At 39.1% G+C, this 57,671-nt stretch carries 47 protein-coding genes (2 of these 47 running past the window's edge); 31 read left to right on the top strand and 16 right to left on the bottom strand.

The window, feature by feature from the left end:
- Together HWV03_RS11845 and HWV03_RS11840 are read right to left on the bottom strand one after the other, a co-directional pair.
- On the bottom strand, window positions 1-190 hold the start of the coding sequence (locus tag HWV03_RS11845; protein WP_211676092.1) for an RHS repeat-associated core domain-containing protein. It extends 8,291 nt beyond the left edge of the window; 190 of the gene's 8,481 nt are visible here — the first part of the coding sequence; it begins with the start codon at window positions 188-190; its stop codon lies off the left edge, out of view.
- A gap of 411 nt (window positions 191-601) precedes the next feature.
- Window positions 602-916, bottom strand: a complete 315-nt coding sequence (locus HWV03_RS11840) for a hypothetical protein (protein WP_211676091.1) — start codon at window positions 914-916, stop codon at window positions 602-604.
- A gap of 354 nt (window positions 917-1,270) precedes the next feature.
- On the opposite strand from HWV03_RS11840, the gene tssH reads away from it, so the two are divergent.
- The 8 genes from tssH to HWV03_RS11800 all read left to right on the top strand — a co-directional run bounded on the left by tssH (window position 1,271) and on the right by HWV03_RS11800 (window position 13,574).
- Window positions 1,271-3,868 (top strand): type VI secretion system ATPase TssH, encoded by a 2,598-nt coding sequence (gene tssH, locus HWV03_RS11835; protein ID WP_211676090.1) that lies wholly within the window; start codon window positions 1,271-1,273, stop codon window positions 3,866-3,868.
- 235 nt (window positions 3,869-4,103) lie between these two features.
- A complete protein-coding gene (locus tag HWV03_RS11830) occupies window positions 4,104-4,583 on the top strand; it encodes an Hcp family type VI secretion system effector (RefSeq protein ID WP_211676089.1) in 480 nt (159 codons plus the stop codon).
- Between the two features lie 76 nt (window positions 4,584-4,659).
- Entirely contained in the window at window positions 4,660-6,561 is a 1,902-nt protein-coding gene (locus tag HWV03_RS11825) for a type VI secretion system Vgr family protein (protein WP_211676088.1), read from the top strand.
- Window positions 6,562-6,597: 36 nt separating this feature from the next.
- Window positions 6,598-6,885 carry a PAAR domain-containing protein gene (locus HWV03_RS11820; protein ID WP_211676087.1) on the top strand — a complete coding sequence of 96 codons (288 nt, stop codon included), beginning with the start codon at window positions 6,598-6,600 and terminating at the stop codon, window positions 6,883-6,885.
- 8 nt (window positions 6,886-6,893) lie between these two features.
- Window positions 6,894-8,042 carry a hypothetical protein gene (locus tag HWV03_RS11815; RefSeq protein WP_211676086.1) on the top strand — a complete coding sequence of 383 codons (1,149 nt, stop codon included), beginning with the start codon at window positions 6,894-6,896 and terminating at the stop codon, window positions 8,040-8,042.
- Window positions 8,039-8,992: a hypothetical protein gene (locus HWV03_RS11810; RefSeq protein ID WP_211676085.1), complete on the top strand. Its 954-nt coding sequence runs from the start codon at window positions 8,039-8,041 to the stop codon at window positions 8,990-8,992. Before HWV03_RS11815 ends, HWV03_RS11810 begins: the two co-directional genes overlap by 4 nt.
- A gap of 390 nt (window positions 8,993-9,382) precedes the next feature.
- Entirely contained in the window at window positions 9,383-12,049 is a 2,667-nt protein-coding gene (locus HWV03_RS11805) for an ExeM/NucH family extracellular endonuclease (protein ID WP_211676084.1), read from the top strand.
- A 250-nt stretch (window positions 12,050-12,299) separates the two neighbouring features.
- Window positions 12,300-13,574 (top strand): DEAD/DEAH box helicase, encoded by a 1,275-nt coding sequence (locus HWV03_RS11800; protein WP_211676083.1) that lies wholly within the window; start codon window positions 12,300-12,302, stop codon window positions 13,572-13,574.
- A 331-nt stretch (window positions 13,575-13,905) separates the two neighbouring features.
- Here the strand turns inward: HWV03_RS11800 and HWV03_RS11795 are convergent, their stop codons facing one another.
- The 5 genes from HWV03_RS11795 to HWV03_RS11775 are packed head-to-tail and all read right to left on the bottom strand — an operon-like array spanning window position 13,906 to window position 18,886.
- The gene (locus HWV03_RS11795; protein WP_211676082.1) at window positions 13,906-14,571 is read right to left on the bottom strand and encodes an OmpA/MotB family protein; all 666 of its coding nucleotides are present in this window, start codon (window positions 14,569-14,571) and stop codon (window positions 13,906-13,908) included.
- Window positions 14,568-15,359: a motility protein A gene (locus HWV03_RS11790; protein WP_211676081.1), complete on the bottom strand. Its 792-nt coding sequence runs from the start codon at window positions 15,357-15,359 to the stop codon at window positions 14,568-14,570. Before HWV03_RS11790 ends, HWV03_RS11795 begins: the two co-directional genes overlap by 4 nt.
- Window positions 15,360-15,362: 3 nt before the next feature.
- On the bottom strand, window positions 15,363-17,180 hold the full coding sequence (locus HWV03_RS11785) for a FliG C-terminal domain-containing protein (protein WP_211676080.1): 1,818 nt from the start codon (window positions 17,178-17,180) through the stop codon (window positions 15,363-15,365).
- 8 nt (window positions 17,181-17,188) lie between these two features.
- Window positions 17,189-17,752: a tetratricopeptide repeat protein gene (locus HWV03_RS11780; protein WP_211676079.1), complete on the bottom strand. Its 564-nt coding sequence runs from the start codon at window positions 17,750-17,752 to the stop codon at window positions 17,189-17,191.
- A 9-nt stretch (window positions 17,753-17,761) separates the two neighbouring features.
- On the bottom strand, window positions 17,762-18,886 hold the full coding sequence (locus tag HWV03_RS11775) for a hypothetical protein (RefSeq protein ID WP_211676078.1): 1,125 nt from the start codon (window positions 18,884-18,886) through the stop codon (window positions 17,762-17,764).
- Window positions 18,887-19,215: 329 nt separating this feature from the next.
- On the opposite strand from HWV03_RS11775, the gene HWV03_RS11770 reads away from it, so the two are divergent.
- Window positions 19,216-20,100 (top strand): alanyl-tRNA editing protein, encoded by an 885-nt coding sequence (locus HWV03_RS11770; RefSeq protein ID WP_211676077.1) that lies wholly within the window; start codon window positions 19,216-19,218, stop codon window positions 20,098-20,100.
- Between the two features lie 147 nt (window positions 20,101-20,247).
- Here HWV03_RS11770 and HWV03_RS11765 read toward each other — a convergent pair whose 3' ends face one another.
- Both HWV03_RS11765 and HWV03_RS11760 read right to left on the bottom strand, forming a co-directional pair.
- On the bottom strand, window positions 20,248-20,703 hold the full coding sequence (locus tag HWV03_RS11765; protein WP_211676076.1) for an L-alanine exporter AlaE: 456 nt from the start codon (window positions 20,701-20,703) through the stop codon (window positions 20,248-20,250).
- Window positions 20,704-21,012: 309 nt separating this feature from the next.
- On the bottom strand, window positions 21,013-21,837 hold the full coding sequence (locus tag HWV03_RS11760; RefSeq protein WP_211676075.1) for a DUF2797 domain-containing protein: 825 nt from the start codon (window positions 21,835-21,837) through the stop codon (window positions 21,013-21,015).
- A gap of 341 nt (window positions 21,838-22,178) precedes the next feature.
- Between HWV03_RS11760 and thrS the strand changes: the two genes are divergently transcribed.
- The 8 genes from thrS (at window position 22,179) to ihfA (ending at window position 32,191) form a co-directional block, all read left to right on the top strand.
- Window positions 22,179-24,113, top strand: a complete 1,935-nt coding sequence (gene thrS, locus HWV03_RS11755) for a threonine--tRNA ligase (RefSeq protein WP_211671697.1) — start codon at window positions 22,179-22,181, stop codon at window positions 24,111-24,113.
- Complete coding sequence (infC, locus tag HWV03_RS11750; RefSeq protein WP_211680194.1) at window positions 24,110-24,652, top strand: translation initiation factor IF-3; 543 nt, start codon at window positions 24,110-24,112, stop codon at window positions 24,650-24,652. The genes thrS and infC overlap by 4 nt, the downstream gene beginning before the upstream one ends.
- A gap of 84 nt (window positions 24,653-24,736) precedes the next feature.
- Window positions 24,737-24,931 carry a 50S ribosomal protein L35 gene (rpmI, locus tag HWV03_RS11745; RefSeq protein WP_019439703.1) on the top strand — a complete coding sequence of 65 codons (195 nt, stop codon included), beginning with the start codon at window positions 24,737-24,739 and terminating at the stop codon, window positions 24,929-24,931.
- A gap of 27 nt (window positions 24,932-24,958) precedes the next feature.
- A complete protein-coding gene (gene rplT, locus HWV03_RS11740; protein ID WP_019439702.1) occupies window positions 24,959-25,315 on the top strand; it encodes a 50S ribosomal protein L20 in 357 nt (118 codons plus the stop codon).
- 226 nt (window positions 25,316-25,541) lie between these two features.
- Window positions 25,542-28,418 carry an EAL domain-containing protein gene (locus HWV03_RS11735; RefSeq protein WP_255546785.1) on the top strand — a complete coding sequence of 959 codons (2,877 nt, stop codon included), beginning with the start codon at window positions 25,542-25,544 and terminating at the stop codon, window positions 28,416-28,418.
- A gap of 90 nt (window positions 28,419-28,508) precedes the next feature.
- Complete coding sequence (gene pheS, locus HWV03_RS11730) at window positions 28,509-29,492, top strand: phenylalanine--tRNA ligase subunit alpha (RefSeq protein WP_211676073.1); 984 nt, start codon at window positions 28,509-28,511, stop codon at window positions 29,490-29,492.
- Between the two features lie 14 nt (window positions 29,493-29,506).
- Window positions 29,507-31,894 carry a phenylalanine--tRNA ligase subunit beta gene (pheT, locus tag HWV03_RS11725; RefSeq protein WP_211676072.1) on the top strand — a complete coding sequence of 796 codons (2,388 nt, stop codon included), beginning with the start codon at window positions 29,507-29,509 and terminating at the stop codon, window positions 31,892-31,894.
- Window positions 31,895-31,897: 3 nt separating this feature from the next.
- Window positions 31,898-32,191, top strand: a complete 294-nt coding sequence (gene ihfA, locus HWV03_RS11720; RefSeq protein WP_211671691.1) for an integration host factor subunit alpha — start codon at window positions 31,898-31,900, stop codon at window positions 32,189-32,191.
- A gap of 134 nt (window positions 32,192-32,325) precedes the next feature.
- Here ihfA and HWV03_RS11715 read toward each other — a convergent pair whose 3' ends face one another.
- Complete coding sequence (locus HWV03_RS11715) at window positions 32,326-33,885, bottom strand: SulP family inorganic anion transporter (RefSeq protein ID WP_211676071.1); 1,560 nt, start codon at window positions 33,883-33,885, stop codon at window positions 32,326-32,328.
- Window positions 33,886-34,009: 124 nt separating this feature from the next.
- Complete coding sequence (rne, locus tag HWV03_RS11710) at window positions 34,010-37,633, bottom strand: ribonuclease E (protein WP_255546783.1); 3,624 nt, start codon at window positions 37,631-37,633, stop codon at window positions 34,010-34,012.
- A 542-nt stretch (window positions 37,634-38,175) separates the two neighbouring features.
- Here rne and rluC point away from each other — a divergent pair.
- Window positions 38,176-39,129 carry a 23S rRNA pseudouridine(955/2504/2580) synthase RluC gene (gene rluC / locus HWV03_RS11705; protein ID WP_211676070.1) on the top strand — a complete coding sequence of 318 codons (954 nt, stop codon included), beginning with the start codon at window positions 38,176-38,178 and terminating at the stop codon, window positions 39,127-39,129.
- 238 nt (window positions 39,130-39,367) lie between these two features.
- A complete protein-coding gene (locus HWV03_RS11700; protein WP_211676069.1) occupies window positions 39,368-40,465 on the top strand; it encodes an RNA-guided endonuclease TnpB family protein in 1,098 nt (365 codons plus the stop codon).
- Between the two features lie 188 nt (window positions 40,466-40,653).
- On the opposite strand, the gene HWV03_RS11695 is transcribed toward HWV03_RS11700, so the two are convergent.
- A complete protein-coding gene (locus HWV03_RS11695; protein WP_211671682.1) occupies window positions 40,654-41,241 on the bottom strand; it encodes a Maf family protein in 588 nt (195 codons plus the stop codon).
- Between the two features lie 104 nt (window positions 41,242-41,345).
- Here HWV03_RS11695 and yceD point away from each other — a divergent pair, with 104 nt between their 5' ends.
- From yceD to HWV03_RS11635, 12 genes are all read left to right on the top strand, one after another.
- On the top strand, window positions 41,346-41,894 hold the full coding sequence (yceD, locus tag HWV03_RS11690; protein WP_211676068.1) for a 23S rRNA accumulation protein YceD: 549 nt from the start codon (window positions 41,346-41,348) through the stop codon (window positions 41,892-41,894).
- 16 nt (window positions 41,895-41,910) lie between these two features.
- A complete protein-coding gene (gene rpmF / locus HWV03_RS11685) occupies window positions 41,911-42,081 on the top strand; it encodes a 50S ribosomal protein L32 (protein ID WP_006033904.1) in 171 nt (56 codons plus the stop codon).
- 11 nt (window positions 42,082-42,092) lie between these two features.
- Window positions 42,093-43,106 carry a phosphate acyltransferase PlsX gene (gene plsX, locus HWV03_RS11680; protein WP_211676067.1) on the top strand — a complete coding sequence of 338 codons (1,014 nt, stop codon included), beginning with the start codon at window positions 42,093-42,095 and terminating at the stop codon, window positions 43,104-43,106.
- A gap of 131 nt (window positions 43,107-43,237) precedes the next feature.
- A complete protein-coding gene (gene fabD, locus HWV03_RS11675; protein ID WP_211676066.1) occupies window positions 43,238-44,161 on the top strand; it encodes an ACP S-malonyltransferase in 924 nt (307 codons plus the stop codon).
- A 16-nt stretch (window positions 44,162-44,177) separates the two neighbouring features.
- A complete protein-coding gene (fabG, locus tag HWV03_RS11670; RefSeq protein ID WP_211676065.1) occupies window positions 44,178-44,912 on the top strand; it encodes a 3-oxoacyl-ACP reductase FabG in 735 nt (244 codons plus the stop codon).
- Between the two features lie 142 nt (window positions 44,913-45,054).
- Complete coding sequence (gene acpP, locus HWV03_RS11665; protein WP_067049274.1) at window positions 45,055-45,291, top strand: acyl carrier protein; 237 nt, start codon at window positions 45,055-45,057, stop codon at window positions 45,289-45,291.
- A gap of 119 nt (window positions 45,292-45,410) precedes the next feature.
- A complete protein-coding gene (gene fabF, locus HWV03_RS11660; RefSeq protein WP_211676064.1) occupies window positions 45,411-46,655 on the top strand; it encodes a beta-ketoacyl-ACP synthase II in 1,245 nt (414 codons plus the stop codon).
- Between the two features lie 178 nt (window positions 46,656-46,833).
- Entirely contained in the window at window positions 46,834-47,832 is a 999-nt protein-coding gene (gene mltG, locus HWV03_RS11655) for an endolytic transglycosylase MltG (RefSeq protein ID WP_211676063.1), read from the top strand.
- A gap of 16 nt (window positions 47,833-47,848) precedes the next feature.
- The gene (gene tmk, locus HWV03_RS11650; protein WP_211676062.1) at window positions 47,849-48,493 is read left to right on the top strand and encodes a dTMP kinase; all 645 of its coding nucleotides are present in this window, start codon (window positions 47,849-47,851) and stop codon (window positions 48,491-48,493) included.
- 46 nt (window positions 48,494-48,539) lie between these two features.
- Window positions 48,540-49,469 carry a DNA polymerase III subunit delta' gene (holB, locus tag HWV03_RS11645; RefSeq protein ID WP_255546782.1) on the top strand — a complete coding sequence of 310 codons (930 nt, stop codon included), beginning with the start codon at window positions 48,540-48,542 and terminating at the stop codon, window positions 49,467-49,469.
- 1 nt (window position 49,470) lies between these two features.
- On the top strand, window positions 49,471-50,244 hold the full coding sequence (locus HWV03_RS11640) for a TatD family hydrolase (RefSeq protein ID WP_211676060.1): 774 nt from the start codon (window positions 49,471-49,473) through the stop codon (window positions 50,242-50,244).
- Between the two features lie 231 nt (window positions 50,245-50,475).
- Window positions 50,476-50,727 (top strand): DUF2960 domain-containing protein, encoded by a 252-nt coding sequence (locus tag HWV03_RS11635; RefSeq protein ID WP_211676059.1) that lies wholly within the window; start codon window positions 50,476-50,478, stop codon window positions 50,725-50,727.
- 123 nt (window positions 50,728-50,850) lie between these two features.
- Here HWV03_RS11635 and HWV03_RS11630 read toward each other — a convergent pair whose 3' ends face one another.
- From HWV03_RS11630 to rsmF, 4 genes are all read right to left on the bottom strand, one after another.
- Window positions 50,851-53,661, bottom strand: coding sequence for an Hsp70 family protein (locus HWV03_RS11630; protein ID WP_211676058.1), 2,811 nt, complete (start codon window positions 53,659-53,661; stop codon window positions 50,851-50,853).
- Window positions 53,662-53,757: 96 nt separating this feature from the next.
- On the bottom strand, window positions 53,758-55,587 hold the full coding sequence (locus tag HWV03_RS11625) for an Hsp70 family protein (protein ID WP_211676057.1): 1,830 nt from the start codon (window positions 55,585-55,587) through the stop codon (window positions 53,758-53,760).
- Window positions 55,584-56,222 carry a DUF2760 domain-containing protein gene (locus HWV03_RS11620; protein WP_211676056.1) on the bottom strand — a complete coding sequence of 213 codons (639 nt, stop codon included), beginning with the start codon at window positions 56,220-56,222 and terminating at the stop codon, window positions 55,584-55,586. The genes HWV03_RS11625 and HWV03_RS11620 overlap by 4 nt, the downstream gene beginning before the upstream one ends.
- A 304-nt stretch (window positions 56,223-56,526) precedes the next feature.
- A protein-coding gene (rsmF, locus tag HWV03_RS11615; RefSeq protein WP_211676055.1) for a 16S rRNA (cytosine(1407)-C(5))-methyltransferase RsmF crosses the window boundary here: on the bottom strand, window positions 56,527-57,671 show its 3' portion. It continues 316 nt past the right edge of the window; 1,145 of the gene's 1,461 nt are visible here — the last part of the coding sequence; its start codon lies off the right edge, out of view; its stop codon occupies window positions 56,527-56,529.

Genomic DNA, 57,671 nt, shown 5'->3' with positions numbered 1-57,671 from the left:
CGTACAGCATTGTGATTTTGCAATCGAGACCATTACTGCCTGGTAATGCTGTTACTTCAAGTGGGAAGCTAAGGTTACCTCGAAAAAGATTAACCATTTCGGATTTCCCAATATCATCACCACCAAATTGTTCGAGTGAAAGGCGTGGAATTGCGGATTCACTATTATGGGTTTGTTTTGCAGTCGTCATAATTACATACCTTTTATTAAATTTTTGTAATATATTTTTAACGGGCACTTTGTGTTGTTAAGTCGCCGGAATACAACAAAATTTCCGATAGTAAAGTTGCAGATAACAACAAAATTCTGTTCAATTTTGAGTCGTGATTGCTTAAATCCATTTGTTAATAAACGATTATCTTGGTGATAAACGGAATATAAGTCACGGTTGAATTTGTCGGGAATGTTTTTTCTATTGTGTCAGCCACTACATCAGCCATTAATGGTAAGCATTGAGCGCGATGACCAATACTTCAACTTCACCGTATAAAGCGCTAAAGTCGTTATTACCTTGATTGAGCTTTTGATGGTCCTAATTATTGATTTTTTTAATTTATTCGCGAGCCACTGGCTAATTACATTTAGCCAGTGGCAAGTATGTTTACTCTACTTCTGCGATGACTAAGACTTCAACTTCGCCGTATACAGCATTTTCGTCATCATTGCCTTGATTGAGCTGAACTGACACTGGTACTTTAACTTGAGTACCAGTAGCTTGAATCTCACAAGTACCCACTGAAGCTCCAATTCGTTCTACATAATAATCATTTTCATATCTTGCATGAAAGCTCTTAAGTGCAGCATGCGCTTCAACAACATGAGAGGGAAATTCGACCATAACTTCACCTTTTAATTGAAGTTCACCATCGTCAGCTTGTGTCATTACTACTTTGCCTATAGCACATTTTGTACGCATTTTTATTATTCCTATTGTTGGTTGATTGTCATGACAATAAGTCATGTATATTCTTAACTTTTAAGGGATTTTGCTTTCTTAAACCCCTCAATAAAGCTAACAGTCTATTTACTTTATGTAAACATAATTTACCATTATTTAACACTTTATTGGTATTTACTTAATGTGCATTGTGATGTTGGTATTTAATGGTGGGGTACTAAAGGGGGGCGGTTATGCCGCAGAGTCTTACAATGGCTAATACTTATTTTAAATAAACATTTTCAACCTTTTTTCATACCTCTAGTCGATTGTTGATTAGACCTAAAGTTCATACCATTGATGTGTTAATTTGATGGATTAAAAGGATTTTACATGTCAACGATGTCGTTAAAACACCTAGTGGATAAATTAAACCAAAGCGGGAAAAAGGCACTAGAAGGGGCTGCGGGACTTTGTCATTCACGCAGTCAATTTACGGTTGAGATAGAACACTGGCTATTACAGCTGGTCGAAAACAAACAAGATGATATAGGGATAATCTGTCAGCTGCAGGGCATCGATGTACAAGTGCTTATCAATGAACTTAATTTATCATTAGAACGCCAAAAAACCGGGAATAGCGCAGCGCCAAGCCTCTCTCCGCATATAATTACCTTGTTAAGGCAAGCTTGGTTAAATGCGACGATTGAGTTTGACGAACAGCAGATCCGTTCCGGTATTATTCTTTATACATTGCTTAGTGACGACAGTATTAATGCTATGTTGTCTCGTCATGTTCGCCAATTTGAACGATTATCAGCGGACTTAATTCGTGATAATTGGTCTATCATCACCGAAAAATCGACAGAGCAAAGTAGCCTTGTTGGTGTGTCTAATGCGGGCGTAGCAACAAACAGTAAAACACCATCGTTAGATCAATTTACGGTTGATTTAACGCAAAAAGCCCGTAGTGGCAAGATGGACCCTATTTTAGGGCGTGACCCAGAAATAAGACAAATGGTCGATATTCTTACCCGCCGACGTCAAAACAATCCAATATTAACCGGTGATGCCGGTGTTGGTAAAACCGCGGTTGTTGAAGGGCTTGCACAACGTATCGCAGCGAAAGATGTCCCAGAAAGTCTACAGCACGTGCAATTACGTGAACTTGATCTTGCGCTTTTGCAAGCGGGAGCAGGGATGAAAGGTGAGTTTGAAAACCGTCTTAAAGCGGTATTAAATGAAGTAAAACAATCTGCTAACCCAATTATTTTATTCATTGATGAAGCACATACCATGATTGGTGCTGGTGGCGCGGCAGGTCAAAATGACGCCGCAAATATACTCAAACCTGCGCTTGCTCGTGGTGAGTTACGTACTATCGCTGCAACAACTTGGGCTGAATACAAAAAGTATTTCGAAAAAGATCCGGCATTAACCCGTCGTTTTCAAGTTGTTAAGATCGAAGAGCCTTCTATTCCAACTGCAGTCACTATGTTACGCGGTATTTTACCTGTCATGGAGCAACACCATGATGTTGTTATCACTGCAGATGCCCTCCAAGCTGCAGTGGCTTTATCTAAACGTTATATAAACGGCCGTCAATTACCGGACAAAGCAGTGGCCTTATTGGATACCGCTTGTGCTCGCGTTGCAATTAGCCAGGCTGCAACACCGGGTTTAGTTGAAGATTTACAACGTCAGCAAGCGCAGCTTGAAGCTGAAATTAAACTGCTTGAGCGTGAGAAGTTATCTGGCGATGATCACAGTGACACAATTAGCATGTTACAAGCGAGGCTTACTGGCATACAAGATAACTTAGCTATTGAGAAACAAGCTTGGCAAGCGCAATCAGAATTAGTAAAAGCTATTCAACAACAAATTGCAGATATTCATGAAAATGGCGTAGAAGAAGAAAAATATACTCGACTTAAAGCGTTAAAAGCACAATTACACCAAGCTAAAAATACCATGGTCTACTGGCAGGTTGATGAACAAGTTATTTGTGAAGTCATTTCTGACTGGACAGGTATCCCATTAGGTAAAATGGCACAAGATGAACTGGAAACAGTGCTTAACCTCAGTGACGAAATGAAGTCACGTGTTATCGGTCAAGATCATGCGATTGATATGATTGCTAAAACAGTTCAAATCTCGCGTGCGCAACTCAGTGATGAAAGTAAACCCAATGGTATTTTCATGTTAACGGGTCCAAGTGGTGTCGGTAAAACGGAAACCGCGCTCACACTTGCCGAGCAGGTTTATGGCAGTGAAGAAAATATTATCACGATTAATATGTCCGAATATAAAGAAGAGCATAAAGTATCACTGCTTCTTGGTTCACCTCCCGGCTATGTTGGTTTTGGTGAGGGCGGCGTATTAACCGAAGCTGTTCGCCGTAATCCTTACAGTGTGGTGTTACTCGATGAAATGGATAAAGCAGCTCCTGGCGTGCAAGATATTTTTTATCAGATCTTTGACAAGGGCTGTGTTAAGGATGGTGAAGGGCGAGATATCGATTTTAAAAATACCATCATTATCATGACATCCAATGTAGGTACTGACACGATAACAGGCTTGTTTACCGATCCAGACACTGCCCCTGAGTTAGAAAGCTTGGCAGATTGTATTAAAGCAGATTTAACCGCGGTATTTAAACCCGCGTTCTTAGGACGTGCAAACATAATTCCGTTTGTGCCGTTAACGGATGACATGTTAAGTACGATTGCTCAATTACAAATAAATCGTTTGGCTGCGCGAATTCGTCGTAATCACAATGCTGATTTTACAGTTGATAATGAAGTAATTACTCAAATTGTCAGTCGTTGTCATGACGTGGCATCAGGTGCCCGTACAATCCATAACTATCTACAAAATACCTTGTTACCTGAAATATCAGTACAAGTATTGGAAGCAATGACTAAACAGGTTGAATTTAGTCAAATAAACGTTATTACGAATGAAGAAAAATTCATTATCACGCTCATTTAAAACGAAAAGTATGAGATAGAAAACCATTCTTTTTATTGGGTGAAAGCATACTTGGAAAACTTGTATTACAGAGTGGTAATTTAGATAATGTAATTAGCTGTTGAAGCGCAGATTTGTTTATTTATTATAGTGTTAAGTAAACTGACTGGTAATTTGAAATATATTTTAGAGATGGTTTTATTGATAAAACTATTGTAATGAAAAGCTTATTTAAGCAATTTAAAAGGATGATAAAATGCAAGCAAATACGTATTTAAATTATGAAGGGATTGCTGGTGAATCTACTGCTCAAGAATTCCCAGATTTAATCACAGTATTATCGTTAGACTTCGGTACAACCCGTGTACTAAGTTCTTATACTGGTACTGCGCAAGATCGTGAAGCAAGTTCTGCAAAGCTTAATGATGTAACGATTACAAAATTACAGGATAAAGCGTCACCTGAGCTATTTAAAGAATCGACAATTGGTAAAGGCAAAAGTGCAATCTTCCACATTACTAAGCAGGGTAAAGGTATCGAAGAGATCATGAAAATTGAACTTACAGATGCAATGATTAGCGGCTACCAAGTTTCTGTTCAAGGTGACCGTCCTTTAGAAACGATCACAATCAGTTATACAGAAATGATGATGACTGTAACGCCGACTGATGATCAGAATAATGTACAAGCACCACTTGTATATGGTTACAGCGGTGTAACTGGCCAACAAATGTAAGTTTGCTGGTTTCACAGTTGGGTGACTTAAACAGTTGCCCAACTGTTTCGTTACACTTGTTCAGTTAGGAAATAAAATGGCAGCGGCTACTCAACAACATTCAATGATGAAAATCACCACACCATTGGGTGGTGACGCCTTACATATTACGGCCGTATCAATGCAAGAAAGCATATCTGCTTTGTACGAAATTAATGCCTCGGTGTATACCACAAATAGTGAGCTGGATTACCAAGCTCTACTGGGTCAATCGGTAACCATTGAACTTGCTGTTAAAGATTCTTCTGGCAACTACACAAGAAATTTTAATGGTATTGTAACGAGTATTAGTTCTCAGGGGCAATCCTATGAAGCATTGAATAATACCAGTAAATATTACCGTTATACCTTAATTATTTCACCACAGCTTTGGTTAGCAACTATGCGAAGTAATTGCCGTATCTTTCAAGACCTCTCCGTTATCGATATTGCGTCATTAATATTTCCTGAGCATAATATTCAGTTTGTTAACAATGCAGGTACTACATTTAAGCCCTATGAATACTGCGTTCAGTATCATGAAACTGATTATCAACTTTTGACTCGATTATTTGCTCAGGAAGGTATATATTTTTACTTTAAGCAAAGTAGTGGGTCTAATTCCGTTATATTAGCAAATTCAACGACTTCACATGTGAACTGTGCCGAAAGTCCTTTGCTACAATCAGATGAAATTATTTCTCATGCTTACGTCTCCACTTGGTCGTCATTGGCCGCGGTTAAACCCGGTAAGGTGAGCTTAAGAGCTATTAACTTTGAACAGCCCTTAATGAATATTGACGGTAGTTCAGTTAATGCTGAGTTTACAGGGCAGGATAATTTAGAACATTTTGAATATGTTTCTGGGCATAAAAACTTAGCCGCATCAAATTCATTTTCAGCAACACAGTTAGAGCAATTACAATCAAACAAAGCTATTTTTAAAGCCAACTCAAATTATGTGACGATTGAAAGTGGTAAGGTGATTGCTTTTTCTAAGCACGCAACACAAAGCCTTGTGGGGCCTGAATTCCTTATTACACGCAACCATTTTATGGCGAGTCAAGGCTCGCAGCTTGATGTTAATTCAAAAAATGGTATGGAGATCAATTCTAATTTTTGTTGTGTTGAAAATACGCCAAGCTATCAGCCGATTATAAATATACATAAACCAATCATTCGTGGTGTGCAAACAGCCATTGTAACGGGGGCTGCGTCGGACGAGATATATGTTGATTCTTACGGACGCATTAAAGTTAAATTTTATTGGGATAGGCTAGGTACATCAGACGAGAACAGCTCTTGTTGGATCCGAGTTTCTCAAAATTGGGCGGGTAAAAACTGGGGCGCATTCTTTTATCCCCGTGTAGGGCAAGAGGTGTTGGTATCATTCTTAGATGGCGATGCTTCACAGCCTATTGTTATTGGCGCTATTTATAATGGCGATCAAATGCCAGCCAATCCTTTACCGGCCAACAAAACTCAAAGCGGTATTCGGACTCACTCAACAACAACTAACGGTAATGCAAACTGCAACGAACTGATTTTCGAAGACAAAATCGGCAGTGAATTGTTAGGCTTTCGTGCCGAGAAGGATCATCAATTAGTTGTCGTTAATAATCAGACCGACACTGTAGGTAATGACCGCACAACAACGGTCACCAATAATGACACATTGACAGTGACCAATGATCAAACGCAAACCGTCAATAACGACCGTAATAGCAAGATCGCTAATAATGATACGCTCGATGTTGGCAATATACTTAAACTTAAGGCTGCAACGGAGATTAAGCTTGAAGTTGGATCGGCTAGCTTATTAATGAAAAGTGACGGAACGATAAAGCTTTCTGGCGTTAATATCGAAATATCAGGCACAAATGTCAAAGTTAAAGGCTCTGCAACTAATATCGAAGGGTCAATGGTTGTTGTGAAAGGTTCTGTCGTTAAAATTAATTAGACTTATTTTATTATCTGGTTTTAGAAAAGGATTTTTATGGGAATGCCAGCTGCAACAATGACGAGTTTTCATGTATGCCCTGCGTCAACTAGTCGTGTACCTCATATAGGCGGACCTGTTATCGCCGGTTCGCCTACTGTGCTGATTGGAGGACTACCAGCGGCAAGGTTGGGTGATAAAATGGTATGCTGTGGACCACCAGACACGATTGTGAAAGGATCTTCGACGGTTCTCATTAATGGCAAACCTGCTGCTCGAATGGGAGATGCCGCTGCACATGGTGGCAAAATTGTTGCGGGTGTTCCGACTGTGTTAATAGGTTAGGGATTGATATGGATGTAAAGTCTCTACTTTCGTTGATTGGCCAGGCCGAAACTTATTTTCAACAGCGAGAACGTTGCTTTGACAATTGTTGGTCAACGCATTTACAACTCAAGCAACTTGACCAACAAGCTGCAGGTTGGTTTTATTTATTAACGCAGCAAGGTGATGCATTATCATCGCTAGATATAGATAAACCCACTTGGCTCGATTTATTATTAGCGCAAACTGTCACTGAATTAGTGGAACTCGTCAAACATCGCACTGCGATTAATGGTAGCGATAGGATTTGTCTGCAATGGTGGTCTCAACGTCATAATGGTGCTGCGTTAATTGCTGCGCTTATTACACTGGAAGCAACAGCAAAGCAACCATCAACACCGCAGAGCTTGTTAACACAAGAGTTGTTATGTGTAATCGCCTGCGCAACGCCTGTTATTAGAGATCAATTCAATTTTCTTCATGTCGATAATATTAAGCCCTGTATTCATTTTATTAACCAGCATTTGGGCAAAGCATCGCATATCTGGTCTAGTCACTTTTTAGACGCTGAAACGACAGCGCAAAACAGTAAAAAGTTATTAGCATTGAGCTTATGTCGAGGCACTTTTCCTGTGAACTTACCTGTGTTAAGCAGCGCGTTATTATCAGACAAATCTTTATTGAAACAATATGTTGTTCAAGCAGATAGCCGTTTGGTTGGGGCTTTAATTAATGAATTGTCTGCACATAACGATAATGCCAAATTTGTATTATCACTCATGGCATTTAGCGGATATAAACAATTTATTCCTTGGTTGATCCAAATGTTAACCGCTGGTTTTTTAAGTCACGCTGCTTTTGCTGCTTTGCATACCTTACTAGGGGCTGACCTTGAGACGCAACTACCCGCTAAATTGTATGGCGAGTACGAACCTGAATCTCAAGTAGACTTGCTGGTGGCGTTGAAACAGTCATTGAGTGATTGGTGGATATTGCACCGCGATGAATTCCCAGAGCGTATATTGGCGGGTAAACCAATTAATGAATCAAATATAGACTTTATCTGGCAGCAAGGAAACATTTCTCAATGCGAGGTTGCTGCTTATCACTATTGGTGCATGAAGGCTGAACATCGTTTAACGGATGCGCGTGGGTTTAATATCGGAGGGATGCTATGAAGTTTACGGTGGTCGATTATGCCGGTGAATTTGGTTGTCATCCTAATTCAATCGATTCTGTTTTGACTGGGCTAACACCGGATATAGCCTTAACAGAGCTTACTGAATACGCGCAATTTAAACCCGTTAAACAAGTTATATTTACTCAATCAGAATTGGCCGATAGCCGTATTGACCGATGGCAAATATTAATTAACGTTGCGTTAGCAAACTCGAATTTAATTGAATTAAGTCAAGATGCTCCGGTATTGATGGTATTGCCTTATGTCGATGCTAAATTTAGCCAGATGCAAAATAATTTGATTGATTCTGTGATTGCTATTTTACCTGCGTGGACAAGGCACCCTGATAGTCATTATTACTTGCTGGGGAGTGCGGGTTTTTATCAGGCATTGCGCCAAGCGGACGTATTACTCAGTAGTGGTATGGAACAGGTGGTGATTGGTGCGGTAGACAGTTGGGCTACAGAGCAGGGCTTGCTAAAGTTTATCGGTCAGTTCAGTGATTATGATTCTGTTGTATTACCAGCTTCGGAAGGGGCTGTCTTTATTGTGTTGTCTCGGCAGTCACAGGGTATAGAGGTGTTAAATTGTGGTATGGATGTGGTGATTGATCGACAAGCTCCAAGTGGCCTAATTGCAATTATTGCGGATCTTGTCGCTAAACAAACTCAACCTGTGCAGTATTTGTCGCTGTGTCATTCCGGAGATAAAAGCTTAGATCAAGTTGGACACAACACACTTGGTGCGATTTCAGGGCTTTACGATGCTAATACTCAGTTTTTAACGCCAGAAATTACGCAAGGCGATATTGGCGCTTGCTATAGCTTATTACATTTTCTACACAGTTATCATCATTATAAGCAGCATATCTGGCAGGGAACTAGCCTACAAATGGATACGTCGTCGTTGCCCTATGTGGGCGCAGCGATTTATCGCTGGTGTGACTGAGTATTTATCGCTGGTATAACAGATTAATTACCGGTAGTAGACAGCTTATTATTGAAAAGATTAAATGGACTTATCTTCATGAATGGAATCACGATGCAAAGCCCTCTATCGATAGATAGGAGGGTTAACTATGCGGTATGCAATTAAACAACTGAAGTTGAGTGTGTCTATTGGTTTAATTTTGATTTTTGGAAAACAAAAGCGCTGCCTTCATGACAGAATCGCTGGTACTAAAGTAGTGAATTTATAGTCATTTTACTGGTTTTTAATAAGTATGCTTATAGTTTATTAAAGTCGTAACTAAATTGTCACTATTCCTAATTAGTATTTTAAAGCATTGGTATTTAACGGATTGATACCGACTCATATACTTTACAAAGGAATGTTTAGATGAAGAAAACAATACTATATTTGTCTGCGAGTGCTATTTTTTCGCTGACGGCACATGCTGATATTTTAATTTCTGAATATATCGAAGGGAGTTCGTTTAATAAAGCCATTGAAATAGCGAATACAGGTAATGAACTTGTTACGTTAATCGGCTATGAATTAGCAAAATCTGCGAACGGTAATAATGAATGGGGTAACCGTTTGCCGTTAGATGGCATCGTTATTGGCGCGGGCGATGTGTTTGTGTTGGCTCATAGCGATGCTAACGCCGATATTTTGTCTAATACGGACATGACAGATACTAACGTGATTAGTTTTAATGGTGATGATCCTATCGCATTATTATTGAACGGTGATGTACACGATATCATCGGTGTAATGGGCGACCAAAACTTTGGTAAAGACGTTACCTTAGTAAGACAAAGTCGCATTGCTACGACTATATATAATGAATCAGACTGGCTCGTTAAGACAAAGAATAATAGCGATGGCTTAGGTTCGTTAGACTCATCTGCTGGTGGCTCTGATAATGGCGGGGAACCTGAGACTATTATCGAATCGACAATTATGGCACTTCAGGGAAATGGTTGGTCCTCTCCCTATACAGATCCTACAACTGAAAAATACATCTCAGACGAAACGTTCCTAATTGAAGGTATTGTCACGGCCATCCAAGTTAATGCTTTAGGTAATGATTTACCACAAGGCTTCTTTATTCAAGATGAACTGGGCGATAATGATGTGACAACATCTGATGGTATTTATGTCTCAGGTTTTATAACGGGTCTATCTATCGGCGATAAGGTTGCGGTAACTGGTAAAGTCAAAGAGGATTACGGCTGGACTAAAGTACAAGCAACAAATGTAGACGTGATCGGTAATGGTACGATACCTGTAACAAATGTGAGAGTAGCAAGTAACGATGATGAATTTGATTTTACATTAGAAAGACATGAAGGCATGTTCGTTAATATTGACCAACATGCCGATATGTATGTTGCGCGCACTTATGGTTTTGACTATGGTCCATTTCGTAGCAACATGGTTATAGCTAAGTCTGGCCTTAACCTGCACCCCAATCAATTAAATATTCCCGCTTCTGCAGGTGCAAACTCGCAACTTGATGATAACGAAGATAGACGCATTATCGTGGAAACCATGATTAAAGCGCCCAACGGTGCCCCTCTATGGTATCCAACATTCGGTCAAGATGATGGAACGGGTACCACAAACGACTATATACGTAATGGTGACTTAGTTAACGGGTTAGGAGGTGTGTTAGGTTATTCATACGGTGATTTTAGACTTTATATTACTAACCAAGCTGACGAATTTACTTTTATTCATGCGAATCCTCGATTGTCTCGCCCTGATGTCACAGGCGAGGGACTACGCATCGCCACTTTCAATGTTTTAAACTACTTTAATTCTCCTTTTGACGGCGCCGAAAACCCCACTGGGACGAATCGTGGTGCAACGACTTACGCAGAGTTTGAATTACAAGGCGATAAGATCGCGGCGGCTATTGTGGCTTTAGATGCAGATATTATTGGTTTAATGGAAATCGAAAATAATGGTTTCGGTGATAGTTCTGCAGTCGCGCATTTGGTTGATAAAGTGAATATATTATTACCAGACGTTGAGCAATATGCTTTTGTCACAAGCCCTGATAATGCGGGTTTTATTGGTAGTGATGCGATTGCCAATCAAGTGATTTACAAACCTTCGATGGTGACGCTTGATACTTACCGAATCATTAAGATGCCTGAGCAACATGCAGGCCAAACGGGTAAAGAAAATGGTGACAACTATCAACGCGACGCGATAACGCCAACATTTAAGGTTAATGACTCAGAAGAGTTAGTCACTGTCTCTGTGAATCATTTCAAATCTAAGGGATCTACGTGTTGGGAAGATGTCGCTATTCAGAGTGGCGAAGATGTTGGTCTACAAGGATCTTGTGAGCACTTACGTGTTTCAGCGGCTCAACATTTGGGTAATGAAATGGCGTTAATTACGGGCAATAAATTGATCATTGGTGATCTTAATGCTTATGGGCAGGAAGACCCGCTACTTGTGCTAACAAACATGCCAGAAAACCACAGCGTGATGCCTGCACGTATGACATACATAGGTGACGAACCCATGGCGGGAAGTGATCCAAACGCTATCTCTGATTCATTTGGGTTTGTTAATGTGATCAGTGAACAACATCCTGCCGCGTACAGTTTTATTTATAACGACACTGTCGGTACACTCGATTATATTTTAGTAGACAGTGAAACTGCATCAAAAGTGGTGGATGCAAATGTTTGGCATATCAATGCATCAGAATCAAAGTTGTTTGAGTATTCGTCAAAATATACTGCAGACTTAGCTAAGTACCCTGATTTATTTAGATCGTCAGATCATGAACCAGCTATTGTTATTTTGGATGTATTAGGCGATGCTGACCAACCTGACCAACCTGACCAACCTGACCAACCTGACCAACCTGACCAACCTGACCAACCAACGCCACCGTCTGGTACTGATGACACAACAAGTAACGATGATGACGAAGACGAATGGTATGGCGGGTCTACTGGCTCATTATCACTTAGTCTCTTAACTGGTTTTGCTTTTTTTAGACGCTTCGGTCAACGATATATTAAGATGAACAGATAATATAAGACGAGGTTATGCCTGTAGAATCATTGCGCATAACCTCATTATTTTGATCTGTATTCACTTATTCACAGGTAAGCTACATGTCGATGGAACCACTTCCGTTTTTGCAGGGAAATATATGATATTAAGTATTAAAAAGTAAGATCGAATAACATTACCGCAAGGTTCGATCGATTTCACTAACTTAATAGGGCATAAATACGCTAAAATAGTCGGCTATTATCTTATTTCTGAGCTTTATATATTAATGACAACTGTCACAGCACCAGCAAACTTTACCGAACTTGGCCTTATTTCACCTTTGTTAGCTCGATTAACTGAGCTGGAATACCAGCAGCCAACGCCTATTCAAGCGCAAGCTATCCCAAGTGTATTAGCGGGACGTGACTTAATTGCAGGGGCAAATACCGGTTCGGGTAAAACAGCCGCTTTTGCATTACCTATGCTGCAGCACTTACATACTGAAAAGCAATCGGGTAGTACAAGCAGTAAAGGTAACTATGTTACCGGACTAATTTTGGTACCGACTCGTGAACTTGCCAAGCAAGTTGCTGACAGCATTAAATCTTATGCTGTGCATTTTAACGGCGCGATTAAAACGGTTGCTGTTTTTGGTGGTGTATCAGTGAATACGCAAATGCTCGCATTACGCGGTGGCACCGATATTTTGGTTGCAACACCTGGTCGATTACTCGATTTGATTTCAAGTAATGCTATTAAGCTAGATATGGTTAAAACCTTAGTGCTAGATGAAGCCGATCGTATGTTAAGTTTAGGCTTTACAGAGGAGTTATCTTCACTGTTAGCCTTGTTGCCAAAGAAAAAACAAATTTTATTATTTTCAGCGACTTTCCCTGAAAAAGTACAAACTTTAACGCAAACCTTATTAAACGATCCAATTGAAATTCAACTGCAAAGTGCGGATGCAAGTACCTTAGTTCAGCGTGTTTTTACTGTTAACCAAGGTGAAAAAACAGCCGTTTTAGCGCATTTGATCAATGAAAATCAATGGCGACAAGTACTTATTTTCGTTAATGCTAAACACAGCTGTAATCACTTAGCAGATAAACTTGCTAAGCGTGGCATTACATCACAAGTGTTCCATGGCGATAAAGCGCAAGGCGCTCGTATTCGTACGCTTGACGGATTTAAATCTGGCGAGATTCAAGTGCTGATTGCAACAGATATCGCAGCCCGTGGTTTAGATATCGAAAAACTGCCAGTGGTGATCAACTTTGACTTACCGAGAAGTCCATCTGACTACATGCACCGTATTGGTCGAAGTGGCCGTGCTGGTGAAGTGGGCTTAGCATTATCGCTTATCGACCATGAAGATCATCATCATTTCAGTGTCATCGAAAAGAAGAACAAGATCCGACTTGAGCGTGAGCAAGTAGCGGGTTTTGAAGTAGATGAAACTATCGAAGCATACATACCAATGGCTCCACCTGAAGGCAGCGGTAAGAAAAAGCGTAAAAATAAAGCACCTGTAAATGCAGATATCTGGTTGAGTAATAATTAACCTACATAGAAGCTAAATCTAGTAATAAAAGTAGGTGTCGCGCAACGGCATCTACTTTACAACACTTCAACGGCCTTTCAGTTTCACTTGGTTTTTCCACTGGTTCTATCGTGTTAAATGTGTCAGTCATTCCCATGGGAAATTTCAAACAGTAATATTTAACTTACATCAAACTTAGACCATCATGCAGATTGTGTTAATTACGGTGTACGCTTTAAGATTTACGTATGTTGTGTTTTAGCAGGGGTGTTCAGGTGCTAGAGTCGGTTTAAATAAGATACACCCCAACGAGTTGGGGTGTATTGACTTATGAGAGTTAATTCAGAAGGGTTTAAGGCCTACGAATGTAAATGACAGCGCGACGGTTTGCTGCTCTAGCAGCGTGTATATCCTTAGTTGTACTTAATTCGACTTTGGGTCTTGAGTCAGCATAAGCAACTGCTTTTAGTTTATTTTTTTCAACACCTTGTTGCTCAAGTCGTTTAACAATTACAACGGCTCGAGCGCTCGATAACTCCCAGTTTGATGGGTATAGTAGGGTATTGATTGGAATGTCGTCAGTATGACCTTCGATTTCAATCTGCTGGTTTTTGACATTTGAGTTATGAATGACGTCAGCAATTTGGTCAATCACAGGTAACATCTGTGATTTGATCTCCGCATCACCAGAGCCATAAAGGGCTTTATTAGAAAACTCAATCTTGATACCTTTTTTATCAATACTGACATCGACTAATTCAGCCATTTTATTTTTTTCAAGTACACTCGTAATGTCTTTTTTCAATTCACTAAAAGGCATAGAGGTCTTAGTTGTGTTGGTTATCGATGTGATACCTTGTTCGAGCTCTTGTAAACGACCTTCATTTACTTCTGATACACTGACCAGAATAACAAAGAATGCTAGCAATAACGTGATCGCATCACTGTATGTGACTAACCAACCATTATCGTCTTGATCGCTTAATTGCGAGGAAGACGGTGGTCTTTTTAATCTCATTGACCTAACTCCGTCATTTTATGTTTGGGCGCTAGGTAACAGTTTAATCTGTCTTGAATATACAAATTATCTTTGTTTTCTGTTATCAACTCTAAACCAGCTGTTATAATTTGACGCTCGAAGAAAATGCGGTGCTGTCTTCTTGCTATGCGAATTGCAGATGGTTTAAAGAGTAGCTGTGCTAATAATGTACCGTACAATGTCGTTAATAGGGCAATGGCAAGGCCTTTGCCTAATGCAGACAAATCACCACTCATATTATCAAGCATGATGATTAAGCCAATTAAAGTACCAACCATACCAAAACTAGGGGCGTATACTGAAAGTGTATTAATGACATTTACGTGTTCATTTCTACGCTGAAAATCACTTTCATTCGAGTCGTCAAGCATACTAGAAAGAACTTTAGATTTATAACCTGTACCCAATAATTCCATTGCATTGAGAATGAAATCATCCTTTTTTTCTTTCTCAGTCAAACTGTTTTCTAACGCTGTAATACCCTGTTTTTTGTATATATCATTCCATTCGATAATACGACTAACAAGCTGCTTTAGTTGTTTGTTTTGGTTTTTTTCGTCAAGTAGATTAACCATCATTTCGGTAAATGCGGCCCAAATCAGACGAAACGAGTAACTAATTAAGGTCGCTCCAAAAGTCCCGCCAAGCACGATAAGTAAACTGAATAAGCTTACAAAGATCAGGTAGTTATCAGTGCTTTTAAAAATGGCATAAACGAATAAACCGACTGCACCTAATATGCCTACGAAAGTACTAATTGAAATCATCTATTATCCCTTTAAATCATTCATAGTGAAACGGCCTGAATTGAGCAACTGTCTTACTGCTACAACAATTTCTTGTTGCGCGCTCGCTATGCTTTCTTGATCTGTAACTTCGAGTTGTTTTATCTCAAATAGCAGCGCTGATTTTAATTTAACAGGCAGGTCTGCTAATACGTGTTGAATTTGTTCTTCTTCAAAAGAGTGCAAACCAATTGCCACTATTTTACGCTCAAGGTTACGCAATGCATCGGCAAGTACTAACGTTGGTGTCTTCAATACATCATCAAAGCAATAGAATTGCTCGCGGATCTTCATGTAGGTTTCTGGGGAGCTTTCTTTGAGTTGCGTTAATAATGCTTGCTGCTCGTTTAGCGGCAAGCGATCTAACATGCCAAGTAACAACTCAGTGCCATCTGCATTGATGTGCTTGAAGTCAGGTACATGTCGTGATTTCTTGGCTAGACGCTGTGCAATTTCGTTAAACGTTGCGACCGGGAAGTTATGGAACTGTCCAATTTCAACTGCAACTAATGCACGTTCAGTAGGGCTTAATTGTTTTAATACAGCCGTTGATTTTAATTCTTCAAGCTGTGTTAAAACTAAGGCTTTTATCCTAGGCTGCTCTTCTTTAATTAACCAAGAGATTTGATTGTCGGTTAATTTTTGAAGGTAAGAAAATGGTTTATGCGTTATTGCTTCTGCATCATTTTCTATGTGCGTCAATAACTGCAGTAGATCATTTAGACTAGTGATTAAAGCAGGGTAATCTTTTTGTTCTTGCTTAAGGTAGTTTATATACTGTGGAATTTCATGCACAAGATTAGGGAAAATCGAAGTGAATATCGAACGGCCTAATGTTTGATATGATGCTGCTAACAGTGGCATGTTTTGCTCGTTTAAAGCAATGTTAGCCACGGCGGTTTGGATTTTGTCCGGAGATGCTAGGCTCAGACTGATAATTCGCTGACGTAGGGCTTGTACATCTTGCTGCTGTTGCATTAGTAATGGTTCAGCTGTTGGTGGAGTATTATCTATTTCTTCAACTTTTTCTGGCTTACTTCTATTTCGTAATAGTAAGAAAAGTAAAATTAATAATAAGGCAGCAAATAAAACCATTAACCAAGTCAACCATTCTTGATACCAAGGTAGTGGCTCTGAACTTTCTGAATCTTGAACTGCCAACTGTTTTGGAAAATCAGTCGGTATGATAGTTAATGTGTCACCTCTAAATGGATTGTAGTTTAGCTTTTCAGTAAGCAAGTTTCTTAAGAATACAACTTGTTCGTTGTTAACTGTGCTAGCAACTAATAACTTAGTGTGAAGTACTCGTAATGTTTTTTCTGAATCGTCCTTGCTTTTTGGTTGATTGGCTTTTTTGACTTGATTTTCTAGTAACTCAGATTGCTTGGTAATTGTTTTTTCCATTTCTGCAATTTGAGCTTTTGCCTGTTCTACCACTGGGTTGACAGCATTTTCTTTAGGCATATTACTTGGCAGGGCAGGTAAGTCAAATTCATCTTCAGTTTCAGGTGTTATTGTTGAAGGGGCTTGATTAGCCTGCTCTGGACTTTGTACTTGTTCCGGCGTTGTCTCTGAAGCTTGAGGTTGTCCGTTATTATTCGTTAAATCCTGAGATTTAGGCGACGTTAATACTTCAGCTCTAATCGAAAGTATAAAGCTATCATCACCGAGATAGGCTTCTATATCTCTATTCAGCCTTTCCTCTAGGCCTTGGCTTAACTCAAGCGATTCAATTTCATTCGCCATAACCAGTGGTGTGAGCACAAGTAATATAGCGAATAATAAAGATTTAAAAATAGTCATAATCATCCTTATTTATCACCCATTTTAGTTAATGCTTTCTGAACATCTTCGTATGATGGATCAAGTTCTAATGCTTTATTCCATGCGGTTCTTGCATTGGTATAGTTTTTCATTCTGTAATTCACGCTACCTTTAAGTGCATGAGTTTGTGCAAGGCTAGGCGCTGCTTTAATCGCATCTTCTACTTTAGCAAGTGCCTCTGGGTAATCTTTATCTACAGCAAGTTGTTGAGCCGCAGATAATAAGCGTAATGCCTTATCTATATCTTCTGGAGCAGGCTCTTGTTCATCTAATATGTCTTCGAACTGCTCGAGATCTTCTTGATTGTTGATAACGTCTGCGGGATTTATATCCTCATCGTTTTCGATCTCGAATATAATATCGCTACCAAGAACGTTAAATGCGACTTTTGATTCGTAGTTAGTTCCCTTATTTCGAAGGGATAATACGCCTAGTTCTAATGGGTTACCTGCTGCATCTGTTATTGCTTGTACATGATTCTCATTATTATCTTTTTTAGCACTGCATGCAGTAAGGGTGATAAGCATGCATAAAGTAATTATCTGTTTCATTTTCTTTCCTTAGATACGGTAGCTAAGTGTAATATCGAAGCTTACGCCACCAAATGTAATCTCTGATGCATAGTTTGATTTAGAACCTACATCGATATTACTTTCAGAGACGCTAATGATGCCTAGTTCTAACGAACCATTATCGGGGAAGCTAATTTCAGTACCTACTCTAAACGCAACGGCATGGTAATTTTTGAATAATATTTGACCAATACCGATATAAGGTTTTAATTTAATTTTCTGGTTCCAATCTGGCATTAATAATAAAACTCGACCTTCGATGTTTACACCGGTTAAGTTTATAATTCCTCTATTTTCAAGGTGTGTGACCGCATCAAAGATAATTGCGTAATCAAGGTAAGGTGTTAAATCTGATGATTGATTTTTACGTACACCGATTGTTGTGAACTTATCTACATTAGTCGTTTTACCTGTGCTTGTATTTAATCGTTTAGCTTCAAGACCCCAAACACCTAAAGTAAGTGCCCAGTCTGATTTCTTTGGAAAACCAATATCCGAATTTACTTCAATGGTTTCAGATATATTTTTAGCCCATATCGCATCCATCGTTTTTGCATTCACAAGCTTTAGTTGCAGGTCGTAAACGCCATCATGAACCGATGCATCCCACATTAGAAAGGCATTCGCACGAATGTCTTTCGCCATTGTTTGTAACTCTTTATTTGTTTCGGCGCTATGTTTCACACGTACACTGCCATTTTTTACAGTGATATATGTTTTAGAGCATTGAACACATGTTTTAACTCGTATGTCGTTGTCTATAAGGCTCAATGATAATTTATTTTCGATTAAGCTTAATGTTGTTTTGTCTAGTTGGTGCTGTAATCTGTCACCGGTATGGTAGAGAGCAACCGTTCTAATATTTTGCTCTGAAAGTTCCCAGGGAAGTTCTCCCCAGATATCTTTACGGTCAAGAATATTTAAAAATACAAGGTATGATTGGCTAGGTGTAATATTCGATGGCGTTAAAGCTTGATGGGTTATTTCTGATTGTTCGTCATTTTCGGTAAGTTCTGCGGAATGGCTTAATGGGATATATGCGATAGAAATTATACAAAAAGAAAAAAAAGATACAAAAAATGATTTTTTTATATCAAAGAATGAACGTGTCATGGAGTGCCTTTTTTATATTTTAATAAGTATATTAATGCATTAGTGTATCTATTTTCAGATTTTTAAACTGTAAGTAATATGTAAGGAAACGTAAGCTGGTCGTAATTAAGTGTAAGTAATGAGGGGGCTGTAAATTTAATTGGTATAGCAAATATTCCATCACATTGAATTTATTGATTAATTAAGATGTAGTACCGTGTGAGGTAATACATAGCATTAGCAAATTTAAATAGTGCTTTATACCAATTTTTAAATTGAGGTATTTCCTTTAAACGTGTTGGAAGTGGTATTATTATGCAATTCATTTACTAATTATCTAAGGGTGTTTAATGTCTGATGTTGTAATTCATCAAGTACGACCAACTAAGGTTCTTTTTACTCAAGGAATCATGGAATCTTTAACTCAAGTACAGTGGGTTGAACAAACAGACACTAGTACTTATGTGGTTACTGAAAAAACACCGTTCCACCCGGTAAGTCATATCTGGCCAGATCATCCTGCGGATAAAGGGTTTTTAGTATTTAACGGTAAGCAATACACAGTCACAGATTGCGTTACGGGTGCTTTCGATATTGAAAATAGTAAGCTATATAAAGGTACAGATATACCCGTAAAACGTGGTGAGCCTGGCTGGTATTTTGTTGTCGTACACGAATTAGAATTAGACATGGCATTAAACATTAATGATGCTGTTGAATTAGTTGTTGATGCAAGATATCAAACGGCATTAAGTCGAGGGCACAGTGCAGGGCATTTGGCTTCTTATGCGTTAAATAAGGTTTTAGAACAAGGTTACTGGCGTAAAGATGCATCACGCAAAGATGTATTAAATAATCGCGACTTTCATTCATACGCACAAACATTAAGTTTGGTCTCTGAAAACAAATCAACAGACAATTACCGTTTGGGTAAAACGTTGAAAAAGCGTGGCCTTAATGTGGCTGAGATGCTTGCAGACCTATCACTCATTGAAGCGAGTGTGAATGGCGTATTGGCAACCTGGCTTGCGACTAAAGCATCTGTTGTGATGAAGTGTGAAGGTGATTCGCTTACGGACTCTCGCTTTTGGTGTTGCGATTTAGGTATTGGTGAAAGTATTACTATGCCTTGCGGTGGTTCACACGTACAAAGTTTGGCTGAATATAAAGATATAACGATTGAGTTAACATTTAAGTCTGACCAACAATTAGAGATGATCACAAAGGCTAATTAAAAATAACCCTTATTAATTCAAAAACATCTGTAAATGCACACGTTAAATCTTTGAATTCTTAAAATAGAGGTTCGTTCAATTTTTATCCGAACCTCTATTCATACTATTCTTTAGGGGCAATACCAGTCTGATATATTATTTTGCCGGTTAAGCGCTGATACCTGCGTGGTATCCTGGTACGCGAAATAGCTTACGACATAAATCAAGAAATTGGCCGTAGAACACACCGACGAAGCATGACACAACAGCGTTACTTGATACGGCAGTTATAATTTGATCGAAATCAGCACCGACAGATAATAAAATTAAGGCATAAGCAGGTGATTGGAAAGATACATACGCAAATGTATCACCAAATTGTTTTGTTAGTTTATTCTTAACTAACTTAGCACCAGTCCTAATGATAAAGTCACGATATAAACCATATGGGTATGCAATGGCGATGTTGACCGGAATAGAAACCACACGGGAAGCTAAAGATCGTTCAAACGACATCCCAGAGACAAAAATCTCAATCAACATTCCCACAGCAAAGCTAAATACGACCATTGCGAATGTGTCAGCTGCGGCATTACGAACGCAGAAAGGGGCTTTAACTTGCACTTGCTTATCTCCAAATTAGATTAATATAGTGTCTAAATTAATTTATTCATCACTTATAAGCTGGTTGCCTGGCTGTAAGTGGAATATATGCGTATTAAATCACGTATTAAGCAGTTTTAATCACTAAATGTAGGCTGGTTTTTAAGTTTTTTATGTATTTAATACTGATAATGAATGAAAAATAGAGAGTAAATACTGGGGAGTACAAAGTTTGATACGGATTAGTGTGACTTGGTTCAAATTACTGACCGAAGTTGGCGGTCAGCATCTCGTAATATAAATTTACTTGTTGACAGGGTGGTTAGGTTGTTAAGCTGTTAACGTTATTTCATAACTGGTGAATTTACGCATGTTGATCACACCAGTATCAAAAAATAGGTATTGACCTTTAATACCTTGCAGTATGCCTGATACCACAGGTTCTTTATCAAAGTTGTGTGAAACTATTTTAGTCGGGTGCTGAGTAACAGGGTAGTTAATGGTAACAATATCCGCTTCGAGTTCCTCAATTGCATCTAAACCATACATCATTTCAATATTACCTAATTGTTCTTCAATTAAAGGCATTAAACGTGCTGCTTCCGCTTTTAAATCAATATCTGCGTTTTCGCCTTTAAGCATGGTACGCCAGTTGGTTTTATCACCAATGAATTCAGTTAATGCGGTTTCGACTAACCCCGATATTTGTCTAGTTTTTACTTTAAAGATCGGCAGACCTTGTGTTGCACCTTGATCAATCCAACGGGTTGGTAATTGAGTATGACGGGTAATACCGACTTTTAATGCAGACGTATTTGAAAGGTATACATAGTGGTCAGTCATACAGAAATCATCGGCCCATTCTGGTTGACGACAAGTTCCGTACTCATAATGACAGGTTTCTGGTTTCATGATGCACATATCACAACTGGCTAGCTTGCGTGTACAAACAAAACAATGGCCTTGCGAATAGCTCTTCTTTGTTTTTTTTCCACAGTTTAAGCAATGTATGTTGCCAGTGTGCGTGAGTGTGATTGATTTACCGATAAGTTCGTTTAACGGAATAAGTGTATCGTCGAGTGGTAATTGGTAACTGACACTATGATCTGCATTAAGTGTTGAAACCATTTTACTGATATGGCCTGTGTATGACATTTTATGATATTCCATTGCTCGTGAAATTATTTTAGGCTTACGTTGTTTGTTAATTTACGTGTTTCTTCTTATTATAGGGGGATTAATCTACGTAAAATTAACAAAAGCCGTGTAATTATAATGTAATTCTATATAATACTTGGTCTGAAATTTCTTTCTACTTATTGTTATCACTTTTAGTTTTTAGATGGCAAAATGTCCAGAATGAATTTTAGTTCTTTATTTACATTAGGTACGTTACCTTGTGTATATATAAGAAAACTTATCACACGATGTTTAATAACATCTTAATTTATGCAAACGCTGCATCGTAGGCAGCATCACTGCAAAAAGGATATAAAATGCCTGTAATTACTCTTCCAGATGGCGCTCAGCGTCAATTTGACAACCCAGTAACGATTATGGAAGTTGCTGCAGATATCAGCTCTGGTCTTGCTAAAGCGTGTATCGCTGGCCGCATTAATGGTGAACGTGTTGACGCATGTGACCTAATCACTGAAGACGCTGCAATTGAAATCATTACTTCTAAAGATGCTGATGGTCTAGAGATCCTACGCCACTCTTGTGCGCATTTACTTGGTCATGCTATTAAGCAATTATGGCCAAACACCAAGATGGCTATTGGCCCTACCATTGATAAAGGCTTCTATTATGATGTCGATATGGAAGAACCAATTAGTGAAGCTGATTTAGCTAAGCTAGAAAAGCACATGAACAAACTGGTTAAGACCAACTATCAAGTTATTAAGAAAGTTGTTTCTTGGCAAGAAGCGCGTGACACGTTTGAAGCGCGTGGTGAAACATATAAAGTAGCTATCTTAGACGAGAACATCGGTAAAGATGAAACGCCTGCTTTATACTACCATGAAGAATACGTTGATATGTGTCGTGGTCCACACGTACCAGTAATGAAGCATTGCCAGCATTTCAAATTAATGTCTGTTGCAGGCGCATACTGGCGCGGTAACTCAGACAATAAGATGTTACAGCGTATATATGGTACAGCTTGGACTGATAAGAAAGAGCTAAAAGCATATATTCAACGTCTTGCTGAAGCTGAGAAGCGTGATCACCGTAAAATCGGTAAACAACTTGATCTTTACCATATGCAAGAAGATGCACCTGGTATGGTGTTCTGGCATAACGATGGTTGGACAATTTTCCGTGAGTTAGAAAATTTCATTCGTGAAAAATTACGCGAGTTTGATTACCAAGAAGTGAAAGGTCCACAAATCATGGATCGTAGCTTGTGGGAAAAATCAGGCCATTGGGATAAATATTCAGAAGGTATGTTCTGTACTCACTCAGAAAACCGTGAATATGCGATTAAACCAATGAACTGTCCTGGTCACGTACAGATTTATAACCAAGGTTTAAAATCTTACCGTGATTTACCATTACGTATGGCAGAGTTTGGCTCATGTCACCGTAATGAACCATCTGGTTCGCTACATGGCCTAATGCGTGTACGTGGCTTTACGCAAGATGATGCACATATCTTCTGTACTGAAAGCCAAATTCAGCAAGAAGTATCTGATTGCATCAAGATGGTTTTTGAAACTTACGCTACATTTGGTTTCGAAAACATTGAAATTAAACTATCAACACGTCCTGAAAAACGTGTAGGTAGTGATGAGACTTGGGATAAATCTGAGCAGGCACTTGCTGATGCATTAACTGCAAGTGGTTTAAGCTACGATGTACAAGAAGGCGAGGGTGCGTTCTACGGACCTAAAATCGAATTCACACTACATGACTGCTTAGATCGTGCATGGCAATGTGGTACAATTCAACTAGACTTCTCAATGCCTGAGAAATTAGGTGCAGAATATGTGTGTGAAAGTAACGGTCGTGAGACGCCTGTTATGATTCACCGAGCAATTTTAGGTTCACTTGAGCGCTTCATTGGAATTCTAATTGAAGAATATGCAGGACTTTTCCCTACTTGGTTATCACCTGTTCAAGCTGTAGTTATGAACATTACAGATAAACAGGCTGTTTTTGCTACAGAATTTGTAGAAAAAATGAAGAAAGTAGGCATTAGATCAAAATTAGACTTGAGAAATGAGAAGATAGGCTTTAAGATCCGCGAACATACTTTGAAACGTGTGCCATATCTTTTGGTTATCGGCGATAAAGAAGTCGAATCAGGAGAAATTGCAGTACGTACTCGTAAGGGCGTTGACTTAGGTACTATGAAGTTAGATGACTTCATCAGTAAATTACAAACCGAAGTCAATAGCCGCGGTAAAACAACTTTGGAGGATTCGTTATAAAAGGCGGAAAAAAAGGTCAACAACAAACGACCAGACAACATCGTATCAACGAAGAGATTCGTATACCTGAATGTCGCTTAAACGGTGCTGATGGTGAAGTAATTGGAATCGTATCTATAAGAGATGCACTTGCTAAAGCAGAAGAAGCAAGTTTAGATCTTGTAGAAATTAGCCCGAATGCCGAGCCTCCTGTTTGCCGTGTCATGGATTACGGTAAATTTATATACGAGAAAAGTAAATCTGTTAAAGAGCAGAAGAAAAAGCAAGTTCGGGTTCAGGTTAAGGAAATAAAATTCCGACCTGGGACTGATGTTGGCGATTATCAGGTAAAACTACGCAACCTGACTCGCTTCCTCGAAGAAGGTAACAAAGCAAAAATTACGCTGCGTTTCCGAGGTCGAGAAATGGCGCACCAGAGCTTAGGCTTTGATCTTTTAAATCGTATTAAAGATGATTTACAAGAAATTGCAGTCGTGGAAGCTTTCCCGAAAATGGAAGGTCGCCAAGCTGTAATGGTGTTAGCCCCTAAAAAGAAATAGTAGGTGCTTCCAAGTAATATGAGTACGTAAGTACTCATATTCGCCTTACTGTTATTCATTAATATTCAACAATGCGGAGTTATAATGCCTAAGTTGAAATCGAATAAAGGCGCTGCAAAGCGCTTTAAGAAAACCGCTAATGGTTTTAAACGCAAACAGTCTCACCTACGTCATATTTTGACCAAGAAGAGCACTAAACGTAAACGTCACCTTCGTGGTACGCAAATGGTTGCAAAGTGTGATGTTGCATCTGTTTCACGTATGCTTCCATACGCTTAATTTTAGATATAAAAGAGGAAAATAGTTATGCCTAGAGTTAAACGCGGTGTTGTTGCACGTGCTCGTCATAAGAAAGTTTTAAAACAAGCTAAAGGTTATTACGGAGCTCGTTCACGAGTTTACCGTGTTGCTTTCCAAGCAGTTACAAAAGCTGGTCAATATGCTTACCGTGACCGTCGTCAACGTAAACGTCAATTCCGTCAATTATGGATTACACGTATTAACGCTGCTGCACGTCAAAATGGTATGTCTTACAGCCGTTTCATTAATGGCCTTAAACACGCCTCTATTGAAATCGATCGTAAGATCTTAGCAGACATTGCTGTATTCGATAAAGCGGCATTTACTGTACTAGTAAATAAAGCAAAAGAAGCAGTTGCTTAATTTTAATTAAGTAACCGTTATTAAAAGGAGGCCTCGGCCTCCTTTTTTAGTATTTGGTATAATAACGAAAATTATACCTATAAATAATTAATACCCTTGCCCTATAAAATAGCTATAAATACCTGTCTACACAGCCTTCTATATACTTGAAGAATCCTTTTCTGTAATATCAATGACTCAATTTAAAATAATTTTGAGACTGATATTAAAATTTATGCATTCTTTATTGTCTTTACTATTTTTTATCACTTTTAGTCTACACGCTACTTTTGCACAAGCCGAAGGCGTTGTTATCGATTCTGACTTTAAAGTTGCCCGTCTTGGTACATCAACAAAGTATTTTGAAGATAAAACCAATTCATATACATTTGATTATTTGTCACAAAGACAATCTGCTATTCCATGGGTTAAAGCTAATCAAACTCATTTTAATTTTGGCTTTTCAGATAGCACATTTTGGTTTAAGGGTGAAATCGTTAATAAAACGAACCTTGATAAATACCTGATTATTGATTTTGGCGATTCGCTGTTAGATCAAATAGATCTTTATTTTATGCATGAAAATGGACAGTCGGTTGTAAAAAGACTCGGTACGCGTCGTCTGGATGAGGATAATATGTCTAAACTGACATTCGCTACGGGTTTTAAGATTGAAGCGGGTGAAAGGGTGAGTTATTTTATCCGAATTAAAGCAAGTGCCTTTTTACAAACTCCCCTCAGAATTTGGAATGCGAACGATTTTATTGATGAACAATCACAGCATAAATTAATGGTTGGTATGTTTACTGGCCTATTTTTAATGATGATTTGTTATCTAATATTTTTATATATTCACCTGCACGATGCACGATTAATCCAATATGTTGTATTTATTATGTGCTATCTCTCTGTGATATGGATTTTGGAAGGTTTTGGCTTTGTTTATAACGTAAGTTTTATAGCTCATTATTATGATTCAATAATCGTGATATTAATGGGCGTGATAGGTTTAAACTTGAGTTTATTTGCACGACAATTATTAAAGTTAAGATACCGTTCTTGGTTTTCGTTATCGACAAAAATACTTATCTTTTTCTCGACGGTTGTTATTTCAAGTTCAGTATTATTTTCATTTAAAACCAGCATCATATTGATGTCTATTTTAGCCCTCGGCATTACACTGTTGTCGATTGTCTGTGGCTTATTTTTTATTCGTAATGAATCTAAAGATGTTCGTTTTTATGTGCTGTCATTAGTATATTTTATACTTGGTATTGATATTCACATATTAACTCGTTTCGGGTTGCTTGGTCAGAATGAGTTTACGGATTATATCTCGGAATTGTCTGCTTTAATCGTATTGGTTTATTTATGTTGGAATTTTGCAAAGCAAATGGCGCATGACCGGGTTGTAAAAAAAGATGTCGAAAAGCAAATGACATCAGCCAATGAGCGTTATTACAGCGTATTTCAAAATGCAGCCGAGGGTATGTTTACGACTTCACTCGAAGGGAGCATATTAGCGATTAATAAATCAATGTGCAGATTACTCGGCTTTATTAATCTGGAGGATATGCAAAAGTCAGGGAATCTAACCGCAGATGAGTTTTATGCAGACCCAGACTTACGTGAAAAAATAATAAAAAGACTACGTGTTGAAGGTGAGATTAATAGCATAGAGATGTCTGGTTATGATCGTTATGGTGAAATATTCCACGGTGAAATCAATATGCGTCTCAATATACAACCTGATATAACTGTCATCGATGGTTCATTTGTTAATACGACAAAACGAAAGCAACATGAAATAAAATTGGCATCTATTGCTAAATATGATCAGTTAACGGGGCTTGTAAACCGTACTCATTTTGAAAAACTGGTTGGTGTATCTTTAGAAAGTAAGTGTTCAGTATTAGAAGATAACATTTTACTTTATTTAGATCTTGATCAGTTTAAATTGGTTAATGACATTTGTGGGCATGATATTGGTGATTCACTATTGAAAAAAATCACCGTGGTTTTAAAGTCATTTCTTGATGAAAATGCGATATTGGCACGCTTTGGTGGTGATGAGTTTGGTATTTTACTTAACAAAACTAACTTTGATAGTGCGTTAGAAACTGCAGATACTATTCGCTGCGGTATTGAAAACTTTAGGTTTACACATAATAGTCGACATTTTGTGTTAGGTGTTAGTATTGGTATTGTCATTTTAGATGAATCAATTGAAAACTTTTCACAAGCATTGAGTCTCGCTGATACGGCATGTTTTACAGCAAAAGAGCAGGGACGTAATCGCGTTCATGTATACAGTAAAAGTAATGATGTAATGCTTGGTCATCAACGCGAAATGCGTTGGATCGGTGTGTTGCGTGAAGCGTTAGATGCAGATAGATTCGAGCTTGCGTTTCAAACTATCAAGCCTTTGTCTTCTGCTGTTGATGAAGGCTATCGCTATGAAATTTTACTTAGGTTGAGAGATGAGCAAGGTGTTTTACAATCACCAAGTGAATTTATTGCCGCTGCTGAAAATTATAATTTTATGTCACAGCTTGATCGTTGGGTTGTTAAAACATACTGTCAGTGGCTGTCTTCTAATCCAAAACACCTTGCCAACCTGAGTTCGGCATCAATCAATTTATGTGGCCAATCTCTGGTTGATCGCAGTATGCATACCTATATAGAAAAAACAATTTCAGCCTATGGTATACCCCCTGAAAAACTGTGTTTTGAAATTACAGAAAGTCAGGCAATTATGGATTTTGAGCGAACAATACTGTTTATGAACAAGTTTAAAGATTTGGGTTGCCGTTTTAGTTTGGACGATTTTGGTAGTGGGTTTTCTTCATACAGCTATATTAAACGATTGCCAATTGATCAACTGAAAATTGATGGTTCATTTGTTAAAAATATTGAAACAGATCATGTTGATTACACTATGGTTAAGTCATTTAATGAAATTGCAAAGGCGGTTAATATTAAAACAGTAGCCGAATATGTGGAAAATGAAAACATTAAAAATATCCTATCAGGAATAGGGATTGATTATGTTCAAGGCTATTTAATAGCCAAACCTGCACTTTTAGTTGATTTAGTTGATATTGAACACCTAGATTCAGCTTAAGTACTAGCACTTAGGCTTACTTTTGAGTAAAATCATCCATTACTGAATGAATCTATTCACTTTTCCTGCCAACAGGGTGATAAGAAAAACATGCAACACCTCAAAGAAATAATAGTACAGGCCGTAGAAGCCGTAGCAAACGCAACTGACCTCGCAACATTGGACACTGTTCGTGTTGAGTACCTTGGTAAAAAAGGTATTTTAACTGAGCAGATGAAAACATTAGGGAAACTGCCTCCAGCAGAAAAACCTAAAGCTGGCCAAGCGATTAATATTGCTAAGCAAGAAGTTCAAAAAGTCATTAACGAGAAACGTGATGCATTACAGAAAGCTGTTTTAGATGCTAAATTAGCAGAAGAAATGATTGATGTGACAGCACCAGGTCGTACCAACCTTAATGGTGGTTTACATCCTGTAACACGTACTATCGAACGTATTGAATCATTTTTCGGTGAATTAGGTTTCGCTGTTAAGTCTGGTCCAGAAGTTGAAGATGATTATCACAACTTTGATGCATTGAATATCCCTGAGCACCATCCTGCTCGTGCGGATCACGATACATTTTACTTTAATCCTAAATTAGTACTAAGAACACAAACGTCTGGTGTTCAAATTCGTACGATGGAAGTGGAAAAACCACCAATTCGTATTATTTCTCCAGGCCGTGTTTACCGTAATGATTACGATCAAACTCACACACCAATGTTCCACCAAGTAGAAGGTCTATTTGTGGACGAAAAGGTAAGCTTTAGCGAACTAAAAGGTGTGTTACACGATTTCTTAAATAACTTCTTTGAAGAAGATTTAGAAATTCGTTTCCGTCCTTCTTATTTCCCATTCACAGAAACTTCTGCCGAAGTTGATGTTATGGGCAAAAATGGTAAATGGTTAGAAGTACTAGGCTGCGGCATGGTACACCCTAACGTATTAACCTCTGTTGGAATCGACCCTGAGAAATACTCTGGCTTTGCCTTTGGTATGGGTGTTGAACGTTTAGCGATGCTTCGCTATGGCGTTAACGATTTACGTTCATTTTTCGAAAATGATTTACGTTTCCTCAAGCAGTTTAAATAAGATAGGACTCAATAATGAAATTCAGTAATGAATGGTTACAAACTTGGGTTAAACCAGGTCTTACAAATGAAGAGTTAGCTCATCAAATAACGATGGCTGGCCTAGAAGTTGACGGTATTGATGCTGTTGCGGGTGATTTTACTGGTATCGTTGTGGGTCACGTTGTTGAATGTGGTCAGCATCCGGATGCAGATAAATTACAAGTAACTAAAATTGATATAGGTGCAGAAGAGCTAATCGACATCGTATGTGGTGCAGCTAACTGCCGTGAAGGACTAAAAGTTGCGGTTGCAACTGTTGGTGCTGTGTTACCAGGCGATTTCAAAATTAAAAAAGCAAAACTACGTGGTCAAGCATCACACGGTATGCTTTGTTCTGAGTCTGAAATGGGCATGGCTGAATCAGCTGATGGTATCATTGAATTACCCGCTGACGCAGTACCTGGTACTTGCATTCGCGAATTCCTTGGTCTCGATGATGTTACGATCGAAGTTGATCTAACACCTAACCGTGCTGATTGTTTAAGTATCGCAGGTATTGCTCGTGAAGTTGGTGTTTTAAATAACATTGCTGTAACGGCACCTGAATGGACTAATGCAACGGAAACAAGCTCTGAAACAGTAAGTGTTTCTGTCGACGCGACAGCGCAGTGTCCTCGTTACCTTGCTCGTGTGATCAATAACTTAGATGTGACAGCGAAAACGCCTTTATGGATGGTAGAGCGCCTACGTCGTTGTGGTACTCGTTCAATTGACCCAATCGTTGATGTAACAAACTATGTATTGTTAGAACTAGGTCAACCAATGCATGCATTTGACTTAGCTACTTTAACGGGCGGTATTAATGTTCGTCTTGCAAACCAAGATGAAAAATTAACACTACTTGACGGTAATGAAGTTAAGCTAAATGACAATACACTTGTTATTGCAGATGATAGCGGTGCAATTGCAATGGCTGGTATCTTCGGTGGCGAAAAAACTGGCGTAACGACTGCAACAAACTCAATTTTACTTGAGTCTGCATTCTTTAGCCCGCTCGCGATTACTGGCCGCGCTCGTGCATACGGTCTACATACTGATTCTTCACATCGTTTTGAACGTGGTGTTGATTCAGAGCTTCAATATCAAGCGATGGAACGTGCAACACAGTTAATCGTTGAAATCTGTGGTGGTGAAGTCGCTCCTGTTGTAGATGTGACTACAGAGTCAGCATTACCGACACATGCGCCAATTAACCTACGTCGTCATCAATTAGATAAAGTAATTGGTTTCCATGTTGAAGATGCGAAAGTAACTGACATTTTAAACAGTTTAGGTTTATCTCCTACGTTTGAAAATGATACATGGACAGTTTCTTCTCCATCTTTCCGCTTCGATATCGAAGTTGAAGTAGATTTAATCGAAGAAGTGGCGCGTGTATTCGGTTACAACAATATCCCAAATGTTGCACCTGTTGCTCCATTGAAGATGACAGATCATAATGAAGCAACATTACCTGTTCGCCGCATTCGTGATTTAATGGTTGACCGTGGTTTCCAGGAAGCAATTACATATAGCTTTGTTGATCCAAAACGTCAGTTATTATTACACCCTGAAGCAGACCACCTTGTATTACCACATCCAATTTCGATTGAGATGTCAGTAATGCGTGTAAGTATGTTTACAGGTTTGGTAGAAGCTGTTGTAGCTAACCAAAAACGTCAGCAACAACGTATTCGTTTATTTGAAACTGGTCTTACTTTTATTAAAGATGAATCAGTTGAAAATGGCGTGCTTCAAGTGCCAATGCTTGGTGCAATCATCGCGGGTACAGCAAATGCTGAATCGTGGAATCAAGAGAGTAAGTCTGTTGACTATTTTGATCTTAAAGGCGATTTAGACGCATTATTAGATCAAACATGTAACACTGATGAATTTGTACTTAAACGTGCAAGTCATCCTGGATTACATCCTGGTCAAAGTGCTGAAATCTTCTGTGGTGATCGTTCTGTTGGTCATATTGGTACTATCCATCCTTCACTAGAGAAGAAGTTAGGCCTAAATGGTTCAACGATAATTCTTGAGATTGAACTGGCTACATTAACATCTCGTAAATTGCCGCAAGCTGTTGAAGTTTCTAAGTTTACTTCGAACCGTCGTGACATTGCTATGATTGTTAAAGACGACGTTAACGCTGGTGATGTTCTCAACTTCATCAAAAAAGTTGGCGGGAATCAGTTAGTTGGCATAAACTTGTTTGATGTATACCAAGGTACAGGTGTTGCAGAAGGTCATAAGAGCCTAGCAATCAGCTTAACCTTACAAGATATCTCACGCACCTTGGAAGAAAAAGAAATATCTGAAGCAGTAAATATTGTTGTGGAAGCTATCTCATCTGAATTCAATGCATCCTTGAGGGATTAATTTATGGCACTAACCAAAGCTGATATTGCTGAAACTTTATTTAACGACGTTGGCCTGAGTAAACGTGAATCTAAAGAAATGGTAGAAGCTTTCTTTGAAGAGATTCGTTTATCTTTAGAAGTTAACGAACAAGTTAAAATATCTGGTTTTGGTAATTTTGACCTTCGTGATAAAGGTGAACGACCTGGTCGTAATCCTAAAACAGGTGAAGATATACCAATTACAGCTCGTCGCGTTGTGACTTTTAAACCGGGTCAGAAGTTGAAAGCGAAAGTTGAGACTATCTCAAAAAATTAGAGTTTAATCAGATAATAAAAAACCGGCTAATGCCGGTTTTTTTATGCCTGTTATAAACAAATCTTCATAACAGTTACAGATATATTATTACCCTACAACACAATAAAAGGAAGTAGGGTAAGTGCTAGAAGGAATTAACCGCCTAGTTTATCTGATGCAATATGGTACTCAGGGTCTTCAATTAAATTAACCTCAATCATATCGCCTGCGCGCGTCATTAATTGCTTACATTCTAATGAAAGGTGGCGTAAGTGTAATACTTTACCTTCTGCGATATAACGTTCAGCCAGTGTATCGATAGCTTCAATCGCTGAGTGGTCACATACGCGTGAGTTAGCAAAGTCGATGATTACATCTTGTGGGTCTGCAGATGCATCAAATAACTCTAAAAAGTGGCTAACAGAACCAAAGAATAGTGGACCATTCACTTTGTATACTTTAGTACCAGATTCTTCGATAGATTTTTCTGCATTGATATGTGCGGCATGTTCCCAAGCAAAACGTAATGCAGAAACAATAACACCGATAATCACAGCAACAGCTAGATCAGTAAATACAGTAACAACCGTAACAAGCACAATTACAAATGTATCTGCCTTTGGAATTTTACGTATTACACGGAAAGTTGCCCATTCAAATGTACCAATCACAACCATGAACATAACACCAACAAGTGCAGCTAGTGGAATTACTTCGATAAGCGATGAGAAGAATAGGATAAAGAGTAATAGTGATATTGCAGCCGTGATACCAGACAAACGCCCGCGACCACCAGAGTTGATGTTGATCATTGATTGGCCGATCATAGCACAACCACCCATAGCACCAAAGAAACCGTTAACGATGTTTGAGGCACCCTGTGCAACACATTCTCGGTTACCTTTACCACGTGTACCAGTCATCTCATCAATAACGGTTAATGTTAATAATGATTCAATAAGACCAACTGCAGCAAGAATTAATGAATAAGGTAAGATTATATAGAGAGTTTCTAGTGTAAACGGCACACTTGGAATACTAAAGCTTGGTAATGAACCTGAAATAGTCGCATTATCATCGCCTGTCATTGAACGAACAAAATCAACAACTGTACGCGTATCTAGTCCCATGTAATAAACAATTAGCGTCACTGTTACAATCGCAACAAGTGAAGAAGGTACTGCTTTTGTTAGTTTCGGTAGGAAATGAATAATAGCCATTGTTAGGGCAACAAGACCTAGCATGATATAAAGCTGTGATCCTTGTAACCAAGCTAGATCACCATTAGTGTCAATAAATTTGAATTGACCTAATTGCGCTAAGAAAATGACGATAGCTAGACCATTCACAAACCCCATCATTACTGGGTGTGGTACGATCCGAATAAACTTACCGAGCTTGAATACACCTGCAAGCACTTGCAATAAACCGGCAAGCACAACGGCCGCAAATAAATATTGTACGCCATTGTCAGCTACAAGCGATACCATTACAACTGCCATCGCACCCGTAGCACCAGAGATCATACCTGGACGGCCGCCAAAAATGGCGGTGATTAAACCGACCATAAATGCTGCATATAAGCCGACCAGCGGTTCAACACCTGCAACAAAAGCAAATGCAACAGCTTCAGGCACAAGTGCGAGTGCGACGGTTAAGCCAGACAAGACATCATTTTTTACTGATGCTATGGAATATTTTGGAAATTCAAACATAAATTATAAGTTACCGAGTTGTCATTAAGTGAATAAAATAAAAGTGTACTAAATAAGTACTAAAAAGCCGCATATAACATGCGGCTTTAAAATTTAGCTAATAGTTATTGTTTAATAATAGTTATTATTTAGCTAATTTGGTTGGCGATGTGCTTTGTGAAGAAGCAAATTGACTGCCACCTGGTCCAGCTGCCACATCAATCAATGGTCGTTGAACGACACCAACTTTTGGAACAAAGTGGTGTTGTGAAGGTGCTACTTGTTGAGGTGTCGCCATCTTAACAGTGAAGTTAGTCTTCTTTGATGTTGTACCTTGTGCTTGCAGTGCAGGCACTGAAGTAACTTCAATAGCCTGATAAGCAACAGGTGTTTCAACAACAACAACAGGTGTTTCAGAAACAACAGGTGTTTCAACAACAACAGGTGTTTCAGCAACAACAGGTGTTTCAGCAACAACAGGTGTTTCAGCAACAACAGGTGTTTCAGCAACAACAGGTGTTTCAGCAACAACAGGTGTTTCAGCAACAACAGGTGTTTCAACAACAACAGGTGTTTCAGCAACAACAGGTGTTTCAACAACAACAGGTGTTTCAGCAACAACAGGTGTTTCAGCAACAACAGGTGTTTCAGCAACAACAGGTGTTTCAGCAACAACAGGTGTTTCAGCAACAACAGGTGTTTCAGCAACAACAGGTGTTTCAGCAACAACAGGTGTTTCAACAACAACTGGTGCGGCACCTGGACGAGTTGCTGGTGCTGTGTGCATTTTACGCGTTACAGATTTAGTTTCAATCTTTACACGCTCAGCTGACGCTTTCGCTGTTGGTGTAACAGCAAGGGTTGCTTCAACAGTGACTGGCGCTGGTTTAGCTGCGGCTGCTGTATGCATAACAGGTTTAGTGACTGCTGCTGTTACAGGTTTAGTTTCAATCTTTACACGTTCAGCTGACGCTTTCGCTGTTGGAGTCACGGCAAGGGTTGCTTCAACAGTGACTGGCGCTGGTTTAGCTGCGGCCGCTGTATGCATAACAGGTTTAGTTACCGCTGCTGTTACGGGCTTAGTTACTGCAGCTGTTACAGGTTTAGTTACTGCAGCTGTTACGGGCTTAGTTACTGCAGCTGTTACAGGTTTAGTTACTGCAGCTGTTACAGGTTTAGTGACTGCAGCTGTTACGGGCTTAGTTACTGCAGCTGTTACAGGTTTAGTTACTGCAGCTGTTACAGGTTTAGTGACTGCTGCTGTTACAGGTTTAGTTGCTGCCGCTGTTACAGGTTTAGTTACTGCAGCTGTTACAGGTTTAGTTACCGCTGCTGTTACAGGTTTAGTTACTGCTGCTCTTACAGGTTTAGTTACTGCTGCTGTTTCAGGTTTAGTTACTGCTGCTGTTACAGGTTTAGTTACTGCTGCTGTTACAGGTTTAGTTACCGCTGCTGATACAGGTTTAGTCACTTCAACCGCTACAGGTTTAGTTGTTTTTGCATTTTCAGTTTTTACTACATCGTTAGTTTTAGCATTTTTAGGGCCACGACGAGTACGTTTAGGTTGCGTATTTACATCAGACTTAGACGTGTTCGAAACATCAGCAGTTGCAGGTGTTTTTTCTAATCCTGCAGATACTTTTTGTTCATTGTTTACTCGTACTTTTTTACGCATATTTCGGCGTTGGCGACGTTCAGCTAAAACAGCTTGATTTTGTGAGCTGTTTTCTTCTTTCGCATTTTTAGTCTGTGTAGGCGACTTATCTTGATTGTGCGTTTTTTGTTTCTCATCGAACTTTTTATGCTGTTTCGGTTCCACCTTGTTATGCGGTTTCGATTCAACATCGGCTGTTTTATTAGCGTCTTGTTGTTTGTTCTCAACATTATCAGGAGTTCGAGGTTTACGATTGCGACGGGTACGTGGTTTACGAGGCTCATCATTATGACGGTTGCTCGATGTTCTTTCTGTTACCGCCTTTTTAGGTGCTTCTTTAACTGTTTCTTTTACGACAACTTTTTCGTCGCTATTAAAGAACCCAGAAATTGCTTTACCAATACGGCTAAATACCGATTCTTTGTCTACTACAGGCTTCACTGATTTAGCTTGAGTAGATGCCTTAGGTTTTGCACCTTGTGTTACTTTTTTAACTGCTTGAGTCGGTTTAGTTTTTTTCTCTTCAGGCGTGTTAATTTGCTTCACAAGAGGTTGAACTGTTTCGTTATTTACTTTGGGTTCATAACGAGTAAATTCACGTGACTGTGTCAGTTCAGTACTCGATAACTCTGAGCTATCGTCATCCGCTTTAACACGAGACACTTCAAAATGAGGTGTTTGTAAGTTCTCATTTGGAATGATAAAGCTTTTAACTTTGTAACGTTTCTCTAAACGTAGGATTGAGTTACGTTTTTCATTTAGTAGGTAAGCAGCAACTGGAACAGGTACTTGCGCTACGATGTGATTTGTATTCTCTTTTAGAGATTCTTCTTCGATTAAACGTAGAATAGAAAGTGCTAAAGATTCATTATCACGGATCGTACCTTGACCATTACAGCGAGGGCAGACATGCGTACTTGATTCACCAAGAGAAGGGCGGATACGTTGACGAGACATTTCCATTAGACCAAATCGAGAGATACGACCTAATTGAATTCGCGCTCGATCTTGTCGTACCGCGTCACGTAAGCAGTTTTCAACTTCACGTTGGTTTTTAACTGGACCCATATCGATAAAATCGATAACAACAAGGCCACCAAGATCTCGTAGACGTAGTTGACGAGCAACTTCATCTGCGGCTTCTAAGTTAGTGTTTAATGCTGTTTCTTCAATATCACCACCGCGTGTTGCACGTGCAGAGTTAATATCAATTGAAGTTAAGGCTTCAGTTGGATCAATTACAATTGAACCGCCTGATGGTAGACGAACTTCGCGTTGGAAAGCTGATTCGATTTGAGTTTCAATTTGGTAGTGATTGAATAAAGGAACATCACCTTGATACAATTTAATACGATCAATAAAGTCTGGACGAATTAATTTGATGCGGTTTTTAGCTTCTTCAAACGCTTTTGGATGATCAATGAGGATTTCACCAATATCACGACGAAGATAGTCACGAATAGCACGGGCGATCACGTTACTTTCTTGGTGGATTAAGAAGGTACCTTGACGGTCTTTAGCACTATCTTGGATTGCTCCCCAATGATTTAACAGTACTTTAAGATCCCATTCTAATTCTTCAGCAGATTTACCCACACCAGCAGTACGAACAATCAGTCCCATGCCTTCTGGTAATTCTAATGTAGCAAGTGCAGATTTAAGTTCTGTACGTTCATCACCTTCGATGCGACGTGAAATACCGCCTGCACGAGGATTGTTTGGCATTAGAACAAGATAACTACCAGCTAAACTAATGAAAGTCGTTAATGCTGCACCTTTGTTACCACGTTCTTCTTTTTCAATCTGAACAATTACTTCGGTACCTTCTGCAACAACATCCTTAATGCTTGGACGTCCGCGTTGCTTACCAGTACCTTGTTTGAAGTAAGTGCGAGAGATTTCTTTAAGAGGAAGGAAACCGTGGCGGTCTGCACCGTAATCAACAAAAGCAGCTTCTAAGCTTGGTTCTACGCGGGTAATTTTACCTTTATAGATATTCGCTTTCTTTTGTTCATGGCCAGGGCTTTCAATATCTAGATCATAAAGGCGTTGCCCATCAACTAGCGCAACGCGCAACTCTTCTTTTTGAGTTGCATTAATTAACATTCTTTTCATTTTGTTATGTTACTTATAAATTAATTTTCATGCTTGGATAAATTAGTTAGACGTACATCAGGCCTTGTGTCTGTAGATAATCAACCTCTCGGCTGTTTAAATTAAGGCGCTGTTAGATGCTCTAATTGTGATTAAGTGTCTTACGATTATTTCTGCACTTATTAGATTCCATCGATAACTAACGTGTATAATTGCATTCGAAAAGGTGTCTTACATAGAAGTTGAATTGTGGGGGGTGGTATCCAGCTGGATAAATGAAACTCCCTATCAACGTACACCTTATATACAAAATGTATGCTAAAAACCCGCAGCAAGAATAACGGCATCCTGGTTATTCTGAAATTATTGGTATAAATAAATGATTATTTACCCCAATAGCAGATATACTAAAGCCATTATCATTCTTGGCTGTATTTTTTTAGCAGTACAGAGGGTATTATCCCATTGCCTGCATTAATATAGCAAGTTAACTTTCCATTCAATTTAGAAATTCTTTTCAAATTGATACTTATACGCACTTTGAGTTAGACAATAAAATAATTATGACCGATAAAATTTCACCGAAAGTAGAATTTGTAACCATTACTGAAGATTATCAAGGACAGCGAATTGATAACTTTTTACGCACGAAGTTAAAAGGTGTGCCAAAAAGTATGATTTACCGCATCATACGTAAAGGTGAGGTGAGAGTTAACAAGGGTAGAATTAAACCTGAGTATAAATTACAGCCTGAAGATATTGTTCGTGTGCCACCTGTGCGAGTTTCAGAAACTGAAGCTATTTCTCCATCAGCGAATCTTGATTCTGTTCGTGCACTTGAATCGCAAATTATTTATGAAGATGACTACTTAATGGTCATCAACAAACCATCTGGGATGGCTGTTCACGGTGGTAGTGGATTAAGCTTTGGTTTAATTGAAGGTTTACGTGCCATTCGACCTGATAGTAGATACCTTGAATTGGTGCATCGTTTAGATCGCGATACATCTGGTTGCCTATTAGTTGCTAAAAAACGTAGTACACTAAAAGCACTGCATGAGCAATTACGTTTAAAAACCATGCAGAAAGATTACCAAGCACTTGTTGCAGGCGCATGGCCACGCAGTACAAAAGTGGTGAATGCACCGTTGTTAAAAAATACGGTAAGCTCGGGCGAACGTATTGTACGTGTTGATGAGGAAGGTAAACAATCTCAGACTCGTTTTAAAATCATTCAACGTTATGAACACGGCACATTGGTTCAAGCAAGCCCTATTACTGGTAGGACACACCAAATCCGTGTGCATACATTACATGCAGGTCATCCGATTGCTTGTGATGATAAATATGGCGATAAAGATTTTACTAAGCACATGAACGGGCTAGGCTTGAAACGCCTATTCTTGCATGCTGCACGTTTAAAATTCTTTAACCCTGGTACAGAAGAAACACAAGAAGTTGAAGCACCATTAGATATGGCGCTGGTTAAAGCGCTAGAAAAACTGAAAAAGTGTTAATCATATAAGTTATTAAGTGTTACTCACTTAATAATCTTAGGTAAAAAGCCAGTATCGATGATGCTGGCTTTTTTTATCACCTTTGACGAAAAACACTGTCCTTTAGGGCGGTGATGTAAGTCATTATTGCGTAGCAATAAGCACTTTGTTTTGTTATTAATATTGACATATTTTCACATAGAGTCTACGTTTAGAACTTAGTGCTGTATATAAATACAGTCGTGTAAGGTGCTGAAAATTGAAACTTATTGCGTATAAATACAGGTTCTACCCAAACAATGAGCAGGTAACAATACTTGCTCATACATTTGGTTGTGTTCGTTTCGCTTACAATTCAGCGCTTGGCTTCTCTAAAGCGCAATACGAATTGGGTAATAAAACCAATTATAACGATTGGAGTAAAAACCTCACTCAACTAAAAAAGAATCCCGATTTTATATGGCTGAAAGATGTTTCTAGCGTGCCATTGCAACAATCACTAAAGCATCTCGATAAAGGCTTTAAGTCATTTTTTAAATCAGGTTTTGGTTACCCTAAGTTTAAACATAAACACGGTAATCAATCTGCTAGCTATATGAGTAACGGCTTCAAATGGAGCGCGGACAAGCAATCGTTAACACTCGCCAAGATGAAGCAAGCATTAAAGATTAAATGGTCACGTACATTTACTGGCACACCCAGTTCATTAACGGTATCGAAGACAAAATCAGGTAAATATTTTGTATCAATGCTTGTAAAAGAAGATGTTAAGCAGCTACCAGTCGTGAACAAGACCGTCGGTGTTGATGTCGGTATTAAAGACTTAGCGATTTGTTCGGATGGAACAAAGTTCAATAACCCACGATTAACCAATAAATACGCGAAGAAACTCGCCAAGGCATCACGCAAATTAGCCAAAAAGAAGAAAGGCTCTAATAACTTCAATAAACAAAAATTGGCCCTTGCTAAGATTCACGAAAAGATAGCCAATTGCCGTAAAGACTTTACCCATAAAATGACGTCGACACTTATAAACGAAAACCAAGTGATAGGCATCGAGTCGTTGAAGGTCAAAAATATGGTTAAGAACCGTAAGCTATCTAAACATATCCACGATGCTAATTTCGGTGAAATAGTAAGACAATTAGAATATAAAGCGGATTGGTACGGGCGTAAAGTATCAGCTATTAGCCAGTGGTTTCCGTCAAGTAAAATGTGCAATGAGTGCGGGTTGCTGCATTCTGGCAAGTGGTCTTTAAAGATTAGAAATTGGACTTGCAAGTGCGGAGCAGTACACGACAGGGACGAAAATGCGGCTATCAATATCCACAGAGAAGGGTTAAGGCTAGCCGCTTAAGTCATTTGTGGCGGTAGGTAGTACCGACACGTTAAACGCTTTGTAAGAGGTTTTGGAAGACTAACGCAATTTAATATTGCAATGCTTAAGCCGTTGACGACAAGAATCCCCTTCCTTCCCCGACTTGTCGGGCGCGAAGCGAGGTAGGGGAGCTTCAAGTTCTAAATTTGGCTTAAATTGCTCTCTGTTTAAGCTTCTAAAACGTTATATCCTTGTTCTTGTAAGATCTCAACTAAACTAATAAGCGGTAATCCGATTAAAGTATTTGGATCCTTACCTTCTAATTTAGAGAATAATGCGATACCAAGTCCTTCACACATAAAACTTCCTGCACAATTATACGGTTTTTCGGTTTCAAGATAGTAACGAATTTGGCTGTCAGTTAACGTCCTAAAATGAACAATGAAGCGTTCAACTATCGTATCTGTACGACCTGTACATTGATTTACAACAGAAAGCCCTGTGTAAAAAGTTATATTTTGTGCAGAAACGGCAGATAATTGTGCAAAAGCTGTTTCAAAATTACCTGGTTTACCTATTATTTTGTTATTAATGACACAAACCTGATCCGATCCGATAGATATTGAGTTACTATACTCTCGACTGGCAGCTTGAGCTTTTTCTAGTGCTAGGCGTGATACAAGAATTTCAGCCGTTTCGTTTGGCTTTTCGGTTTCATCGACTTTCGGGTTGAAGGTGTCGAAAGGGCAGTTTAGTTTTTCTAATATCTGTTTACGGAACGGGGATGTTGAAGCAAGGATCAATTTAGGTCTCATGGTTTATCTATCATCAATTATTTAGTTATTTGATGATTTTAACGGCAAGTGACCTATTTTTGTAGGGAAAATTGATTTTTTTTCATTTTCCTTTTGACTATAACATGATGAATCTATATTATCCGCAGCCTATGAAAAAGGTAAAACTACCAGTAACTGTTGATCCTTATCGTACTGCTCAACAAAGATTGGACTTTAACACTCGTGTTGAAGCTAGTCTGTTGAAACGTATTACGGATGCAACGGCAGGTGAACCAAGTGATGCTGACGTATCAATTTCGTTCAGTAAAGACAGTCAAGGTCTTATAGTGATACAGGGTAGCGTATCATTAACCGTTAACCTCGAATGTCAGCGCTGTGGCGGGATATTTAAGCAAGCTTGTGAAACCGAATTTAGATATAGTCCTGTGAAAAATGATTCTCAGGCCGACGATCTGCCAGATGCTTATGAGCCCATTGAATTGGACGAAAATGGCGAAGTTAATCCAATTTCATTCATTGAAGATGAAGTGATTATCAATTTACCTCTGGTTGCTTTGCATCCAGAAGAAGATTGTTCAGTGAATCCCAATGAAATGAGTTTTGGTGAAATCGAGCCTGCTGATGAGCAGCCCAACCCATTTGCAGCTTTATCTGAATTAAAGCGCAAGTAATTAGGAGTATAGGTCAATGGCCGTACAAAAAAGTAAAGTAACTCGTTCACGCCGTGGTCAACGTCGTTCACATGACGCTCTAACTGCAGCAGCTACAACTGTTGACGTGACTTCTGGTGAAACTCACCTACGTCACAATGTAACAGCTGATGGTTACTACAAAGGCGTTAAAGTAATTAACAAATAAGTTATATTACTTTGCCTAATCTAACAATTGCGTTAGATGCCATGGGGGGCGATTTCGGCCCCCATGTCACTATCCCCGCCGCAATAAATATACTTAAAAAGTATAAACATCTCTCTATTTACCTTGTCGGTAACGAAGCTGAAATAACCCCTTTATTACAGCAAACTTCTGCGTCTGTTACATCTCGTTATACAATCATTCCTAGTTTCGATGATATACCCATGGATCTTGCCCCTGCGCTATCGCTGCGTAATTTTAAGCAATCCTCTATGCGTATGGCATTGAGCCTTGTTCGTGAAGGGAAAGCGCAAGCCTGTGTGAGTGCTGGAAATACCGGTGCATTGATGGTGCTTTCACGGCATTTACTTAAAGTGCTGCCTTTTGTCGATCGACCTGCTTTAGTCTCCGTGCTACCTTCTATGACAAAGCAGCCTGTATACATGCTCGATTTGGGTGTGAATGTGAGTTGTGATGCTGATGCATTATTTCAATTTGCATTAATGGGTTCTGCACTTGCAGAACATGTTGGTAATATACCGAACCCAAAAGTTGCCTTACTTAATGTCGGACAAGAGGATATTAAAGGTAATGATTTGGTTAAACGGGCAGCACAATTACTGTCTGATCACCAAAGCTTAAATTATATCGGTTTTATTGAAGGCAATGATATTTTTTCTGGGAAAGCAGACGTCATTGTCTGCGATGGTTTCACTGGTAATGTCGCGCTTAAAACAAGTGAAGGTGTTGTTGACTTGGTTGTTTCTCAACTCACATCTGTATCAAATAAGAACATATTTACTAAATTATTATCATTATTGGTCAAACCACTAATAATGAGCCGTCTAAGACGTTTGAAACCCGACCAGTATAACGGAGCAACTTTGTTAGGATTGCCGGGTATTGTAATTAAGAGCCATGGTAATGCTGAGCAGGTTGCCTTTGAATTTGCAATTGAACAGGCTGTAAAAGAAGTTGAGAGTGGATTAGTAGATAAAATATCCGCAAGTCTTGATATTATTGATTGAGATTCAATTTAACTTATTTTATTCGTTTTTTCTCTTGAAAAATTCCATCGTTATCCTCATATTACTTTCTGGTTAGATAAGTTCATTCTCAAATTGATACATGAATCTTTATTAATTTTTATAGGTACTTTATGTCAAAATATGCAGTAGTATTCCCTGGTCAGGGTTCACAAACAATTGGTATGCTTTCAGACCTTGCTTCAGATCATCCAATCGTAGAACAAACGTTTGCTCAAGCAAGTGAAGTGCTTGGCTATGACCTATGGGACTTAGTGCAAAACGGAACTACTGAAGATTTAAGCCAAACTCATATTACGCAACCTGCATTATTAACGACTTCTGTTGCATTGTGGCGAATCGCCTCTGTGAAAGAAAGCTTTAAGCCTTCATTAGTTGCTGGTCATAGTTTAGGCGAGTACTCAGCATTAGTATGTGCTGGTGTAATTAAATTCGAAGACGCAATTGCACTTGTGGAATTACGTGGACAATTGATGCAACAAGCTGTTCCACAAGGTATTGGCGCAATGGCCGCCGTTATTGGTTTAGATAATGATGCGACGATTGCTGCTTGTGCAAAAGCGGCTGAAGATGAAATTGTATCAGCTGTAAATTTCAATTCACCTGGTCAGGTGGTTATTGCGGGTAATAAAGCCGCGGTTGCTCGTGCTTCTGAGTTATGTATTGAAGCGGGTGCCCGACGTGTCATGCCTTTACCTGTAAGCGTACCTTCTCATTGTTCGTTGATGAAACCTGCAGCGGATGAATTAAAAATCGCATTAGAACAAGTTACTTTTAATACACCTGTCATTAAGGTGATTAATAATGTTGATGTAGCGTCACCAACAGATGCGGATAGCATTAAAGATGCGCTTATACGTCAACTTTATATGCCAGTGCGCTGGACTGAAGTGATAGAGGCTATGGCGAAAGAAGACATTACAACGTTATATGAATTCGGTCCTGGTAAAGTACTTACAGGACTTGTTAAGCGTATTGATAAAACGATTAAAGGTAGTGCAGTAAATAATCAAGCAACAATTGCTGATTTTGCATAACAGTAGGAATAAATAAATGAGTTTTTCAAGTAAAACAGTACTCGTGACGGGCGCAAGCCGTGGTATTGGTCGCGCAATCGCGGAACATTTTGCAAAGTTAGGTGCCAGAGTTATTGGTACTGCAACTTCTGCACAAGGTGCTGAGCGTATTGGCGCTTATTTAGGGGATTCGGGTTTTGGTTTGGAACTAAATGTGACAAATCAAGATTCAGTTGATGCATTATATGCTGAAATCAAAACCCGTGTTGGGCACATTGATATTTTAGTGAATAATGCCGGTATTACAGCAGATAATATCTTCTTGCGTATGAAAGAAGATGAATGGTGTAATGTTATTGATACTAACTTGACCTCTTTATACCGCCTGTGTAAGCCTTGCTTACGCGGTATGATGAAGCAACGTTTTGGTCGTATCATTAATATTGGCTCTGTTGTTGGTTCAACTGGTAACGGCGGTCAAGCAAATTACGCAGCGGCTAAATCAGGTTTATTAGGATTTACTAAGTCACTTGCAAGTGAAGTCGCTTCTCGCGGTATCACTGTTAATGCGGTAGCACCTGGCTTTATCGAAACAGATATGACAAGTGAGTTATCGGAAGAACAAAAACAAACCATATTAGCTCAAGTACCAACCAATCGTCTTGGGAGTACTGTTGAGATAGCGGAAACTGTTGGATTTTTAGCATCTGATGGTGCAAGCTATATCACGGGTGAAACCATCCATGTAAATGGCGGCATGTATATGGCATAGCCATTTATATTTGATTTTGTTTATAAATTTGCGAGCTTTTTCACCATTCGTGGTTTGACCACCAAGTTAGGGCTTGCAAGTTTATGAGTAATCAATAAACTACTAATCAAAAGCTTTATATTTTTTAAAGGAAAAGTAAAACATGAGTAACTTCGAAGAACGCGTAAAAAAAATCATTATTGAACAACTTGGTGTTAAAGAAGAAGAAGTGAAAAACGAAGCTTCTTTTGTTGATGACCTAGGTGCAGATTCTCTAGATACAGTTGAACTAGTTATGGCTCTAGAAGAAGAATTCGATACTGATATCCCAGACGATGAAGCAGAGAAAATCACTACTGTTCAAGCTGCAATCGACTTCGTTGTTTCTAGCGCTGAATAATTCAGCTGATTAAGTTCTCGATGAGAGATAATCAAAATAGAGTTGTTTTTATAATGACTTTATAAATATATAAAAGCGGTCGCAAGACCGCTTTTTTTTTGCCTATTTGGAGAACGAGTGTGGCTAATAGAAGAGTTGTAATTACAGGGTTAGGTATTGTTTCACCGGTTGGTAACTCTGTTACGACGTCATGGGAAGCAATTAAATCTGGTATCAGCGGCATTGAAAATATTGAGCACTTTGATACCACTAATTTTTCAACAAAGTTTGCTGGCCTGGTTAATGATTTTGATGCTGAAGCGGTTGGGCTCAACCGTAAAGATTGCCGTAAAATGGACTTATTTATCCAATACGGGATCGTAGCAGCAGAGCAAGCAATTAATGACTCAGGGTTAGTTATTACAGAACAAAACGCAACCCGAGTTGGTACTGCTATTGGTTCTGGTATTGGTGGACTTGGTCTGATTGAGCAAAATGTGCATAATTTTGCTAAAGGTGGGGCACGTAAAGTGAGTCCTTTCTTTGTACCTTCAACGATTGTTAATATGGTTGCTGGTCATGTGTCTATCCGCAACAACCTGAAAGGTCCAAACATTGCGATCGCAACGGCTTGTACTTCAGGGACGCACTGTATTGGCCAATCTGCTCGTATGATTGCATATGGCGATGCCGATGTAATGGTTGCCGGTGGTGCAGAAAAGGCATCAACAGAAATGGGCATGGCAGGTTTTGGCTCAGCGAAAGCATTATCAACACGTAATGATGACCCACAAAAAGCAAGTCGTCCTTGGGATAAAGACCGTGATGGTTTTGTGCTTGGCGATGGTGCGGGTATTTTAGTACTGGAAGAGTATGAGCATGCTGTCGCTCGTGGTGCAACTATCTATGCTGAATTAGTTGGCTTCGGAATGAGTGGCGACGCATTCCACATGACGTCACCACCTGAAGATGGCGCCGGTGCTGCTCTAGCGATGAGTAATGCAATTGCTGATGCGGGTATTGAAGCAAGTGAAGTAGGTTATGTAAATGCACATGGCACATCAACACCAGCTGGTGATAAAGCCGAAACAGCTGCGGTTAAATCTGTATTTGGCGAGCACGCTTATAAACTTGCAGTTAGCTCAACAAAATCAATGACAGGTCATCTTTTGGGTGCGGCTGGTGCAATCGAAGCCATTTTTACAATTCTTGCTTTAAGAGATCAAATATTACCCCCAACAATCAACTTGGAGAACCCAAGTGAAGGTTGTGATCTGGATTTTGTAACTGATGGCGCTCGTGCAGTGACTATGGAATACGCCTTATCAAACTCATTTGGTTTTGGCGGTACGAACGGTTCGCTATTATTTAAAAAAGCGGACTAAGATATTAAAGTCATAACGTTAAACAATTAATTATTCATTTTGGCATAGCTAACATAATAAATAAGTGTTTTTAGTTATTTGATATTCACATGCAAGGTGATTAAACACACCTTGCATGTATCAAACAATTTTTCATTGGTGTAAAATGTGTGCTTGAATTTAATTTATGCATCGAGCTATGAAAAAGATAATTACTGCTATTTCCTTACTATTTACTATTCTATTGATTGCAGGTGTACTTTTCTATTCACGCTATCAATCATTTGTGTCTGTTGAACGTGTACAAACAGATCATATCCTTACTGTTTCTTCGGGTGATACCGCGCAATCAATTGCTAATCAAATGATTGCGGAGAGTAACTTCGAATCTAAAGTTTTTTTACGCCTCTTTTTTAAACAACACTCAGGTATTACCAATATTAAACTTGGTTCGTATAAAGTAACTGCAGGTTGGAATTTCCAAACATTATTCGAGCACCTTGTGTCTGGGGATGAGTTCCAGTATAAAATCACCTTCATTGAAGGTTCAACATTTAAAGAATGGCGCAAGCAGTTAACACAAGCAACGGGGATTATTGATGATACGGCTGACTTATCTGAAGTAGAATTAGCGCAATTATTACAAATAGAAAACTCAAAGCTTGAAGGCTTGATGCTGCCTGAGACCTATTTTTATCCGCAAGGGACGTTAGTTTCAGCATTATATTTAAAATCACATAAAAAACTTCAAGCTTATTTAAATGCAGCGTGGGAAACAAGAGATAAAAACTTACCGCTTAAAACACCTTATGAGGCGCTGATTCTTGCCTCTATCATCGAGAAAGAGACTGGATTAGAAAGCGAAAGAACGACTGTATCGTCTGTGTTTATTAATCGATTGAACAGACGTATGCGTTTACAGACTGATCCAACCGTGATTTATGGCATGGGTGATGAGTATAAAGGTAATATTCGTCGTAAACACCTACGTCAAAAAACAGATTACAACACCTATGTGATTAGAGGTTTACCGCCTACACCGATTGCGATGGTGGGTAAAATGTCTATTGATGCAGCACTACACCCAGCCAAAACAAGCTATTTATATTTTGTTGCAAGTGGTGACGGCGGTCATTATTTTTCAAAAAATTTAAAAGAGCACAATCGTGCTGTTCGTAAATACATTTTAAAAAGATAAATTGAAGAGAGTTATTGTGCAAGCTAAATTTTTAGTAATCGAAGGCCTCGAAGGCGCAGGTAAAAGTACTGCAGTAAGCACCGTTATTAATTGGCTAGCGGAGCAGGGGATCACAGATGTGATCACCACACGTGAACCAGGCGGAACGAAACTTGCCGAAAAGATGCGTGCTATTGTGAAAGAAGTCGATACCGAAGAGCCGTTGACTGAATCAGCCGAATTAATGCTAATGTATGCCGCACGTGCCCAATTAGTGGAAAATGTAATTAAACCAGCCCTAGCGAAAGGCCAATGGGTTGTGGGAGATCGTCATGATCTTTCTTCTATTGCTTACCAAGGTGGCGGCCGTGGTTTTGATATTGGTGTGTTGAATACACTACGTCAAGTCGCTATTGGTGACTTCAAGCCTGATATGACGTTATTGTTAGATATCGATCCCGCGGTTGGTTTAGAACGCGCAAAAGTACGCGGTGAATTAGACCGTATTGAATTAGAGCAACTGTCTTTCTTCCAGCGTATTGGTGCAAAATACCAAGAACTTGCAGCCGCTGATAACACTATTTATAGTGTTGATGCGGGACAGAATATTGATAATGTTCAGGCGCAAATCCGTGATGTATTAACGGCGAATGCTAATTGTAATAATGAAAGTGTTGAATAATTAAATGCTATATCCTTGGTTATTACCTCACTGGGAAAAACAGCAAATGCAAATGACTGCAGGTCGTTTACATCATGCGTTGTTTATTACCAGTGCTAGCGGTATGGGTAAACTGTCGTATGCGCAGACACTTGCCCAAACTTTATTATGTAAAGAGCCTATTGGTTGGGAGCCTTGCCACCAATGTCACCCTTGCCAGTTATTCGAGACCAGTGTACATCCTGATTATTATTTGGTTTCAACTGAACCCGGTAAAGTGATTGGTGTTGATCAAATAAGGCTCATTAGTCAGAAATTAAATGAGTATTCACAACTTACTGGTAACAAGGTAGTCATTATCGAGCATGCTGAAAGCTTTAATTTAGCCTCTGCTAATGCATTACTTAAAACATTAGAAGAACCAAGTAATGGTAGCTACATCATTTTGTTGGCTGAAAATAAGTCACAAGTATTGCCGACAATTTATAGCCGGTGTCAAAAGCTACACCTTCCAGCGCCGCCGGAGCAGGAAACACTGTCATGGTTACAGCAGCAGTTCCCGATAGAGAACCCGACATTGACTGCTATCCGCATTAATCATGGGGCACCTTTACACACGCTAAATTATTTAAACAACGGCGATGATGATTTGCGTAGAGAGATATTCTCGAATATAGCGTTACTGACACAACAGCCAGCTGCGATTACGCGATTGTGTGAGATCATTACAGACCGCACATTAGAGAAGCTATCGTGGTTACAGTTTATCTTACTTGATTTACAGAAAGTTAATCGGGGTGTAGGCGTTGATTATATTGTTAATACAGACCAACTTGAATGGTTAACACACTTCTCAACGCTGTTATCTCAAGACAAAATTACTCAACTACAATCAGAGTTGACAGAGCTTCGTCAGTTATTAATGCAAAATAATAATTTAACGGCTGAAACATTGATTCTGTCATTTTTAATTAAACTAAAAAGATTCATAAATTAATATGTTAGTAGATTCTCATTGCCATTTAGATGGCCTAAATTACGATACCATTCATACAGATCTTGCCGATGTTGTTAATAAAGCGACAGAACGTGGCGTATCACATTTATTAAGCGTATCTGTGACTTTACCCCGCTTCAAAACTATGATTGAGCTGATAGCTGAATTTGACAATATTCATGCATCATGTGGTGTTCATCCACTTAATCTTGAAGATGAATACGAAAAATCAGAGTTATTGGCATTAGCACAAAATGAAAAAGTCGTCGCTATTGGTGAGACAGGTTTAGATTATTTCTATTCACCTGAAAACAAAGATATCCAGCAAGCATCATTCCGTAATCATATTCAAGTTGCAATTGAACTTAATAAACCACTGATTATTCATACGCGTGGTGCTGTTGATGACACCATCCGTATCTTAAAAGAAGAAGGTGCAGAGAAAATTGGTGGGGTTATCCACTGTTTTACTGAATCAGATGCAATGGCTGCTGCGGTATTGGAAATGGGATTTTATATTTCTATTTCAGGTATCGTGACGTTCAAATCAGCAAAAGATTTACAAGCCGTGGTTAAAACAATCCCGACTAATCGATTGTTAGTTGAGACTGATTCACCTTATTTAGCACCAGTACCATACCGTGGTAAAGAAAATCAACCTGCTTATGTTCGTGCTGTAGCTGAATTTGTTGCCGATTTACGTGGGGTCACCTTCGAAGAATTAGCAGAGTCAACGACAGAGAACTACTTTAAGCTGTTCAACGCTAAAAAATAATATCGACCTGATGTAGTATCTTGACGTAACTTGGTTATATACCGCACTCAACTTTTGACGACTGAGTTGAGTGTGGTATTATCCACATAAATTTACGGCACTGTTTAATATTACACGTCGATAAATTAACAGAACTATGTTAATTAGTTACAGTACAACCTTAATAAATTACAGTACTACCTCGATATTAATGACATGTGATATCGAATTTAATCATTATTTGGAGGCATTTTGGCCCACCTAGTTAGTTATACTTATAAACAAGAAGATAAAAAAATTCCATTCTCATACCGACAGTTTCACCATATCTATGAAGCGGTTGCTGCAGAAGAAGGAATCGATCTAACGCAATATATGATTATGGAAAAACAAGTTGAAGATGTATCGAAAGGTACGAAAGCCGTAAGAGAATTCCGTAAAAACCATTTTACTAAATTAGGCTTTAGTAATGTTTGGTTTATTAAAGACGGTATTGAAGAATAACTATTTGTATGAAATGAATAGTTTAGTAATGAATAAATAGTTTTAGTAATTAATGAATTGTTAAAGCTAAACAATAGGTGGTCAAAACGAAGACCACCTATTAAAATAACAATGACTAAAATATTACGACAGTAAGGTTAACCCTGTAGGGAGGCTATCACCAAAGATACGCTTTATTACTGTTTCATCAGACGTCTGTGCATCACTTACTAATGCTAACCAAGCTTCCGATAATTTATTCTGCGTTAATTTTTCTATCACAGCATCTCTTACCTTATCTTGAACATCCATTTCTCTATCACCGGTTTTTCTGGCAATCATTACGGCTGCAAAAGCAATGTGCGGTTCTTTTTGCCAATTAGCTTCAAGTAATGTATTTAACCATGTTTCAACGATATGGCGGGGAATAACATTATGTTGACTACCATAAAAAGCAACACGAGATGCGATACGACCTAATGCCCACCAATGTAATTGCTGATTTTGTGGTTTCTTTAATTTAGCCAGTAAGTATTCACCAAATTCAACTTTTAGCGCCACTGGAATGTGTTCTAGTGAGGCGACAAGTCGAATAATATCATCATAGCTGCGTTGTTTCGCTTGATTGATGATTTTGGCATGTTTATTACTGTCTTCAACAAAGTAGACTGAAAGAGTATCGTATATTTCGATCTGTTGTTGTTCATTTAGGCCTCCAGCAATACGGCGCCATAAATTCCACCAATCACTCCATGACTGGGTTGATTTATTATATTGAATAGCTGATTTAAATATTGGCCAAATTTGTTCAATACGCCAATCATCAGCTGGGTAGCCAAAGCCAGGACGCAGCAGGAAGCTTGTTAGTTTTAACCAATTACGTTCATGCTGCTCGGTACGGCGGCGGTTTTTAGCAAACTGTAAGCACGGCGCAGCAAGTTCACGTAATAGGTCTGTGTCCCAAGTATCGCGTTTGCCTAAACGTTTATCAAGGTCGTTACGCAATGATTTAACCAATTTAGGATCGCTTTTTTTACTACTTGCACCATACACAGCTTCAATTAATTTAATTGCCTCAGGGAGATTAGGGTGACACTGTTTAATCGCATTGATATCTTTAGCATCATCATTAGTCTTTTTATTTGCTAAACTTGGACGAACAGAGAACTCTAATGCCCAGCGTTGATTGCTGTTGGTTTCACTCACACATTCAAGTTGTAGGGTACCAATACTGCTTAACTTGCAAGACAAATACACTGACTCAAAACGTTTGTGATCTTTGTGCTCAGGGATCGTGACGACAAAAGGTGGTAACGGCGTTTTACCTTTTAGTTCTGTTTCAAACTCTTTATCAATAATGTCACCAGGTTTTAAATTGCTTTCATAGCTTGTGGTAGCAAGATTAAAACGAATGGGTTCACCAATAGTTAATGAAAACAAACGGCTATCTAAATTGATAACGTGCTCTTCTTCTGTGCCTTTCGGCAATAGACAAATAGATTGTGGTGTACCAGAACGATCGGTTATTTCAATGAAGTAATTTCGAGGACTACCACCGCCAATTTGTTTCTGTTTACCCATTTTGGCAAAGCCAAATTCAACAGCGCCATATGCAACTGATAAATCAGGGTTACCATTGTGTAGCATCTGAACTTTTTGTTGCTTCCAACCCGATAATACTTTTTCAATGTGCAGTTTTACTTTTTGGCTATTAAAGATACCACCATTAACAAGCATTGCGGCTGGTACGACAGCGGTATCGTAATCGTCGGCTGCGTCTATATCGTAATAAGTATGGATGAATTCGGCAATATGTTTTGAAATCGCAGGGTCCGAGGTATACGGTAAACCAAATTCCACAACCGCATTTTTTCTGTGCGTTGGTAATTCGTTAAACGCGCTATTGGGCAAGAAGCCATTAAACACCATATCGATGACTTCATTTTTAGTGAGTTCACATTTTTTAGACTGCGCAATTAACTTAGAGCCACGACCCAGCAGCGTAATTGATGTGGTACTTGGTGGTTGCTCGGATAAAAAGAGCTCTTTTGCTTGGCGTGTCTGCTGTATTAGTTGTCCTAATGCTGCAGATTTTAAACGTTGGTCTGGTGATATTCTTGATTCGACAATATGGGCTAACGCTAAGTCGATGTTATCTCCACCCAGCATTAAATGATCACCAACTGCGACACGATTTAAATTTAGCTCGCCATGATCTAATGACATTTCGATTAAGCTTAAATCCGTTGTACCACCACCGATGTCACATACAAGCATGGTTTTATCGTGTTCAATCAAATCTGTTTTAGCTTGTTTATTTCGGTGATACCAGTCATAACAAACAGCTTGTGGTTCTTCTAATAGCGTCACGTTTGTTAAGCCAACGAGATCTGCAGCGGCGAGAGTTAATGCACGGGCGGTGTCGTTAAAAGAGGCTGGAACAGTGATAGTAATATTTTGATCGGCAAGTAAGTGCTCTGGATTATGATAATTCCAAGACGCTTGAAAATGTGCAAGGTAGCTTGCACTGGCAATGACTGGCGATACTTTTTCAATGTTATCTTCAACAGCCCAAGGGAGAATGGCTGCTTGTGCATCGATACTTGGGTGAGATAACCAACTCTTGGCACTCGAAACTAAACGGCCTTTGGTCTTTGTGCCTAAATCGCGTGCCCATTGACCAACAATAACATTCGCTATTTCACCGTTAAAATTAATTTTTTTCCAAGGTAGAATACAATCAGTTGGGGCAATTTCGTTGTCATTAAAATGATAGCGGAATGAAGGGAGTAACGGTTTTCTTGCAACTTCGCCAGGACCAACCAATTGGTCAACGAGAAATACAGAAGCGCTGGCTTGATAATCATCGATATTTTTATAAGAAAGAACACTGTGGGTGGTGCCAAGATCGATGCCAATTACATATTGCGCTGTTTTAGAAACAGGTGAGGGCATTAAAAACTCCATATAATAAAACTCAGGGCAAAGTGCCCTGAGTTAAGTACACATTTATCAATATAACGACTGTGTAATGATTATGTTAGATCATGTTTATTGACGAACAGTTAATTCAATTTCCCAAGCTTCGTCGCTATCATCAGCAATCGCTTCAATTTTTAAAGTACCCACTTCAGTCACAGTCACTGAAAGCGATACAGGAACAACATCGCCACTGTTACGGCTACTTGTCTCGAGCGATACTTCGATATCAGGTAGTTGCTCAAGATCTTCTGGTTGCCAGAAATCAAGGTGCGTACCAACCACATCGTCACGACGTACTGTTGAACCAAAGAACTTGAATTTAACCGGTTGACCGACAACTAAACCAAACTGGTGTGTAGTTACATCAACATTTGAACCTTCTTCGAGACCAAATGGGGCAATACAAACTGCTTCAAGTGGCGGTTCGAAGCCAGGGATGGCGGGCATTGAGCTTTCAACACCGACATAGTATGAACTCGCTAAACCGCCTTTAATACGAACGCCTTTACCATGTTTCGCATAACCGTGGTAACAAGCACCATTCGCAACAGCAAGATCTAAATCAATCCCCGTTAATAGTGTTGCTTCTTCTTCAACGTCAGCTGTAATTAACCAATCATTGATAATACCCATTAGCTTAGTGCTGATAGCATCAGATTTAAACACACCACCATTAAACAATACTGCCGTTGGTTTGATGAAGTCACCGGCATCGGTTTCTAGTGCGCCATGCTGTTTATTCAAGAAGTGAGCAATATGCTTAGTGATTGCCGCATCTTGTGCATACGGTAGACCAATCTGTGTTAATGCTGTGCGCGTATTCTGTTGTGGCATATCTGTCACAGCAGTTGCAGGGAAGAAACCATCTAAGATAGTTTGGTGTACTTCCTCACGTGTTAATTCAGTTTGCATAGTGCCAGCAATTAACTTAGAGCCACGACTAGGGATAACAATTGGCATTGCTTCTATGTCATTATCTAATAGTAGTTGTTCCTTAGCATCACGACACGCATGTGTGATGGCTTGAATTTGCCAAGGTTGTAACTGCTTGCCTTCTTGCATTAACTTCATTTTTAGACGATATGCAAGGGCAAGATCCATATTATCACCGCCAAGTAGGATATGTTCACCTACAGCAACGCGTGATAACGTTAAGTTACCTTCAGACTCTTCAACAGAAATTAATGATAAATCCGTTGTACCACCACCAATATCAACCACTAAGATGGTATCACCAACATTGACTTGGTCTCGCCATTCGTCACCGCATGCTTCTAACCAGCTATAAACTGCCGCTTGAGGTTCTTCAAGTAGATTTAAATGTTTAAGATTTAAATCTTGTGCTGCTTGCGCCGTTAAGTTACGTGCTGCTGGGTCGAAAGAAGCAGGGATGGTGATTGTTACATCCTGTTCTGAAATTGGCGCATCTGGGTGTGCATCATTCCAAGCTGCAGCTAGGTGGTTTAAGTATTGGCTTGTCGCTGTTACAGGGGAGATCTTTTCAACTTCGTCAGGACTTGAGAATGGTAAGATCGCATCGTGTGGGCTAACGGTCGCATGGCTTAACCAGCTCTTGGCACTTGATACCAAGCGGATAGGGGTCTTTAAACCAAGTTGGCGTGCAACATCACCAACAAGGGCTGTATTTTCACCATCCCATGGTAATGGCGTTTGATCTTGGCTGATCTCTTCGGCATGTGCTTGGTACACAAATGAAGGCAATTGGAATTTTTCTGTTACAGAACCTGGTGCTGATAGTTGGGGGATTGCAAACAACTGCTTAGCTGCTTGATCACTTTCGTCGGTAAGGTCGATGTATGATAATACACAGTGTGTTGTACCTAAATCGATACCAATACTGTATTGTGCGGCTATTTCGCTCATAGTGATGTCGCTCATAGTTCAACCTCTGCTGCTGCTACGATGTTAGCATTGTGGCCTTGTGCCAGTTTAGGTAGGTTCACGTTACTGATTTTCCAGCCTTGGTGGACTAAAATACCACGGTAAGGCGCGCTGCCAAGTACGTTACCAATCAGTTTGATTTCTGATGGATTAAAGCCTTCAGCGACAGTTACTTGGCTTTCTTCTTCTTCAGTACGGATCGGCGTGAAGGTGAAGTATTCATTAATTACTTTTTTGCTACCAGTATGGATGATACGTGCTGCTGCACCAATTTGTTCATCCGTTGCACCCGTTAAGTCTTCTTGAATGAAATCAACAAAACGTGCTTCATTTTGTAGTAGTGATAAAAGCTGACATGCGGCAGCTGGGCTTGCTTCTTGTAATGGTGCTTTAATCTCAACAAATTTTTCTATTTCAACAATTTTTTCAACATCTACGTGTTTAATTACTTCCACTATTTTCTCTATTTCAACTGGTACTTCTTTTTCAACAATCTTTTCTATTTCAACAGTCTTTTTACCACCTCGAACTAAGGTAATTAATAATAGGATTAAAGTCAGAGCGAATAGGGCGATATGCGCTGCATCAGGACCGGCAGGTAGTTCAGTGATGTTAGTAAGGTCGAAGTTCATATATTTTACTCAAGTTTGTATAAATCAATATTAACGGCGATTTTATCATAGTTATTTATGTAACGAAGCATAATGTGATTTTTTAGCTTATTTACCTAGTAGTTAGGAACAAAGAATAGCCATTTTAGCTGGAATAATTAGAAACGTATTTTCAAGGAGAGTTATTTATAAAAAAAATAAAAAAAAGCCCAATACAAATCCTTGTACTGAGCTTAGGGAAACAGGTATTCTTGTAATATTAAATATAGTAAATTATTTACGTATATCAAATTGCCATTAAGTTATCGTGTTGTCGATCGTGATATTATTCGTTAAACAAATTGTTATCACGAACTAGGTCACGCGGGTAGTTATTTTTTAAACGCTGATTAACACGTTTACCTAAACCAAGCACACTACCTTCGAGTAATACAACAAGTTCACCCTGTAAGTCATCTAAATTATCGATGTCTACATCTGCAAAGTTTATATCACGTCCCATGATATATTGTTTAGCTTGCTCAATATCAAGTGACACGGCGTTTCTATCACATCGATGACCAAAGGTACGCGCCCATTCATGTTGTGCACGGAAGCCTTTTTTAAATTTCTCAGCAATTTTAATACCGATACGATCGAATTTGAATTTACCGATGAACGCTGGGAATTCTTTCGGGAATAGCCAGATCTCACTATCACGATGATAGAAGACGCCACTCTCAAATTCAAAATTAAAGGTGTCACGGAAGTAATCACGAATTGCGTCATTTTCGAGACGGCTAACTGGGCTAAACGGGAATACTAAGCGTTTTTTCTTTTTAATCGGGCGTAGACCAAGTGATTCTTTTTTAGTGAATTTAGCAACAAAGAAACCTTCACTGTCATAAATTTGTGGCCAGACATGTAAGAAACCTTCTGCAGTTAAACAATCATTCGCCGTTGGGAATAGGTCGGTAAGCGGGATAACGTCTGCGTTATCAGGATACAAATCGAGGAGGTGTTGGCAAACGGCTTGGTTCTCAGTTTGATTTAATGTGCAGGTTGAATAGATTAATGTGCCACCGGGTTTTAAGGCTTTAAATGCACTTTCAATTAATTCTTTCTGAATATCCGCAATGTCATTAATACTGCCTAACGACCAATTAAGCATCGCTTTATCATCTTTACGGATTGCGCCTTCACCTGAACAAGGTGCATCAAGTAACACAGCATCAAACATTTCAGGTAACCAAGTACCAAATACATTCGCATCATAGTGACTAAGAGCAATGTTTTTAATACCACAGCGTTTGATATTCGCGCTTAATACTTTTAATCGGCTAGATGATAATTCGTTAGCCACAATGAAATTATTATTATTACACAGTGCAGCAATCTGACTTGTTTTTGAACCAGGCGCTGATGCGCAGTCAAGAATGGTATTGTATTGCGCAGTCGCACCTGATACTTGTTCTTTAAATAACGCAGTAA

It is taken from the genome of Moritella sp. 36 (assembly GCF_018219415.1).
Classification (GTDB): domain Bacteria; phylum Pseudomonadota; class Gammaproteobacteria; order Enterobacterales; family Moritellaceae; genus Moritella.
The sequence above is the reverse complement of the archived record's forward strand: the minus strand, read 5'-3'. Positions and strand labels throughout refer to the sequence as shown.

Excerpts from the sequence above, each read along its gene's own strand:
- HWV03_RS11840 (WP_211676091.1), bottom strand. The coding sequence starts at position 916 with ATGCGTACAAAATGTGCTATAGGCAAAGTAGTAATGACACAAGCTGAC.
- tssH (WP_211676090.1), top strand. The coding sequence starts at position 1,271 with ATGTCAACGATGTCGTTAAAACACCTAGTGGATAAATTAAACCAAAGC.
- HWV03_RS11830 (WP_211676089.1), top strand. The coding sequence starts at position 4,104 with ATGCAAGCAAATACGTATTTAAATTATGAAGGGATTGCTGGTGAATCT.
- HWV03_RS11825 (WP_211676088.1), top strand. The coding sequence starts at position 4,660 with ATGGCAGCGGCTACTCAACAACATTCAATGATGAAAATCACCACACCA.
- HWV03_RS11820 (WP_211676087.1), top strand. The coding sequence starts at position 6,598 with ATGGGAATGCCAGCTGCAACAATGACGAGTTTTCATGTATGCCCTGCG.
- HWV03_RS11815 (WP_211676086.1), top strand. The coding sequence starts at position 6,894 with ATGGATGTAAAGTCTCTACTTTCGTTGATTGGCCAGGCCGAAACTTAT.
- HWV03_RS11810 (WP_211676085.1), top strand. The coding sequence starts at position 8,039 with ATGAAGTTTACGGTGGTCGATTATGCCGGTGAATTTGGTTGTCATCCT.
- HWV03_RS11805 (WP_211676084.1), top strand. The coding sequence starts at position 9,383 with ATGAAGAAAACAATACTATATTTGTCTGCGAGTGCTATTTTTTCGCTG.
- HWV03_RS11800 (WP_211676083.1), top strand. The coding sequence starts at position 12,300 with ATGACAACTGTCACAGCACCAGCAAACTTTACCGAACTTGGCCTTATT.
- HWV03_RS11795 (WP_211676082.1), bottom strand. The coding sequence starts at position 14,571 with ATGAGATTAAAAAGACCACCGTCTTCCTCGCAATTAAGCGATCAAGAC.
- HWV03_RS11790 (WP_211676081.1), bottom strand. The coding sequence starts at position 15,359 with ATGATTTCAATTAGTACTTTCGTAGGCATATTAGGTGCAGTCGGTTTA.
- HWV03_RS11785 (WP_211676080.1), bottom strand. The coding sequence starts at position 17,180 with ATGACTATTTTTAAATCTTTATTATTCGCTATATTACTTGTGCTCACA.
- HWV03_RS11780 (WP_211676079.1), bottom strand. The coding sequence starts at position 17,752 with ATGAAACAGATAATTACTTTATGCATGCTTATCACCCTTACTGCATGC.
- HWV03_RS11775 (WP_211676078.1), bottom strand. The coding sequence starts at position 18,886 with ATGACACGTTCATTCTTTGATATAAAAAAATCATTTTTTGTATCTTTT.
- HWV03_RS11770 (WP_211676077.1), top strand. The coding sequence starts at position 19,216 with ATGTCTGATGTTGTAATTCATCAAGTACGACCAACTAAGGTTCTTTTT.
- HWV03_RS11760 (WP_211676075.1), bottom strand. The coding sequence starts at position 21,837 with ATGTCATACACAGGCCATATCAGTAAAATGGTTTCAACACTTAATGCA.
- thrS (WP_211671697.1), top strand. The coding sequence starts at position 22,179 with ATGCCTGTAATTACTCTTCCAGATGGCGCTCAGCGTCAATTTGACAAC.
- rpmI (WP_019439703.1), top strand. The coding sequence starts at position 24,737 with ATGCCTAAGTTGAAATCGAATAAAGGCGCTGCAAAGCGCTTTAAGAAA.
- rplT (WP_019439702.1), top strand. The coding sequence starts at position 24,959 with ATGCCTAGAGTTAAACGCGGTGTTGTTGCACGTGCTCGTCATAAGAAA.
- pheS (WP_211676073.1), top strand. The coding sequence starts at position 28,509 with ATGCAACACCTCAAAGAAATAATAGTACAGGCCGTAGAAGCCGTAGCA.
- pheT (WP_211676072.1), top strand. The coding sequence starts at position 29,507 with ATGAAATTCAGTAATGAATGGTTACAAACTTGGGTTAAACCAGGTCTT.
- ihfA (WP_211671691.1), top strand. The coding sequence starts at position 31,898 with ATGGCACTAACCAAAGCTGATATTGCTGAAACTTTATTTAACGACGTT.
- HWV03_RS11715 (WP_211676071.1), bottom strand. The coding sequence starts at position 33,885 with ATGTTTGAATTTCCAAAATATTCCATAGCATCAGTAAAAAATGATGTC.
- rne (WP_255546783.1), bottom strand. The coding sequence starts at position 37,633 with ATGAAAAGAATGTTAATTAATGCAACTCAAAAAGAAGAGTTGCGCGTT.
- rluC (WP_211676070.1), top strand. The coding sequence starts at position 38,176 with ATGACCGATAAAATTTCACCGAAAGTAGAATTTGTAACCATTACTGAA.
- HWV03_RS11695 (WP_211671682.1), bottom strand. The coding sequence starts at position 41,241 with ATGAGACCTAAATTGATCCTTGCTTCAACATCCCCGTTCCGTAAACAG.
- yceD (WP_211676068.1), top strand. The coding sequence starts at position 41,346 with ATGATGAATCTATATTATCCGCAGCCTATGAAAAAGGTAAAACTACCA.
- rpmF (WP_006033904.1), top strand. The coding sequence starts at position 41,911 with ATGGCCGTACAAAAAAGTAAAGTAACTCGTTCACGCCGTGGTCAACGT.
- fabD (WP_211676066.1), top strand. The coding sequence starts at position 43,238 with ATGTCAAAATATGCAGTAGTATTCCCTGGTCAGGGTTCACAAACAATT.
- fabG (WP_211676065.1), top strand. The coding sequence starts at position 44,178 with ATGAGTTTTTCAAGTAAAACAGTACTCGTGACGGGCGCAAGCCGTGGT.
- acpP (WP_067049274.1), top strand. The coding sequence starts at position 45,055 with ATGAGTAACTTCGAAGAACGCGTAAAAAAAATCATTATTGAACAACTT.
- mltG (WP_211676063.1), top strand. The coding sequence starts at position 46,834 with ATGAAAAAGATAATTACTGCTATTTCCTTACTATTTACTATTCTATTG.
- holB (WP_255546782.1), top strand. The coding sequence starts at position 48,540 with ATGCAAATGACTGCAGGTCGTTTACATCATGCGTTGTTTATTACCAGT.
- HWV03_RS11640 (WP_211676060.1), top strand. The coding sequence starts at position 49,471 with ATGTTAGTAGATTCTCATTGCCATTTAGATGGCCTAAATTACGATACC.
- HWV03_RS11630 (WP_211676058.1), bottom strand. The coding sequence starts at position 53,661 with ATGCCCTCACCTGTTTCTAAAACAGCGCAATATGTAATTGGCATCGAT.
- HWV03_RS11625 (WP_211676057.1), bottom strand. The coding sequence starts at position 55,587 with ATGAGCGACATCACTATGAGCGAAATAGCCGCACAATACAGTATTGGT.
- HWV03_RS11620 (WP_211676056.1), bottom strand. The coding sequence starts at position 56,222 with ATGAACTTCGACCTTACTAACATCACTGAACTACCTGCCGGTCCTGAT.